This window comes from Bifidobacterium sp. UTCIF-1, assembly GCF_006408915.1.
GTDB classification, from domain to species: Bacteria; Actinomycetota; Actinomycetes; order Actinomycetales; family Bifidobacteriaceae; genus Bifidobacterium; species Bifidobacterium reuteri.
In genome coordinates this window covers 1-57,671 of sequence record NZ_JFAG01000001.1, presented here as the reverse complement: position 1 = coordinate 57,671, position 57,671 = coordinate 1, and the positions used below count along the sequence as shown (strand labels likewise).

The window sequence follows — 57,671 nt, the reverse complement described above, 5'->3', positions numbered from 1 at the left end:
AGGGTGACTGCAATTCGCTGCTCGACACGCTCGCCGACCTCGACCTTGTTGACGTGTCGATCACCGAGCCGACGCTGGAAGAGGTGTTCATGCACTACTATCAGCCGGATGCATTGGGGGAGCCGGAATCGTTGGGTGTCGCGGATGGTGCGGATGCGCCGACGGCGCCGCGAGGGAAGCGGGACTGATGAACGTCTACCGTTTTGAGTTCGGTCGCCAGCTGCGCGGGTTTCTTGTCGGTGAGGTGGTGTTGCTGGGCGTTGCCGTGCTGCTCATGGTGGGCGCCTATCCGATCTATCGCGACGCCAAGGAGGCGGTCGAACAGGTGCTCGAGGGGTTCCCTCCGCAGTTCGCCGCGCTGTTCGGGGTCTCCGACGGCATGTTCTCCTTCGGTGGCTTCTACCGATTCTGCTCGCTGTATTTCATGCTCATCGTGGCGATTATGTCCTGTGCATGGGGATTGTCGGTATTCGGTCGCGAACGGCGTACCAAGTCGTCCGATTTCCTGTTTGTCATGCCGATTGGTCGGATGCGCCTGTATGCGGAGAAACTCGCCGTGTGCCTCACGATGGTAGCGGCCACTGGTGCGCTGTTCATGGCGGTCATGGCGATGATCTACCGGGGGTACGGCGAAGACCCCACTGCGGCCTCCATCCCGTTGCCGAGGATATTGCTCGCCGCATGCTCGCTGGTCGGCGTGCAAATGGTATTCCTCGCATTCGGTGTACTCATCGCGGTGCTGTCACGGCGTGCCATCGGGGTCTCCGGCACGTCCACGATGGTCGGCATATTGGGGTTCGTTCTGGTCTCGCTGCCTGAAATGACCGGGGAGGACGGTTGGCGGCTTGTCTCCCCGTTCACCTGGTTCAATGTGGACGAGGCCTTGAACCATGGTCGTTATGAGGTCGGGTATTCGATGCTGGCGATGATCGTTGCCGCAGTCTGCTTGGCGGGCGCTGCGGCGGTGTACACACACGCCGACGTGCGCAATAGGTGAGGGGCTGGCGATGAACATCCTGGTTCGTGAATTGAGATCGAATGCCAAGCCGCTGGTGATCTGGAGCCTGGTCGTCATCTTGTTCAACGTGGCGGGCGTGATGAAGTTCGAAGGCATCGCCGGCGGCGATCCGCAATCCGTCCGCCAGCTGACCGAGGCATTCCCTAAGGTGGCTCTTGCGGTCATGGGCATCTCCGATTTGGATATGACGACATTTGCCGGATATTACGCGGTGCTGATGTTCTACGTGGGCATCATGGCTGCGGTGTATGCGGTCGCGCTTGCGGTCCATGCGGTGTCTCGCGAGATGATGGACGGCACCTATGAGTTCCTGTTCGTCCGCCCGGTGTCTCGGACGGCCATCCTCACTTGGAAGCTGGTTGCGGCACTGATTGATGCCGTGATCTTCACGGTTGTCGATCTTGTCTCGGCCCTGTTGTGCCTGCCCATGCTGGATGGCTTGTCCGATGCGTCCGGCAGCGCGATGGTGGTCATCCGGTTCGCTATATGGATGCTGGCGATGATGCTGGTGTTCGGCGCGCTCGCAGCCTGTGCGTGTGCCGCATGTTTGGGCGCTGAGCATGGCCTGGAACGCGGCCCTCTGATTGGAAACTCCGCCGTGGTGGTGGCCTATTGCGCGGGTGTGGCCTATGACATGTTCTCCGACCATGACGCGTCGGTGGTCGTTCGCGTACTGTCGCCCTTCCGGTATGCCACCCCGCAGGACGTGATCGACGGGCGGATCCCGGTGCCGTTCGCCATACTGGGCGTGGTGATTGTTGTGGTCTGTTTTGCGGTGTCTTATATCGCATTCCTTCGCCGTGACCTTACGTCCCGGTGACGTGCCTTCGGCTCCCCAGCCAGCTTTTCTGACACGCAGTTATGTATCCCTCCCTCCCTGCTGAGAGAGTCGGACTGGGTGGGTGGTGTCCCTTCGGCTCCCCTCTCTGAGGGGAGCTGTCAGCGGAGCTGACTGAGGGGAGCGGTTCGTCGCTATATCCCCCTGTTCTACCAAATCACTAACCGCTGCACTACTGTTTAACTGTTATGCAACACACCTTGACAGTTTTGCCAAACAGTTATACTGTTATACATAACAGCTGAACAACCGACGGGTGGGGAGGCTGGAACCCAATCAATAACCATCGAAAGGGGCATAGATGAAACTGATCATCTCATCCGTGTCCGGTGAACCGATCTACGAGCAAATCAAAACCCAGATCCGCACCGCCGTGCTGGATGGCGACCTCAAGGCCGGCGAGGCGTTGCCCTCGCTGCGCAAACTCGCCAAGGAACTGCGCACCTCCGTACTCACCGTCACCAGGGCGTACAACGAACTGGCCGACGAGGGCGTGGTGCAGAACATCCAAGGCAAGGGCACGTTCGTGATGGACAAGGGCAACGAGCTCATGAAACAGCAGCTCGAGGCCCAGATTCGCACGAATCTCGCGGAGGCCAGCCGCGCCGCCAAGGCCGCAGACATGCCGCTGGAGCGGTTGGGGGAGATGCTCGTCGAAGAGTACCGAGCGAACTGATGCATACGCCTGATCGGCATATGCAATGCAACAGGCGAAAGGAGTATGGCGATGACCGCCTTCACACCGCAATCCACGCCGACGGCACTGTCCGTCACTGGCGTGACCAAGCATTACGATTCCGGCTTCACATTGGAGGACGTGACCTTCGACCTGCCGGCCGGATACATCATGGGTCTCATCGGTCCAAACGGCGCCGGCAAATCCACGCTCATCAAGCTCATCCTCAACATGATTCACCGCGACGCCGGCGACATCCATGTGCTAGGTCTTGACAACCTTGAGCACGAGGAAGCCGTCAAGGAACAGCTGGGCGTGGTGTTCGACTCCAGTTATCTCTACGAGCAGTGGAAGGTGAAAGACGTAGAGAGGATCGTCGCACTGCTGTACCCCACGTGGAACCATGATCTGTACCAGCGCCGGCTTGTCGACTTCGGGCTTGCCGGCAAGGAAAAACGGCAGCAAGCGTATCAAGTCGCTCTCCCGCGGCATGCAGATGAAGCTCATGCTCGCGATAGCCCTGAGCCATGACGCCAAGCTGCTCATCCTGGATGAGCCGACCAGCGGATTGGACGTGCTGGCCCGCGACGAGCTCATGGACCTGCTCCACGCCTACATCGAAGACGGCGAGCATTCGGTGCTCTTCTCCACTCATATCACCGCCGATCTCGAGCGCGCCGCCGACTTCATCACCTACATCACCGGTGGCCGGCTGTACTTCACCGGCCCAAAGGATGAGTTCGAGGAATCGTTCAAGCTGGTCAAAGGCGGTCCGGACGAGCTCAAGCAGTTGCCGGCGGGCATGGTGCTCGGCTCGCATGTCTATGAGACCGGCTTCGACGCACTGGTCCGTGGCGAGGACCTTGCGGCAGTCATGCGGGCCGTGCCGGGGCTCGTCGTGGAACGTGCATCCATCGACGACATCATCCGCCTGACCAATACCCGTCATGACAACAAGGGGGTGCTGTGATGAGCAGCGTGGCTCGCGGCGCTCGTGCCGACATGCAATCCAGGGGACGTGCGCTGATATCGGCGATGCGTCTTGATCTCGACTACCTGTTCGCCGATGGTGTCTTTCAATATCCACTCATCATCCTGATGCCGTTCGTGTTCCTTCTGGCATTCCGGAACGACTTCGGGTATGTGCTCGGTGTCTCGATGGAAACGTATTCGTTTGGCGCGCTGATCGTCACGATGGCGGTCGTCGATGTGCAGAGCGGCTATCGTCTGCGGGCGCTGATGCCGGTTGCTCGACATATCCAGGTGCTGTCGCGATATGTCTTGGGCGTGATGATGGCGGTGATCGCGGCCGTGATGGTCGCATTGCTCAATCTCGTGCAGTCGTTGGCGGTGCCTGACTGGTCGTTGGCGGCCAACATGCCGATGGTGGTGGGCACGCTGCTCAGCGTGCTGGCCATCGTGGCGATATGGACACCGCTCGGCTATCGTTCGAACAGCGTCAACGGATTGCAGGTGGGGCTTCTCGCGGTGTATGTCATATTCCTTGCGGTGCTCCTGATGTGGAGCGAGCTGCCGCACGGATTCACTGCCAGTGTGCTTGGCGTGTTCGCTGTTCTGGGCTCCCATGCGGTTCTGGCTGCTGTGGCGGGTTTGGCGATTGCGGTGGCGCTCTATGCGGTGTCCTATGCAATCAGTGCACGTATCTATCAACGGAAGGAATGGTGAGCATCATGGGCAAGGATGTTCCGGTCTCCCGACGGACTGTTTGGCGGTCGGCCTTGGCTCAGCTGCGATTCGATGTCGCCCGTGGCTCGTCCGATTTGGGCTATGAGCTGGTCATGGGGGCGGTGCTCCTGTTCTCCGTAGTGGTCGGCGTGCTGGTGCGATTTGTCGGCATGGATGCCAGAATGGCTGGTGGGTTGATGGGCGGTATCACCGGGTTGGCCGTGGTGGCTGGATGGATGATGGCATTGGTTCCGTCCATGATGGAGGATCAGGACGGTCATCGCGCGATGGCGGGGCTTGTCCCGATTGCCCGCACGCCGCAGGTGATCGGCAGGTTCCTGTATCTGCTGGCCTCGGCGGTGGCGTGGAGCGTGGAGGTGGGTGTGTGCCGCATCGTCTTCAACGTGCTTGCCGATGGCGTCGTGGATGGCGTTGGCGTCGCCGCCGTAGCTGCGACAGTGTTCGCGATGTCGATGATTGTCGGGTCCGTCATGCTGGCCTGCACTTATCGGTTCGGCATCCGCCAGCTGATGATCGTGTTCGCCGTCATGATGGGCGCGCTGTATCTGCTGGCTGCGCTGGTCTCCTTCCTGCCGATTCCGTGGGAGCCGATCATCCTGACGGTCTTCGAGTTCCTGTCGGTGCCCTGGCGCGGCGTATTGGTCGGCGCGGTGTTCTGCTTCGCTGTATACGGCGTGTCCATGGGCATCGCCATCCGCATCTTCAACGCCAAAGAGCTGTGACACCGTCGGTATATGCGTTGCCGGCCTATGGCACAGGGTGGAAAACGGGTCGAAACATAGCTAAACGACGATGTCGGGTTATGTTTCGCCCCGTTCTGCATATATGAAACGGGTCGAAACATAACCCATTGTCGTGAAATACTTATGTTTCGCCCCATTATCGGACCGATACAACGTCGATCGGATCTGTAGATCAGACTGTCGGCACGACGAAACAGGGGGTGATGGCAGGCAGCCATCACCCCCTGTTATGGTTCCCCAGAGTATTTCTATTCCCCAGAGGATGCCTGACGGAACGTTACAGCGATTCGGCGGCGTTGGCCACGAAACGTTCCATGCCGTCGATCGGCACCACGTTGGTGAACCGCACTTCAGCGGTCTCAAGCCCGCGCAGTGCGGCGGGCGCGGTGGTGCCGGTCTCACGCGAGAGCACGTCCATGCACTCGAAGTCGGTGCCGGTGGCGTCGAAGCCCAGCGCCTCGTTCACCACGCGCGGGAACTTGTAAGGGCTCGCGGTAGAGAGCAACACGCGCGGGGTCAGCGGGTCGCGCGGCATCTGCTCAAGCAGGTAGTAGCCGCAGGCGGTGTGCGGGTCGATGACGTAGTGGTTCTCATCCCAGCAGTGTTTGATGGACTCGCGCACCTGATCCTCGTCGGCCCAGCCGGTACCGAAGATCTGGCGGATCTTGGCCAGCAGCTCCTCCGGAACCTCATACGTGCCCCACTTGTTGAGATCGTTCATGAGCATGGCGATCAGTCGTGTATCACCCTCGGAGAAGTAGTACAGCATGCGCTCGAGGTTCGAGGAGATGAGGATGTCCATCGATGGCGAAATGGTCTGGAAGAACGGGCGCTGACGGTTGTAGGTGCCGGTGGTGAGGAAGTCGAATAGCACGTTGTTCTTGTCGGAGGCCACCACGAGGTGCTTGACCGGCAGACCCAGCAGCTTGGCGTAGTAGCCGGCAAGGATGTCGCCGAAGTTGCCGGTCGGCACCACGAACTCCACTTCGTCGCCCACATTGATGACCTGCTGCTCCAGCAGCTGCGCGTACGCGGAGAAGTAGTAGACGACCTGCGGCACCAGACGGCCCACGTTTATTGAGTTCGCGGAGGAGAGCACCACATGTGAGTCGGCGGCGAGCTTCTTGGCGAGCACTTTATCGCCGAAAATTCGCTTGACCGCGGACTGGGCGTCGTCGAAATTGCCCTCGACGGCGGCGACGTTCACATTCGAACCGGTCTGAGTGGTCATCTGCAGTTCCTGGACCTGGCTCACCTTGCCTTCCGGGTAGAAGACGGTGATGGCGGTGCCCGGGGCGTCCGCGAAACCGGCCAGCGCAGCCTTGCCGGTGTCGCCCGAGGTGGCGGTCAGGATCATGATCTTCTCGTCCGCATCGCCATCGGCCGGAGTGGTGTGAGCCATGAAACGCGGCAGAATCTGCAGCGCCACGTCCTTGAAGGCGGAGGTCGGACCGTTGAACAGTTCGAGGATATAGTCGTCGCCCAACGGCTTGAGCGGCGTGATGCGTTCGTCGGACCACTGCGGGCCATAGGCATCAGCGATGCACTGGTTCAGTTCTTCGGCGGTGAAGTCCGGCAGCAGCGCGCTCAGCACATCCGCGGCGATCTGCTGGTAGGTCTTGCCGGCCAGTTCGCCGATTTCCACCTTGGTCTTGCCCAGGTCGTCCGAGACGAACAGTCCGCCGTCATCGGCGATGCCCTTGCGAATCGCCTGCTTGGCGGTCAGCGAGTCGGTGGTGGAACGGGTGGAATGGAAGGTGGTAGCCACGGTTGAAATCCTTAGTCTGTGAATGACGAACGGCCTTATCGAGGGGTGAATCGAGTCCCCACCATTCTAGCGTCCGGCATGGGCGTAGGCGGTGCGACGTCTCGCATGACAGATTGTTCGACATGTCGTTCGACAGATCGGCATCGAAGACACGTTTCGCGAATCGGGGAGATGCGTGGTCAAGCCCATGCGGTCAAGTCCATATCTCGAGACGGCATGTCCCGTGGTTTTCTGCCAATCATCGGGAAAATTCGTTCGATTCGGCGTATGAAGGAAACAGCACGGCCACAAACACGTCGTACACTCGACGCCCAAACGGCATGCCAGTCGTTGCCCGCACCGACAAAGGAGCACAGATGACCGCTTCATCACTCGCCCAGACCCCAACCGATGTCTTCAACTCGCCCATAAGCGAGACCGATCCCGAGATCGCCGCACTGCTCGACGACGAACTGCATCGCCAGCAGGGCGGTCTGGAAATGATCGCATCAGAGAACTTCGTGCCGCGAGCCGTACTGCAATGCCAAGGTTCCGTGCTCACCAACAAGTACGCCGAGGGCTACCCCGGACGCCGCTACTACGGCGGCTGCGAATACGTGGACCAGATCGAGACCATCGCCCGGGAACGCGCGAAGGCCCTGTTCGGCGCCGAATACGCCAACGTGCAGCCGCACTCCGGCGCACAGGCCAACGCCGCCGTCTATCAGGCGCTCGTCAAGCCCGGCGACACCGTGCTCGGTCTTGCGCTTGACCATGGCGGCCATCTGACCCACGGCATGAAGATCAACTTCTCCGGTCGCTTCTACCACGCCGAAGCCTACGGTGTGAATCCCGAGACCTTCCGCATCGACCCGGAAATCATCCGCCATCGCGCGCTCGAAACCCACCCTGCCATGATCATCGGAGGCTGGTCCGCCTACCCGCGCATCGAGGACTTCAAGGCCATGAAGGAGATCGCCGACGAGGTCGGCGCCAAGTTCTGGGTCGACATGGCCCACTTCGCCGGTCTTGTCGCTGCGGGCCTGCATCCGAGCCCTGTGCCGTATGCGGACGTGGTCTCGTCGACGGCCCACAAGACGCTCGGCGGCCCGCGTTCCGGCTTCATCCTGGCCAAGCAGGAGTACGCCAAGAAACTCAACTCCTCGGTGTTCCCCGGCCAGCAGGGTGGCCCACTCATGCACGTGGTGGCAGGCAAGGCCGTGAGCTTCAAGGTCGCCGGCACCCCCGAGTTCAAGGACCGCATGCAGCGTACGCTTGACGGCGCGAAGATCCTCGCCGACCGTCTTCTCGCTGACGACGTCAAGGCGAACGGCATCACCGTGCTCACCGGCGGCACCGACGTGCATCTGGTCATGGTCGACCTGCGCAACTCCGAGATGGACGGCAAGCAGGGGGAGGACCTGCTCGCCGCCTGCGGCATCACCATCAACCGCAACACCGTGCCGTTCGACCCTCGTCCGGCCTCGGTCGCCTCGGGCCTTCGCATCGGCACCTCCGCGCTCGCCACGCGCGGCTTCGGACCGAAGGAATACGAGGAGGTGGCCGACATCATCGGCACCGCGCTCGCCGCCGGCCCATCCGCCGACGTGACCGCGCTCAAGGCCCGCGTGGACAAGCTTGTCGAGGACTTCCCGCTCTATCCGGACCTCGACCAGATTCACTGACCGATTCGCCGATCGGCCCCGCGCATCGACTCATGCGGCCGGTTTGATGCCGGATTGGAGCGGCGGCCCCTCGATAATGAGGGGCCGCCGCGTATTCGGTTGGATTGCCGGTATAAGTCAGGCTGATCGTTGTGCAGAGCCTTTCCAGAGCTGACCTCCACGGATTGTATGCCAGCGGCGAGCATTAGGACCCATGTATGGACGCCGCTGCGGTCGCGCTATTATTTGTGCCGCAAAATCGAGTCGTGGCAAGAATTGCGCCATGTTCTGAGCTACCCTTGACTGTTATGAGCGATGCTTTGAATCCGGAGATATTCCGCGCTGTCTGCGATCAGGCCGACCATGCCTCCCGCGCGCAGGAGGCGCTGGCCCGTGCGAACACCGAGTCCAAGAACGAACTGCTGCTCGCCATCGCCGATGCGCTTGACGAGCATGCCGGTGACATCGAAGCGGCGAACGGCCTCGATATGCTCGAAGCCAAGGAAAGCGGCATGGATGCAGGCAAGCTCGACCGCCTGCTGTTCAATGTGCCGCGGGTGGCCGCAGCCGCGCAAGGAGTACGGCATGTGGCCACGCTGCCTGATCCGGTGGGGCAGATCGTGCGGGGCTACAACCTGCCGAATGGATTGCGCCTGACGCAGACCCGCGTGCCGATGGGAGTCATCGGCATGATCTACGAAGCCCGGCCGAACGTCACCGTCGACGTGGCCAGCCTATGTCTGAAATCCGGCAACGCCGCGCTGCTCAGAGGCGGCCATGCGGCGGAACGCACCAATGCCGCCACGCTCAGTGTTATCGCCCCCGTACTGGAAGCGCATGGTTTCGATGCCGCCTTGGTTCAATCGGTCGACCAATACGGCCGGCCCGGCGCCACCGCCATGATGGAGGCGCGTGGCCATATCGATGTGTTGGTGCCGCGTGGCGGAGCGGGTCTGATTCAAGCGGTGGTACGGAACTCGAAAGTCCCCGTCATTGAGACCGGTGCCGGAAACGTGCACATCTACATCGACAGGTCCGGTGACCTCGCCAAGGCGATTCCCATCATTCTCAACGCCAAAACGCAGCGTGTCGGCGTATGCAATGCAGCCGAAAAACTGCTGGTGCACAAGGATGTGGCCGCCGAGTTCCTGCCCGCCATCGCCACGGCCCTTGCGCAGGCGAACGTGGTGCTGCAGGCGGATGCCGTCTCCTATGACATCATCGAAGGCGCCGCGATTGAAGGCGTCGCGCTCAACCACGCCACCGACGAGGATTGGGACACCGAATACCTGGCGCTCAAAATGGGCGTCAAAGTCGTGGACTCCCTTGATGATGCCATCGCGCATATCAACCGCCACTCCACGGGACACACCGAATCGATCATTGCCGAAGACTACGAAGCCATCGAGACCTTCACCAAGCGTATAGACTCGGCAGTGGTCATGGTCAACGCCTCCACCCGCTTTACCGACGGCGGCGTGTTCGGCTTCGGCGCCGAACTCGGCATCTCCACCCAGAAGATGCATGCCCGAGGGCCGATGGGATTGCAGGAGATGACCACCACCAAGTGGATCGGCTACGGAACAGGACAGGTGCGTGCATGAGCGAGAACGCCGAGAATACCATGAACGATGCCATTTCCGGCTCGAATGACGGTTCGAAGGCCGATGATTGGCAGATCGGGCTGAAGATCGCCGCAGAACGTCTGAGCATTGTACGCTACGTATTTCTGGTGCAGATCGAAGATGGCATAGCCTCCGCCGCTCAACGCGCCTCACTGGAATATGCCGATGCGGTGCTGATCGGGTGGCCCGAAATCGATTCGCCTGAAGTGGTCGAGCTCACCGAAGCCCAGGCGAAGGTGGTTCGCGAGCACATGGAGCTCATGGAGAGCTACATCGCCAAGTTCAGCCAGATGGAGCATGACGGCGACATCGATGGCATGACCGATACGCTGATCCGCATTACCGAACGCGTGGCGGAAGTGCGCAGACTGTATCAGCCGGAGTTTCCTCTCCCCACTTTCGCGGAGATTCGCCGCGTGGTGCAGGAGGAATGGGATGAGGACATGGGTAAGATCGATCCGCAGGAAAGCGATCCCACTGCAGACGAAATCGAACGGGAGACGGAAAGCGCCGATGATGCCTCAGGCGAAGGCGGTCAGGCATGAGCGGCAATGAACCCACCGATCTCATCGCGATTTCGCATGAGGAACAAACTCGGCGCATGTCGGATCTGTCCGACCGGTTCACCGGGACCCGTGGCCATGATCGGCTCTCCGCGCGTGGCAACTGGCACACCCGCCCTCGTATCGGCATCATGGGCGGAACGTTCGACCCGATTCACAACGGCCACTTGGTGGCGGCATCCGAAGTCGCATGGGTGTACGATCTGGACGAAGTGATCTTCGTGCCCACCGGCCGGCCCGTGTTCAAGCTCGACAAACATGTCACCAACGCCGAAGACCGGTATCTCATGACGGTCATCGCCACGGCATCGAACCCCAAATTCACCGTATCGCGGGTGGACATCGACCGGCCCGGCGTGACCTACACCATCGACACGCTGAAAGACATCCGCAGCCAACATCCCGATGCCGAACTGTTCTTCATCACCGGCGCCGACGCAGTGGCGGAGATCATGCAATGGAAGGATGCCGAACAGATGTGGGACCTCGCCCACTTCGTCGCCGTGACCCGTCCCGGGTACTCAAGCCCTGAAGGGGTGAGGCTGCCGGAAGGCAAAGTGGATACGTTGGAGATTCCCGCCTTGGCCATATCCTCGACCGACGTGCGTCGCCGCGCCGAGCATAACGAGCCGGTCTGGTACCTCGTGCCGGACGGCGTGGTCCAATACATCGGCAAACATGGCCTCTACTCGCGCGGTTAGTTTTCCGCTGCTCTTCCTCAAATGACAATGAAACCGCTACCGCCTTGTGCGGTCCATCCTGGGAGTCCTTCTCTGAAGGGAGCTCCCGAGCGGTACGCGGCTGAGGGGAGCAAGCCCCAATCAGGTACCTAATGGTCCGTCTCGTAATGTAAGAGGCAGACCACCAGGATGTCCTGACGGCTCCCTGTGTGCTGGCGGCATAACTCCCGTTCGTGGCCTGTCTGTACGCTGGGAGCCATGTCTTTCAACGATCCTTTTTCCATATTTTTCGGCAATGGCGACGCAGATGGTCGCGCCCACAAACAGTCGGACGACGATCCGATCATCCTTGACGTTCAGGCCGATGGGGACGGCCCCGCTTCAGGCAATGGCGCGCCACATGCTTCCAATGGGGGAGGTCGTCCGCCGCGCGGGCCGGCCGGTCCGCGACTGACGTCCCGCCCGGCCTCCGGCTCTGCTGGCGGTTCGCGCGGCACCAGGATCATGATCGGCGTGGTGCTCGCGCTGGTCGTTGTCGTCGGCTTGTTCTTCGGCCTGTCCCAGTTCATCACCGATCTGATGTGGTACGGACAGCTTGGATTCCAGTCCGTGGTCTGGGTGCAGTTGGGAGTCAAGGTCGGATTGTGGGTGGCATATGCGTTGCTCATGGCATTGACGGGATTCGTGGCCGCCTGGTTGGCCATCCGGGCGCGGCCCGACTCCTCCGACGGATCCACGATCCGCATCAACGGTGACGTGGTGGAAGTCGGCAAGTCGTTCAGCTCGAAGACCGCACGCCGTGTGGCGGTGGTGGTATCGCTGATCGTCGGCGCGATTTTCGGCGCACAGTTCAATGCCAACTGGAGCGAGATCCTGCTCATGTTCCATGCGCAGAGCTTCGGCACTGTGGATCCCCAGTTCGGTCTTGACAACGGGTTCTATGTGTTCGTGCTGCCTGGCCTCAAACTTGTGCTCGCCGCGATTTCCATGTTGCTGGGTGTGGGGATCGTGTTCTCGCTGATTACCCATGTGCTCATGGGCGGCATTCGAATCACGATGCCGGTCAATGGCCGTGGACTGTTCGCTATCACCAAGCGCACCCGCCGCCAGCTGGGTATCTGGCTGATACTCAACATGCTCGCATGGTCGGCGCGTCAGGTGCTGGGCGTCTTCGATCAGCTCACCGTGCAGGGCTCCCGCATCACCGGCGCTTCATACACGGCGGTCCACGCCAACATCCCGGTCACGTTCATCATGGCCGCGCTCACTGCCATCCTCGGCGTGGTGCTCGGCGTATGGCTCATGCGCTCCCATGCGCTTGAGGGGCCGGCCTCCCTGGGCGTGCGCGCCTCGGCGGCGCTGAAGGCATGGCGTATCCCCGTCATCTCCATCTCCGCCACGGTGGTCGTCGCGCTGGTGCTCACCGTGGCATGGCCGGTGCTGCTGCAGCGGTTCCGCGTCAATCCGAACGCCCAGGAGATGGAATCCACGTACATTCAGCGCAACATCGACGCCACACGTGCGGCCTATGGCCTCAACAAGCTCAAGACCGAGCAATATGAGGTCACCAGCAAGGGCGAGCAGGGCGCGCTGGCCAAAGAGGCGGACACCACCGCGCAGATTCGTCTGCTCGACCCGCAGGTCGTCAGCCCCACGTTCAAGCAGCTGCAGCAATCCAAGCAGTACTACACATTCGCGGATACGCTCGCAGTAGACAAGTATGAGATCGATGGCGTCTCCCAGGATACGGTGATCGCCGCACGTGAGCTCGACCTCGATGGCAATGACAACCGCAACTGGGTCAACGACCACACCGTGTACACCCACGGATATGGCGTCGTTGCCGCCTACGGCAACAAGGTCACGGCCGATGGCCAACCGGAATTCTTCGAATACGGCATCCCGACACAGGGCAAGCTCACCGAATCCCAGAAATACGAGCCGCGCATCTACTTCTCGCCGAACGCCACCGAATACTCCATCGTCGGCGCCCCCGAGGGCACCAAGTCGTGGGAGTTCGACTATCCGACCGGTTCGGAAGGCGCCCTGACCACCTTCAAGGGCGACGGCGGCCCCTCGGTGGGCAACCTGTTCTCCCGTATCCTCTATGCGATTCGCTTCGGTTCCGACCAGATTCTGTTCTCCGACCGAGTGACGTCGGCCTCGCAGATCCTCTATGACCGCTCCCCGAAGGAACGTGTGGCCAAGGTCGCGCCGTATCTGACACTCGACGGCCGCGTCTACCCGGCCGTGGTCGATGGTCGCGTCAAGTGGATCGTGGACGGATACACCACATCCGACGCCTACCCGTATTCGCAGATGACCAACCTCGGCACCTCCACGCAGGATTCCACCACGGTCTCCTCCTCGACGGTCTCCTCGCTGGGAGCCAAGCAGGCCAACTACATCCGCAATTCGGTCAAGGCCACTGTGGATGCCTACGACGGTTCCGTGGATCTCTATGTCTGGGACACCTCCGACCCGGTCATCAAGGCATGGGAACAGATCTTCCCCGGCCAGTACCATCAGCTCAGCGAGATCTCCGGCGACCTGATGAGCCACATGCGCTATCCGGAAGGCCTGTTCAAGGTGCAGCGCGAACTGCTGTCCAAGTACCATGTGACCTCCGCCAACCAGTACTACTCAGGTGAGGATTTCTGGCAGACCCCGGTCGATCCGACCGAATCCCAGGCCCAGCAGGATCAGGACATTCTCCAGCCGCCGTACTATCTGACATTGCAGACCGGAGGCACTGAGGAACCCATCTTCTCCCTGACCTCCACCTATATCCCGGCAGGCCAATCCACGCGTGAGATTCTCACCGGATTCCTTTCGGTCGATTCCGACGCCGGCAACCAGAAAGGTGAGATCGGTTCCAACTACGGCACCATCAGGCTGCAGGAATTGCCCAAGGACTCCAATGTCCCAGGCCCCGGTCAGGCGCAGAACAACTTCAACGCGAACGCCGATGTCTCCAAGGAGCTCAACCTGTTGCAATCCGGAGACACCAATGTGGTGCGCGGCAACCTGCTCACGCTGCCGCTCGGTGGCGGCTTGGTCTATGTGCAGCCCGTATACGTCAAGTCCAGTGGTGCCACGTCCTTCCCGCTGTTGAAGAAGACCCTGGTGGCCTTCGGAGATCAGGTCGGTTTCGCGGACACGCTTGATGAGGCGCTCGACCAGGTGTTCGGTGGTGATTCCGGCGCCAACGCCGGAGACGCCGCCAACGCCGATGGTTCGGATGCCTCCGACTCCGCAAAGACCGACAACAAGGGGACTACCGATAACTCGGCAGGCTCCGACCAGTCCGATCAGCCCGGTCAGTCCGATTCCGGCACTCAGTCCGGCACTGCGCGCAGTCCTGAACTCCAGCAGGCGCTGAACGATGCCGCACAGGCCATGAAGGACAGTCAGACCGCCATGAAGAACGGCGACTGGACTGCCTACGGCGAGGCGCAAAAGCGACTCGAGGACGCCCTCAACAAGGCCATCGAGCTCGACAAGTAGCTCCAGAGACCCAAGCCCGACTTCATGGAATTCTGGGCATAATCGGGCCGGTTATTCTGGGCATGCACGGTCCTTATACGACATTCTGGGCATATGCGTGTCAGATACAGGCGATTTTTGAGCCATATCCGACACGCATATGCCCAGAACCGTTATTTGGCGTCGGTACATGGCCGGTATATGCCCAGAACCGACCTCTTCGCGCGCGGCGATGCTAGGCTGTGCGCATGTCCTATACGTATATGTTCCGACCGGCCGTCGAATCGGACCTTCAGGCCATCACCGACATCTACAACGCCTCTGTCATCGCCGGCGGATCCACCGCCGACCTCACCCCGCGCAGCCTCGACCAGCGCCGGACATGGGTCGAATCGCATCAGCCTCCTTACGGCGTCTTCGTGGTGGAGGCATCGGTGGCCGAAGACCGCGGCGGGATGGATGACGATGCCAACCTCGAGGACAGCACCGATTCCGAAGATGGCACTGGCACCGGGACGGCAGTCGTCGGCTTCGGCGCGCTGTCGGTCTTCTACGACCGTGCCGGCTATGACGGCGTCACTGATCTGGCGTATTACATCGACACCGACTGGCAGGGCAGGGGAGCGGGCACCTTCCTGCTTGAACAGCTGCTCGACGAGGCCCGGGCCCGTCATATGCGCAAGGCCTGTGGCATCATCTTCGCGGACAACGCCGGCTCCATAGCGCTGATGAACCGCTTCGGCTTCACCCGGTTCGGGCTGATGCCGGCGGCCGCTACCGACTCCACCGGCACCATGCGGGACATGTCCTACTGGTACCTCGACCTGTAGGCCGTTACGGGTCGCCGTGGTCCGTGCCTGTGTGCGGCGAAGTGCCGTGGTGAAGTCGAGGTGGGCCGAGTACAATTCTGAAGGTTGATTTGCCGCCCAGTCGCATGCCGATTGCGTGACGCCGGGTACGGCAACGGAAGTGCGTGAGAAGCAGCGAGGAGCGACATGGCATCGGATTTTTGGTTGATTGCAGGACTGGGCAATCCCGGCAAGAAGTATGAAGGCACCCGTCACAACATGGGCTTCATGGTGGCGGATGTGCTCGCCGAACGGTGGTCGGTGAACTTCGCCGACCACAAGGGTCTGGCCATGCTGGGCAAAAGCACGATGAACCTCGAGGGGCGCACCGTCAAGTTCTTCCTGGCCAAGCCCTTGACGTTCATGAACGAGTCGGGCAATGCCGTGGCCTCCATCGCCGCCTACTACCAGATCGAACCGGATCATATCGTGGTGGTCCACGACGATATGGATCTTGAATTCGGCCGCATCAAGGTCAAGGCGGGCGGTTCCGCAGGCGGACATAACGGCATCAAATCCATAGACCGTTCGCTCGGCACGCCGAAATACGCCCGCGTACGCATGGGCGTCGGCCACGCAAAGCGAGGCCCCAACGCGCACGACAACACCGTGAACTGGGTGCTCGGAGGATTCGGTCCCGATCAGCGCAAGCAGCTGCCTGAATTCCTTGCGGATGGCGCCGACGCCGCCGAAGACATCATCTTCAAGGGACTTGCCAAGACGCAGGAGCAGTTCAATGGCCGCTGACGCCGCGAAATCGCCCATGCCCTCCGCATCCTCCGCAGCCGCTGCGTCCAACGGGCAGCCAGTTGACGGATCCCTTGTCGGATTGCTGGACGAGCTGAATCGGGACCCGAATTTCCTCGCCCTCGCCGCAGGCGAGATCGACCCCGATGCGGCTGCCGCGGACCCGTCCGTATTGGCCGGAATGCCGGAAGGACTGCGGCCGGCGTTGGTCGCGGCCATCGCACAGGGTGTACGCGGTAACCCGGGCAAGCCGGTGGTTATGGTCGTGGCCTCCGGGCGAGAGGCCGAGGAGACCGTGGGGGCTTTGCGCTCCTGGTATGACGGTGACCCGAATGATATTGCACAGCTGGAAGCCTGGGAGACGCTGCCACATGAACGTTTGAGCCCGCGCGCCGACACCGTGGCCAGCCGCATGGCCGTATTCCGCAGGCTCAAGCATCCTGATGCCGACAACCCGATGTTCGGCCCGATTCGCATTCTGGTGATGCCGATCCGCTCGCTGATACAGCCGGTGGTCACCGGTTTGGGCGATGTGGAGCCACTTGTGTTCACCGTGGGGGAGGAGCTCGCCCTCGATGAGGCGGCCAGGCGATTGATCGAGAACGCCTACACGCGCGTCGAGTTGGTAATGGACCGTGGCGAATTCGCCGTGCGTGGCGGCATTCTCGACGTGTTCCCGCCTACTGCACCGCATCCGGTGCGTATCGAGTTCTTCGGTGACGAGATCGACTCCATCAAGGAGTTCCATGCCTCCGACCAGCGCACGTATGGCAATGGCATGCACACCATCTGGGCCACGGCATGTCGTGAGCTGCAGCTGACCGATGACGTGCGGGCGCGGGCCAAGGCGTTGATCGGTTCGATCCCCAACGCCGAGGACATGCTGGAGTCCATCGCCAACGCCATTCCCGTGGAAGGCATGGAATCCCTGATGCCGGCTTTGGTGGATCATCTGGAGCCGGTCGCCTTCATGCTGCCCAAGCATGCGGTGGTCGTGCTGAGCGACCCGGAGAAGCTGCGCCGATCCGCCGAAGACCTCGCCAAGACCGCCAACGAGTTCCTCGCCGCCAGCTGGCATGTGGCGGCCGCCGGGCACGGCGCCGGTGCGCCCATCAGCTTCGACGAGGCAAGCTTCCTTGACTATGCGGAGACCATCAGTTCGCTTGAGTATTCCGAACATGATGTGATTCGTCTGACCAGCTTCGGCGTGGACGCCACGCTTCCGGGCCATGTGCAGCTCGATGCGCAGAACCCGGCCGAGTTCCGCGGCGACGAATCCAAAGCGGCACGTGGCATCGAAGGACTGATCGACGCCGGCTTCCAGGTGACGATCACGGCTGCGGCCGCCGGCACCTTGGCCAGACTCAAACGCGCGGTCAACACCACGGGCGTCGCCTCATTCGACACCATCCGGTCGCAAGCCATCGACGGTTTCGTCGACAGTGCCGCCAAGGTCGCGCTGCTGACCGAACGTGATCTGACCGGTCGCACGTCGGCCGTGGCCGTGGCCAAGACGCCGAAACGCCGGCGCAAGGCCATCGACCTCGTGGAGCTCAAAAAAGGCGATTATGTGGTGCACGAGCAACACGGCATCGGACGGTTCGTCGAAATGCGTCAACGCACGATCGGCACCGGGGCGAACAAGACCACGCGCGAATACCTGGTCATCGAGTACGCGCCATCCAAACGAGGCGCCCCGGCCGACAAACTGTTCATCCCCACTGACCAGCTCGATCAGGTCAGCAAATACATCGGCGCGGAAATACCGAAGCTCAACAAGCTCGGTGGCTCCGACTGGGCGGCGACCAAGGCCAAGGCCAGGAAGCACGTCCATGAGATCGCCGACGATCTGATCAAGCTGTATTCGGCACGTCAGCGCGCCAAGGGATTCGCCTTCAGCCCTGACACCCCATGGCAGAAGGAACTGGAGGACGCGTTTCCGTATCAGGAGACCGCCGACCAGCTCACCACCATCGACGAGGTCAAGGCCGACATGGAGAAGCCGGTCCCCATGGACCGTCTGATATGCGGCGACGTGGGCTTCGGCAAAACCGAAATCGCCGTACGCGCCGCCTTCAAGGCCGTACAGGACGGCAAGCAGGTGGCGGTGCTCGTACCCACCACATTGCTCGTGCAGCAGCATTACGAGACCTTCACCGAACGCTTCGAAGGTTTTCCGGTCGATGTCGCCGCCATGAGCCGGTTCCAGACCACGAAGGAGACCAATGCCACCATCGAGGGGCTGGCGGCAGGCTCGGTGGATGTGGTCATCGGCACCCATAAGCTGTTGAACCCGAAAATCAGGTTCAAGGACCTGGGACTTGTCATCATCGACGAGGAGCAGCGCTTCGGCGTGGAGCACAAGGAGACACTGAAGGCCCTCCGCACCAATGTGGATGTGCTCTCGCTGTCCGCGACGCCTATCCCACGCACGCTGGAGATGGCTGTCACCGGCATCCGTGAGATGTCCACGCTCGCCACCCCGCCCGAGGACCGTCTTCCCGTGCTCACCTATGTGGGCGCCTATGAGGACGCGCAGATCACCGCCGCCGTACGCCGCGAGCTGCTGCGCGGCGGCCAGGTGTTCTATGTCCATAACCGCGTTCAGGATATCTCCCACATCGCGGACAAGATCCATACGCTGGTGCCCGAGGCTCGTGTGGGCATCGCGCACGGCAAGATGGGGGAGAAGCAGCTCGATCAGATCATCCGCGACTTCTGGCATCGGGACATCGACGTATTGGTGTGCACCACCATCATCGAAACCGGCCTTGATATCTCCAATGCCAACACGCTGATCGTGGATCATGCCGACCGGTTCGGCCTCTCCCAACTCCATCAGCTGCGCGGTCGAGTCGGACGCGGCCGCGAACGCGCCTACGCATACTTCCTGTATGACCCGTCGAAGCCGATGACCGAACAGTCGCATGACAGGCTCGCCACCATTGCGCAGAACACGGCGCTTGGCTCCGGCTTCGACGTGGCCATGAAGGATCTGGAATTGCGAGGCACCGGCAACCTGCTGGGAGACGAGCAGTCCGGACATATCGAAGGTGTCGGCTTCGACCTCTACGTGCGCATGGTCTCCGAAGCCGTCGAGAAATACAAGGAACCCGAGGAGACCGTCGAGCCGATCGCGGTATCCGTCGACCTGCCCATCGAGGCCTCCATCCCGGTGGAGTACATCGATTCGGACAAGCTGCGGCTCGAAGCCTACCGCAAGCTTGCCTCCGCACGGAACGAAGCCGATCTCAAGGACCTGCAGGAGGAGCTTACCGACCGTTACGGCAAGCCGCCGGTGGAATTCGAGACGCTGTTCGACGTGGCCCGCCTCAAGTTCAAGGCCCGCAAGCTTGGCATCTCGGAGATTCTCGCGCAATCGAACCGTGTGCGCATCGGCCGCATCGACCCACCCGAATCCGTCCAGATGCGCATGGCCAGGATCTACAAGGGCACTCAGTACCGTCCCGTCACCCATCAGCTGCTGGTTCCGGCACCATTCAACGGGTCTCTTGGACAGCAACCCATGACCTCCGACCAGATTGTGCTATGGGCGAACCAGCTCCTTGACGATCTGGCTTGGAGGCCGGGGCATCAACACTGAGCCGCGCGGTGGACGACAATGCGCCGGATGGCGCGCATGTCCGGAATCGTCCGGGTCTTTCGCCAAGGCATGGAGCTACTCCTCGATCAAGGGATACGACGAGCTCCATGCCGAACCCTGCGGAGCGATGCACTCTGCTCTGTCCAACCCCAAGGATTAAGTGACGGCTATGAGCGATGAATCCCTGAATCCGACTAATATCGGCACTCTTGCAGGCCATACCATTCCACGTCTCGGCATGGGTACGATGGCGCTCGCCATCGAAGGCCGTCCGGAAAACCGGGAGCAAGCCATCGAGACGATCCATGCCGGGCTGGATGCAGGCGTGCGATATCTCGATACCGCCTGGTCTTACTACCTTCCCAGCAAGCCAGGCACCGGGGAACCGGAGGACATGGGGTACGGCGAATACCTGGTGCGAGACGCGCTCGCCACGTGGAAAGGACCACGGGAGGACGTGCTGGTGGCCACCAAAACCGGCTGGCTGCGCACGTTGGACAACGACGGCAAGTATGGCTGGCGGGCTGACGCGCGACCCGAAACGATGATCGCCAACGCCAAGGAATCAGCACGCAGGCTCGGCGTCGACACGCTCGATCTGCTGTATTCGCATTGCAACGATCCTCAAGTGCCATATGTCGAGCAGATGGAAGCCCTGAAGCAGCTGGTGGACGAGGGGGTGGCCAAAACCGTCGGCATCTCCCGCATCGGGGCCGAAGAGATCGAACTGGCCGGGACCATTCTGGGGGACAGCCTCGTGGCGGTGCAGAACCAGTTCTCTCCGGTGCATCGCGATCCCAGCCATACGATGGAGGTCTGCGAGCGTCTGGGACTCGCGTTCGTATGCTGGTCGCCGCTCGGCGGATTCCTCGATCCGTTCAACCGCCACCTTTTCGACAGATTCCGCGAAGTGGCGCAACGGCATCAATGCTCATATCAGCGCGTCACGCTTGCTTGGGAGCTGGCTCTATACGACGGCCTGTTCACCATTCCGTCCGCAAGGAATCCGCAGGAGATCGAGGATTCGTTCCAAGCCGTGGCGCTGAAGCTGAGCGCAGGTGAACTCGCCTATCTCGACGAGGAGACGTCGGCTTTGTGAGGGTGACGATACGGTGAGGGAGGGCACTAGTGGTCCGTCTCACAATTGTCTGAGGATACTGTCCACTCTGACGGGACGTTGCCGTGAAGCAAACAGCGGAACTGTTTATAGGCAACATGCGAGCCGACAGGCTGCGCGCGCAGTGCGTCCCTGATTTGCAGGACGGGCTGTCAGCGAAGCTGGCTGGGGGAGAGACAGAGGATGGAGTTTTAGCCCGGTGGCGTCTGCGAACAAGGGATGGTGGTCTTCATTCTTGGCGTCATCCGTGATTCACCGTCTGTTGTGCAAGGATTCCGTCAGTGTTTCGTTAGTGTGCCGTCAGGAATGTGAGCGCTCACACCATTTTTGGGCGTGTCGTTCACAACGTCCACAAATCGCACTAGTCTTAGGACTGTCATTAGATACACAACCGTTTTAAGGAGTAGTTGTGGCAGCAATTGAAAGCGTGTACGCGCGCCAGATTCTCGATTCTCGTGGCAACCCGACCGTCGAGGTCGTTCTCGACACCGAGGACGGCGCTGAGGGCCGCGGCCTGGTTCCGTCCGGTGCTTCCACCGGTGAGGCTGAGGCTTGGGAGCGTCGCGATGGCGACAAGTCCGTCTACGGCGGCAAGGGCGTTCTGAACGCCGTCAAGGCCGTCAACGAGGAGATTGCTCCGAAGGTCATCGGCATGGATGCCTCCGACCAGCGCGCTCTCGATGACCTGATGATCGAGCTCGACGGCACCCCGAACAAGGGCCGTCTGGGCGCCAACGCCATCCTGGGCGTCTCCCTGGCTGCCCTGTACGCCTCCGCCGAGTCCGCCGGCCTGCCGCTGTACCGTTACATCGGCGGCACCAACGGCCACATCCTGCCGGTCCCGAACATGAACATCATGAACGGTGGCGCTCACGCTGACTTCGCCACCGACATCCAGGAGTACATGATCTCCCCGTATGGCTTCGACACCTTCCACGAGGCTCTGCGCGCTGGCGTCGAGGTCTACCACACCCTGAAGAACGTCCTGAAGAAGGAAGGCCTGAACACCGGCCTCGGCGACGAGGGTGGCTTCGCCCCGAAGCTGAAGTCCAACAAGGACTCCCTGAACTACATCGTGGACGCCATCTCCGCCGCCGGCTACGAGCCCGGCAAGCAGATCGGCATCTGCCTCGACGTGGCCTCCTCCGAGTTCTACAACAAGGAGACCGGCCTGTACCACTTCGAGGGTGGCGAGCGCGACGCCGAGTACATGCTCAACTTCTACGAGCAGCTCATCGACGAGTACCCGATCGTCTCCATCGAGGATCCGTATCAGGAAGAGGGCTGGGAAGACTGGGCCAAGATCACCGCCAAGCTCGGCGACCGCCTGCAGTTCGTCGGCGACGACCTTCTGGTCACCAACCCGAAGCGCCTGCAGAAGGGCATCGACATGGGTGCCGCCAACTCCCTGCTGGTCAAGCTGAACCAGATCGGTTCCGTCACCGAGACCCTCGACGCCATCGAGCTGGCCACCGCCAACGGCTTCACCTCCATGGTCTCCCACCGTTCCGGCGAGACCCCGGACACCACCATCTCCGATCTGGCCGTCGCCAAGAACACCCGTCAGATCAAGACCGGTGCCCCGGCCCGTGGCGAGCGCGTTGCCAAGTACAACCGCCTGCTCGAGATCGAGGAGGAGCTCGGCTCCACCGCTCAGTACGCCGGCTACAGCGCCTTCAAGGCCTGCAAGAAGTACCTGGCCAAGTGAATCGAAACGCCTGTGAAGGCGTGACATTCCGCTGAAGCTCAATACCCGTCGCATTCGCCAAGTCGAATGCGGCGGGTATTTTCTTGGAATATGAACAAGACGTCCCGTGCCGCCGACAACGGCAAAGCCAAAGGCAAAAACAAGGCTAAAGCCAAGAAAAGCAATGCAACGGGACCTATTGCGTTCTTCGTCTCCCTGTTCATCATCGCCCTTGGCGCCATCCAATTGGTGTCCACTTTCCACACGTACGCTTTGAACCTTGCCGAGCTCAACAGTCTGAAGCGTGAGGAAGCCGCACTCGTCGCCAAGAAGCAGGAGCTCGAAAACAACATCAAGCGTTGGGATGACAAGGCCTATGTGACCGCGCAGGCACGGGAGCGTCTCGGCTTCGTATTCCCGGACGAACAGGCCGTCCGCGTGCTGCACCCGGAAGCGGTGACCGGTGACGAAACATCATCGGACCAAAGCGACACCGGCCAGACGACCACAAAAAAAGTGCTTCCCTGGTACAGCGAGCTCGCGTACTCGTTCAAGAAGGCCGATGAGCCGGTCAGTGAACAGTCCTCCGGACAGACATCAGGTTCCGCCGACTCTTCAGACTCGGATACAACGAATCAGGAGCAGGGCGCCGACGGCAATTCATCTGCGTCTTCATCATCCGACGCCACCAATGATCAGAACACCACAGGAGAGGGAACCCAGCAGTGACCATCGACATCACATCCACAGCCAAGACCCTGGTCGACAACATACTGTCCCAGCCGGCCACCGAAGAGGATATCGCTGTGGTGCAACGTCAGCTCGGTCGATATCCGCGGGGCATGGTCGCCGTGGGCGCACGCTGCGTGTGCGGTCGGCCTCTTGCCGTGATCACGCGCCCGGTGCTGCCCGGCGGCATCCCATTCCCCACGACCTGCTATCTCACCAGCCCGGAGGCAGTCAAAGCGGCATCCCATGTGGAGGCGGCCGGAGTGATGCAGCAGTATAACGAGATGCTTACCGCCGATGAGCATCTCAGCGCTTCCTATGAAACAGCGCATCAGCTGTATCTGGCATTCCGCCACGAGTTGGCGATACGGCTGGGCGACAGCGAGGAGCATATCGAGGGTACGTCTGCCGGAGGCATGCCTGTGCGTGTCAAATGCCTGCACGCATTGCTGGCGCAGTCCTTGGTGATGGGACCCGGGACCAATCCCGTAGGGGATATGGTGCTTTCGCGCATAGAAGACGAGTTCAGCCCCACGGTCTGCCGCTGCGCAGTGGAAGACTAGCGGAATTGGTATTGCAGACGCTGATTGGCAAGGAGAAGGACATGAGCGAGAAATCCGTTACCGTCGCGGGCATCGATTGCGGCACCAATTCCATACGTCTGAAAGTGGCGCGTGTCGACGCGGACGGCATGCATGAAGTGGTACCGCGAATACTGCGCGTCATCCGTCTCGGACAGGATGTGGACAAGACGCATCGTTTCGCCGATGAGGCTTTGGAGCGTGCGTACGCTGCGGCCAGGGAATTCGCCGACGTGCTTGCCGGGCATCCCATCGACGGCTTGCGCTTCGTGGCCACTTCCGCCACACGTGATGCCGAGAACCGTGAGGAATTCGAGGATGGCATCGAGCGCATTCTCGGCGTACGGCCCGAAGTGATTCCCGGCACCGAAGAAGCCGATTTGAGCTTCCTGGGCGCCACCTCCGTGGTGAACCGTGACGATCTTGAAGCGCCCTATGTGGTCGTGGATTTGGGCGGTGGATCCACCGAGCTGGTCATCGGCGGCGATGGTGACACCAAGCCGGCCACCCAAGTGCAGGGCGCGTTCTCGATGAATATCGGTTCCGTGCGCATGACCGAACGTCATCTGCACACGGACCCACCCACTGAAGAGGAGATCGCTCAGGCCGTGGCCGACATCGACGAGCACATCGATGAGGCATTCCGGCATGTGGATGCAGGCAAGGCACGTACGATCATCGGCGTGTCCGGCACGGTGACCACGATGACCGCTTTGGCGATCGGATTGAAGGAATACGACCATACCGTGGTCGATGGATACCGTCTGGGGCTCGAGGAGGCGTATGCGGTGGACGACCGGTTCCTGAGGATGAGCCGTGTCGAGCGTCGTGAATACAAAACCATCCATCCCGGGCGTATCGATGTGGTCGGCGGCGGTGCAGTGGTGTGGAACCGTGTACTCGCGCGCATCAGCGAAGCCGCGCGACGCGATCACGGTACGCCGATCGATTCATACGTGGCCAGCGAGCACGGTCTGCTGGACGGTATAGTCCTTGACTATGGACGCCGCCTGCTCGCCCAGCGCTGAATTCCGGCGGATAGCTTCTTCGGCTCCCTGTTGAGGGAGCCGAAGAAGCTGGCAAGACACGGTTGAGAGATACTCTCAGCAGGATGATTCACAGGACTAAGGTGCCTCCAGCGGGACTCGAACCCGCAAGCCGAAGCGATCGATTTTAAGTCGACTGCGTATACCGATTTCGCCATGGAGGCGCTGGCTGAAAGCCAACCGTACCATTGTACGTCATGTTGTGACGTATATCTGCCTGACGAGGGAGTCGGCAAGGTTATTCGCATGGCGCCTGATGATGTTCAGGGCGTTTTCCTGAAACAAATACTCGTTAGGCTGTGTGACGTTGTGTTGGCAGAATGAATGAAACGAGGCAGCCATATGGTTTCACGTTGGACCGCAGTCGATCGCGTCGAGCAGGGCGCACTGCCCACCATGTTCGTCCAGGCCGTCATCGTAGGTACGGTGCTGACCATTGGCGCCATCGCCTGCTCGGGCCTCTATATCGGCATGACGGCCGATCCCAAGACGGGTGCGCCGATCGTGGCCCTTGTGCCTTGGATGGCGGTGAGTGTGCTGATCGCCGTTGTATTCACTTATATCGTCGGATTCGCCTTGCTCTGGTGCGCCGAAGCATTCACCACGCATATGCGCGAGCCATTCAAACCATGGGCCTACGCCGTGGTGGGATTGATCGGATATGCCATTTGGGGCCTGTTCGTGATGGGTTCCACGATGAATTCGCTTGATCAGGCAGTCAACGGCGTGGTGCTTGCCAATGCCGACATGATTGCTCTGACGTTCAACTATGCCGTGCTCGGATTCATCGCCATGCTCATTGCCAAGTGGTACGCCCCCAAGCTGGCGGTGAGAAGAACAGCGGTCATTGTCCTGTGCATCGTGCAGATAGTACTTGCCGTACTCGGGATCATTGTGGCGGTGATGCTGTTCGGTCAGATTGCCGCTGCGGCATAATGTCCGACACAGTCGCAGTAAGATGGCGACATTGGTCCGCCTGACATCTGTGCCGCAGGCGGAGGTGAGCCAGGGACATGGCGTGTAAGGTGAATCAGTACTGTAGTGGTCTGCGTAAGGAGCGGTCATGTTCAGCGTACTTGATATGTTTACCGTCGGTGTGGGTCCTTCGTCGTCGCATACCGTCGGCCCAATGGCTGCAGCCCATGCGTTTGCCACGTTCCTCGAAGACAACGATCTCCTCGCCCGCACCGCACGGGTCAAGACCACGCTGTATGGCTCCCTGGCGTTGACCGGCTTGGGGCATGGCACCGATCGCGCCGTGATGGCCGGTCTGGAAGGCAATCTTCCCTCCACGGTGGATACGCAATACATGCTGCATATCCGGCAGACGTGTGCGTTGGATGATACGTTGAATCTCGCCGGCATTTCGCGCATCCATTTCGAATACGAACGGGATGTGGTGTTCGAACAGTGGAAGCGTATGGCCGCGCACCCCAATGGCATGCGTTTCCAGGCATTCGACGCCGCGGGCTCATTGGTCGATGAGCAGGTGTGGTATTCCATCGGTGGCGGTTTCATCCGGCAAGGCACGCCTGATGACGCTTTGATCGGCATCCACGATCGGCCGCCTGAGGGGACCTCCTTCGCTGACGGTGATGAGTCGTCATCCACCGATTTCGGCCCTGAAACTCCATACCCGTTCGCATCATGCGCCGAATTGGTCGCGCTATGCCATGAACACCATATGAGTATCGCCGAACTGGTCTGGAAGAACGAGACGGCCAGCCGCTCGGCCATACAGGTGCGTTCCACCATCGACAATATCTGGCGGGTCATGCGCGAATGCGTCAACAATGGATGCAGCTGCACGGAACCGACGTTGCCGGGAGGTCTCGACGTGCCCAGGCGCGCGCCCAAGATGTACCAGCGTCTCGCATCCAACTCCGACGTGCTGCGCAATGATCGGCGGCGCAAGGATGCTGTCCTGGAATCATCGGATGCGGCATGGGTGGATCTGTTCGCCCTGGCCGTGTCCGAGGAGAACGCCGGGGGAGGCCGTATCGTCACCGCTCCCACCAACGGTTCCGCGGGCATCATTCCTGCGGTACTGCATTATTACTGGCATTTCGTCGATGACGCCAGTGAGCAGGGAGTGATTACCTTCCTGTTGACGGCCGGTGCGATCGGGTATCTGTTCAAGCGCAATGCTTCGATTTCGGGTGCCGAGGTCGGATGTCAGGGCGAGGTCGGTTCCGCGTGTTCGATGGCTGCGGCAGGTCTGGCGGCGGTGATGGGCGGCACTCCCGAGCAAGTGGAGAATGCTGCGGAGATCGGCATCGAGCACAATCTTGGACTGACCTGCGATCCGGTGGGCGGATTGGTGCAGATCCCATGCATCGAGCGCAACGCGATGGCGGCCAATACCGCCATCAATGCGGTGCGCATGGCCATGCTGGGGGATGGCTCCCATATCGTCACGCTTGATCAGGCGATTGCGACCATGAAACAGACCGGAGAGGATATGATGGCCAAATACAAGGAGACCTCCAAAGGAGGCCTTGCCGTCAACGTCGTCGAATGCTGACGGCTGTTTCCGCACTCTGTCTCCCTCGGTGAGGGAGCGGTCGGTCAATGCGGGCAGAGGAGAGCCGGAAACATGTGCGGGAACTCATGTATCGCAACCGGAGAACAGACTTCCACCAATGCCCGGGTGGTGCTATTCTAGTGCGCATTGTGTCTGACAAGGAGGACGTATGGCAGAGCAGATGCCCAAGGTGAATGCCGAATTCGGCTCCACGCCTGTGATCGAGTTCCCGACGCCTGAGGCGCCGAAGGGGCTTAAGGCCATTGAGCTGACCGAAGGTGATGGTCCGATGGTGCGTCGTGGTGACACGGTCACCGTGAACTACCACGGAGTGGTGTGGGGCAAGGACACGCCGTTCGATTCCAGCTTCGACCGTCATCAGCCTGCCAGCTTCGGCATTGGTGTGGGACAGGTCATCAAGGGTTGGGATCAGACCGTTCCGGGTCATAACGTAGGCTCCCGTCTCGTGGTTTCCATTCCGCCGGAGTACGGCTATGGTTCCCGCGGCGTCCCGCAGGCAGGCATTGGCGGTGATGACACCCTGGTGTTTGTCATTGACATCATTTCCACTCGCTGACCTTTCAGCATGACGGAACGCCGGTGTCATAGCCGGCGTTTTGCTATTCAGAGCGTCAATTCAACCAGTATTTCGTAGAGTTCAGGAGGACAACATGGCTGAAGACAAGGTCTACCTGCTGACGCAGGAAGCATATGACAAGATGAAGGAGGAGCTCGCCTACCGCGAAGGTGAGTTGCGCGAGGAGATCGCCCATAAGATCGCCGTGGCGCGTGCCGAAGGCGACCTTTCCGAAAACGGAGGCTATCAGGCCGCGCGCGAGGCGCAGAGCAAGAACGAGGGGCGCATCACCGAGCTCACCGTCAAGCTGCGCGACTCCAAGATCATCGAAAACGCCCCAGAAGGCACGGTGGGCAACGGTTCCGTGGTGACCATCGAGCTCAATGGCAATGAGATGACCTATGTGCTCGGCACGCGAGACATCGTTTCCGGTACCGACTACGACATCATGACTCCGGATTCCCCGATTGGTAAGGCCATCGAGGGCGCCAAGGTCGGTGACACGGTGACCTACACCGCTCCGAACGGTCGCGAGCTGTCCGTGGTGGTCAAGGCATCCAAGCCGCTTGCCTGACGCATACGCTTCAGCTGTTTTCCGTGGCGCACTGCGTAACATCACAGACAGACGGTGTGTGACGTCATATCGCGCGACACAGTGACACGTCGCACCGAGCATCAGCCCCTCCTCCCATGTGGGATGGAGGGGCTTGCCATATGCGCCATGTGGCATGTGCCATGTGGCACATACGTTTGCGATGGCGGTTCCCGTCAAGGCTCTCGTTGTGGGAGGTTCTCGCTATGGGAAGTGTTCGCTGTGAAATCGATACGGAGCGACACGTCAACGGTGACGTGGATTCGACTCGCAATCAGCTCCAGAGTGACACGATCACCATATAGATCGCCACCATATGGCAGGCGTACCCCGCAACGGTACCGCAGTGGAAGATCTCATGGAACCCGAAGACCCGAGGCCACGGATCGGGCTTGCGCAGCGCGTACACGATGGCGCCCAGGATGTAGCAGGCGCCGCCTGCGCACAGCAGGACCACCACTGCAGGGCCCGCATGTGGCGATTTCCAGAACAAGGCCATGAATGCCAGACCGTAGATGCCGAAGACGATGTACACCACCGTATACAGCCATCGTGGTGCGTTGATCCAGATCACGTGGATGATCAGCGCCACCAAGGTACATGCCCACATCGAAATGATGATGAAATTACGCCAGAATGGTTGCAGGGCGAAGGAGACCGGCGTATAGGTGCCGGCGATGAGCAGGAAGATATTGACATGGTCGATGCGGCGCAGCACATCGGTCACCCGCGGGGTCCAGTCTCCCAGATGATAGCAGGCGGAATTGGTGAACAGGACGAGCGATGCGGTCATGAATACGGCGCAAGCCCATTTGAGTCCGGCACCTTGTGCCAGGCAGATGAGCACGATGCCGGCAGCCAGAGACAGGGGAGCGGCCACCGCGTGAATCCAGCCGCGCATCGCAGGCTTGGGGCGGCCATGCACGTCCAATCTGATTTTGCGTTCCACTTCAGCGGGGGCGATGCCCTCGATTTTCAGGGCGCGGTTCTCGGCCTTGGCGAGCTTTCTGCGGGCTTTTTCCTCGGCTTTGGCGCGGATGGACTCCGCCTTGAACTGAGCTTTGGCTCGTACGGCGTCGGCCTTGGCCTGCAGGGCCTGTTCGCGCGCCTTGATGGCTGCGGCGCGCTTGTGCTCGATGGTGGAGTCAAGTCGCCGCGTGTCTGAGGTGTCATCGTGTTCCAGTGCCATAGTGCCCCCATCATAGTCGATGACCATCTAATCCTTACGTTACCGTAACCTACGTTAACGTAAGTTACTGGATTGTCAATACCGACCCGCGGAACATGCACGACGACGGGATGGGACGCGATGCGCGGCCATTGCGTATGATGGTATACATGGCTGATTTTTCACATATTCTTGCGACACGACCGGATTTCGATGACGACGACCGCGAATGGCTGCATCACCTCGTGGCCGATTGGCAGGTGGTCGCCGATCTGAGTTTCGCGGACCTGCTGCTGCTGGTCCAGAACGGTGACGGCAAATATGTGGTCGCCGAGCAATGCCGCCCCTCGACGGTGATGACATTACGCGGTGAGGATGTGGTCGGTGACGTCATGCCCGACGATATGACCGGTGAGCTTGACGCCGCCATGCAGTCGAACGTGGTGTTCCGCTCCACCGTGCTTCGGTCCGTCGGCAAGGCAACGGTATGCAACGTGTATGCGCCGGTACGCCGCAACGGCAAGACGTTGGGCCTGGTGGTGCGGGAGACCAATATGGCCACGCGTGAATCCAACGGACGGTATGAATCCGAAAGCATCAACGCCGGCAAACAGCTCTATGAGATGATTCCACGCGGACAGTTCCCCTATCAGGATTCGGTGATGAGTCAGCGCCATATCGCCAGGGTCGCCGACGGCTTCATCATCCTGACGTTCGACGGTGTGGTGCGCTATGCTTCCCCCAACGCCATCAGCTGCTTCAGAAGACTGGGCTTGCTTAGCACCATGCCTGGCCAGTATCTCAGCGAATTGGGCACCCAGCTGCTCAGAGAGAACGATCCGGTGCCGGAGACACTGCCGTTGGTGCTGTCAGGCAAGGCTGCGGTCGATTCCGAACTCAACGCGAACAGGTCGGCGGTATCCATGCGGTCGTTGCCGCTGTACGACAACAATGGCAGGGTCGGCGCCATCATCCTGTGCCGCGATGTCACCGAGCTGCGTCGTCGTGAGAAGGAGCTGCAGACCAAGAACGCCACCATCTCCGAAATCCACCACCGTGTCAAGAACAATCTGCAGGCGGTATCGGCGTTGCTGAGGTTGCAGGCGCGCAAGACCAAGTCCGAAGAGGTGAAGAAGGAGCTTCAGGAGGCGCAGCGCCGCGTACAGACCATTGCTATGGTGCACGAGGGATTGAGTCAGACCGCCGACGAGATCGTGGACTTCGACAAGGTGATCTCCAACTTGCTGCATATGGCCGTGGACCTGGCCACCATGAAGGATCAGGTGATCAATGTCAACTTTGTGGGTAAATTCGGCATGATGCCGGCACAGGACGCCACGCCGCTCTCCCTGGTGCTGACGGAACTCATCACGAACTCCGTGGAACATGGGTTCGAGGGGCGCAAGGAAGGCAGCATCACCATTTCGGTGGGACGTTCCGGCCCCAACCTCAATGTGGTGGTCGAGGATGACGGCACTGGTCTGGGCTCCGAGGAACAAGGCGGCATGGCGCGGTCTTCCGGCTCCGGCTTGGGCACTCAGATCATCAATACGTTCGTGACCAATGATTTCGGGGGATCCGTGCATTGGGAGCCCCGCCGTGAAGGCGGCACGCGCGTGGTGCTCAATATGAAGCTGCGCGCCGCGCAGGATGAATGATGAATGACGTTCGGTACGGTGTCAGGAGACGATGACACCTCCGATACAGGAAAACCCTCCCGGTTGGGAGGGTTTTCCTGACATTGCGCGAAAAATCAGATCTGCATCTGCATGGCCTGCGAACGGCGGGCGCGCATGGCGCGACGCTTCAGAGCCCGGCGTTCATCCTCGCTCAAGCCGCCCCATACGCCGTAGTCCTGATTGGTGTCCAATGCGCACTTCAGACACGCGTCAATCACCTTGCAGGTGCGGCATACGGCCTTGGCCTCTTCGATCTGCTGATATGCTGCGCCGGTGTTGCCCACCGGGAAGAACAGTTCCGGATCCTTATCGCGACATGCGGCCTTGGCTCGCCAATCAAAAGCGCTGCTCATTGCTTGCCTCCCTTAAAAGCCACGTGGCTGATTGTTGTTCCTTGACTTCATACTAGGTAACCACGAACCGTATTGTTTTTCAAGAGGTTTCACCCAGAAAGTACCGACTATTTCACGATGAGCACTGTACAAGCCGTGCCGAGGATCCCGTGATGAGCACCGCTCTGCCGGGCGTGTCGATATCGTGTTGGGTCATGGTCGCGAGCAGCGGGGACGGGATGCCGGCCATCATATCGTTGGTCTTTTCGCCGCTGGGGAACACGATTCTGATGGAGCAGTGCTCAGGTATCCGGATGTGGCGCATGGATGACGCCGCGAACAGTACGGTGATGTTCGGGTCCGCCAATGCCTGCCGGAATCGCAGGGCCTGCTCTTCGGTGAGGAACGGGTCGAACAGTGGATCGGCATCGTCGACCAGCCATATCATCCGAGGCGGCTCAGGCGCAGGAACGTCGGCAAGGGCATGACTGATGACTCCGGCATGGCGTATGGTGCGTGTGCTCCAGACGCCATGTTCGCATCGGCTGATGCGTACCATGATGCCGTCAATGGCTTGGCATTGGACGGCAAGGGCGTCGAGCAGGGTGCTCTTGCCCCTTCCGTGCCCTCCGATGATGCCGATATTGCCGCGGTTCAGAGGCACGAGGGCATCGCTCAACGATATGCCGTCATCTTGGATGCCGAACCAGACATGTTCCTGGTCGGATCTGGACACGGAAGGTCGATTCGGCGAAATGTGCGAAGGCAGGGGAGCGGAGAACAGTGCCGGTGCCTGGTCCATGCCCATGAACCGTGCGGTCAGCATGATCTGCCGACGGATCCGTGTGAGGTTGTTCGCAGGCGAGCATCGCAGGGCGGTCACCAGCTCGGAATCATTGCAGTAGGCCGCGCCCGGCATCGTCGGACTGATGCGTGCGGCGCGGCCGTCTCCCAGCAGTTCCGATGATTGCATGTCATCGCGGACACGAAGGCATATGTTCACCGCCATATTCGCTTTCATGTCCGTGTTGACCTGCCCCAGAGGATTCTGTGTGCAAGCGATGAGATGCATGCCCAATGAACGCCCCAGGGAGGCGATGCGCACCAGTCGATTGATGTAATCCGGCAACTGGTCCTTCAGGGCGTGGAATTCATCGATAACCACCATCAGCCGAGGCGGAGGGTGCGGTACATCATCGATATGCGAGGTGCGATACTCGGCTGTGAGCCGTTCCCGTCGTGTCAGTTCGGCTTCAAGGGCGCGCAACGCCCGTGCCGCATGGGGCAGATTCAGGTCGCAGACACTGCCCACGCTGTGCGGCAGCTGCTCGAGATCCCTGAATGCGGAACCGCCCTTGAAATCAAGGAATACAAAATTCAGCCGGTCCGGTCCGTTGTAGGTGGCCAGCGCAAGACACCAGCTCTGCAGCAACACCGATTTGCCTGAGCCGGTGGTCCCCGCGACAAGAGCGTGCGGTCCGGACCGGCACAGATCCAGACGATACGGTTCGTTGCCCGCCGCCATGCCTATCGGCACATTCCATTGAGCGGATGCGAGCCAGCGATGCACCATGGTCCGCCATGGCGTCGTCCCGAGATCGAGCAGTTGCTCCAGAGCGATGCCGTCGATGTCGGGGAATACGGGGATGACGGGGGTGGCTTGAGGCTTGGCTGGGATGCGTGTGTCGGACCCTTCTGTGGGAAGGTGCGTCCCGGGGCCAATCATGGGTGGGGAATCCGTGGCGGCACCGGCATGCTGACGGAATGAAGGCGAGGCAATCAGCAATGATGCCAGACACCCGAATGCGCCGGGAAGGATCATGAGCGCATACATCCATTGCCCTTGGACCATCATGACGACGACCATCATAAGCTGTGCCGCTAGGGGCGCTGCCATGGCGCAGACCATGATATAAGGCCGCGCCATGACCATTCGCCGGACGGTGCGTGTGCGGCGTCGCTGCCGGTTGCGGGTATGGCCCATATGCGCCGATGGGCCGTAATGTGATCTGGTGCGTGCCATGCATCCAGCGTGAAGGACGTCTGGGCATATCCGCAAGCCGAAACGGGTTATGTGGTTCTAGCTTGCGGAGTTATCCACAATGGCTGCATGGGCGTGCCAGCAAGGGTCTGTGGCAAGGAACGGCGCGATGACGGATGACGCTGATGACGTCCGAATCCGCACCGCCTCAGCCTTCGGCAAGCGTACCGACCACTCCACTGGCATGCGTGCCGGCAGCCAGCTCCGAGAACAAGGCGGTGTTCCTCTCATCGTCCAGCAGCACCGATGATCCGACGCCATCCACGTAATAATCAGGGTCGGTCCAATACACACTGCCGGAAATACCGTGCGATCCGGTCGAGTCCTTGAAAGCGAGAGCCATGTTGAACAGGCTCAACGGCGAGGCCTGTTCGTCGACGGTCAACGCGCTGAGACCTGCTTCGCCAACGGCCATCACTGTTGCCGGATTGGACAGGGTCTCCCCGCTGGAGGCTTTCTTGATGATGGCTGCGATCACCTGACGCTGACGCACGTTGCGGCCGAAATCGCCATTGGCGTCGGCGTATCGCATGCGCGAGAACGCCAATGCCACGCCGCCGTCGGCATGATGGCACCCGGCCTGCCAGTTGAGCCCTGAATCCGGGTCCTGAACATCCTGGTCATAGCACAGGTCAATGCCGCCGAGGGCGTCCACCACCTGCTGCAGTCCGCCGAACTTGATCTGCGCCACATGGTCGATCTTCTGGCCGGTGATGTCCTCGACCTGTGCGACCAGCGTTTTGCGTCCCAGCAGCTGTGAGACGGCGTTGATCTTCATGTACTGGTCATCCACTTGCATCAGGGAGTCACGCGGAATGGAAATCAGTGAACTGGGGCCGCTCTTGGGTTTGGTGAGCACCAGAATCGTATCGGTTCGATATCCGGTGACGTCGCTTGATCCATCACGTTCGTCGGAGCCCAATATCAGCCATGTCGAGGCAGGGGTATCGGCATGATTGGTCAGATAGTCCGTTTTGTTCAGGCGGCCGTCCACCCAATGCCATGCGCCGAACACGCCCAATGCCAGAGCCGACAGGATGATGACGATTGCATAGAGTGCGATGCGCCCGGCACGATGTCGCTTCGCCGGAGGACGTACGACTGCGGATGCCGCCGAGGGTCGCGTGAGCGCCGCGAACCGTTGTTGCGAATCGGACCGGGAATGGACGTTCGTGGACAACGCCGGCGATGCCGATCGGGATGCGTTCTGGGATGAGCCGGAGGAACGACGCGCGCGCATCGGTGAACCGCTGTGCGGGTCCGCCGTCCGGGCGGCAGACCCTGATGACTGCCGTCTTCCGGTATCGGGGGAGAAGCTGGGCGGTACCGCGGCAGGACCTGACGGACCGCCCGCCGACTCGGATCGCCTCGGTGCCGAAGGTGCAAACGATGCCGGGACGGATATGGGACGCTGCAGATGATATTGCGGCAGCGGCGACTGCGATGATGCGGAGGAGCTGGGAATCTGGCCCGACGGTCTGGTTCGGCGACCCGCGGGAGGGGCGAAGCTTGGCGGATTGACGTGCTGCCCCGCTTCACCTGATTCCTGCGTCATGCAAAATCCTCCTGATATTGTCACGTGTCTGTTGACACTTTGGCACAGCTTATGCCTATGGCGGCGGGGGGATGTCGTTCCTCCCCAGTAACGGCACATACATGGTCTATCCGACGATGGCGGACGAATGATGTGATGCATATTCGCCCGCCATGGGCACATGTTCTTATAGCACATCATTGGGTGAACACAGGTATTGACACGAGATGGAATTTGACAAAATTCAAGTATCATGTGTGTAATTTAGGCGTATGAAAACATCAGGGGCAGGGAGGATCGCATGTGGGGTGTGATCGACGATTCCTCCGATGAGCCGATGCAGAATCTGTGGGGACTGTTCCGACCCGATGGCGATGTCTCTTGGCAGCACAAAGCGTTGTGTGCGCAGACCGATCCTGAGGCATTCTTTCCGGAAAAAGGCGGATCCACGCGTGATGCCAAGCGTGTATGCGCCAAATGTGAGGTGCGTGAGCAGTGCCTGAAGTGGGCCATCGAGCATGATGAGCGGTTCGGCATCTGGGGTGGCATGAGCGAGCGCGAACGCCGACGGTACAAAAAAGAGCATAGGGAGCAGGCGTAGGCGTATATATGGTTCACGCCATGTGCCACATGGGCCATGCGGGAAACATGAGGCACATGCCGAACGCGTGTAGGGACGTGTGTGCACACGTCCCTTTCAAGGTTGTTGCGTACACTGGGGGTTTATGAGTCCAACAGCGAATGACGATATCCATAATGCATTGGCCAATGCCATGGCTGCGCGACCATACACGCATCGACAGGATGTGGATGCCGGGGTGGCGGCCGTGGTCACGGTGGAGGATGACACGCGGTTTCTTGAGGCGACTCTTCATTCGCTGCTGATTCAGAGCGTATTGCCTGGCGTCATTGTTATCGCGGAAGCCACCGGACGCACTGGCCAGTCGTTGAAGACCTCGTTTGAGGTGATTCCATCGCCTTCGGGCCCTGTGCTCGAAGTGCCGCAGGCGAAACAGGTGAGCATCCAGATTGTGAAGGCCAATGGGGCCCGTTCCTTCGGCGATGCGGTGAGCAAAGCCGTCAAAGCCGCGGAACTGGATGTTTCGACGCGCGCCTTATGGCTGCTCCATGATGATTCACGTCCGTCGGACGCCGTATGCCTGGAGCATCTGCTGGAAGCCTGGCGAAACACGCCCGGGGCGAGCATCCTGGGATGCAAGCAGTGCGATTGGGAAGGCGGGCACCTGCATGACGTCGGTATGTATGCCGGCTCGCATGCCGTGCATTCCCTGGTGGTGGATGGCGAACCCGATCAGGAGCAATATGATGGCCGGCGGGATGTGTTCGCGGTATCCCTGGCCGGTGCTCTGGTGTCTTTTGACGAATACAAACGGTTCGGCATCAACCCGTGGCACACCACGTACGGCGAATCGATTGATTTCTGCCGTCGTATTTGTCTGGGCGGCGGGCGCGTGGTCGTTGTGCCGCAAGCGGAGATCGCGCATCGTCGTGCACGGTTCGAGGGTATCCGTACGCGCGGAGGCGAACCATTGGAACATGCGCGTACCCGCGGCCCTGTCATGGGAGTGGCGCGTACGCAGCAACGTTATCTGTATACCGATGTCGGCATGTCGTTGTGGATCGTGTTGTGGCTGTGGCGCCTGATATGCGGTTTCGGTATGGCCATCGCCATGCTGTTCCGCAAGAAGCCGTATGAGGCTTTAGTCCAGCTGTGCCTGCCGTGGCTCGCGTTGACCGCCATTCCGGGAGCGGTCCGTTCCCGGAGGCTGGTCTCCCGGCAGAGCAGCGTGTCCATGGCCTCGCTGCGCGTCCTCCAGGCCGATCGCAGGCAGATCAAGCAGTTTCACGACCGCCGTGACGCCTTTGAGGCCCAGAAGAACATGGTGCTGCTCAGCCCATTGGAACGCGCGCATCTGCGGATGCGTCTGGCTCAACGGTGGGCTGCTGCTGCAGGCATGGCCCTGGTGTGTTTCCTGACTGTCATGGTGGCGTATTGGCCGGTATTCAGACAGGTGTTCTCGGACGGCTCGTTGGCTTCGAATCGGCTGCTGCCCACTGGCGCCAGCTTCCGTCAGCTGGTCCAGTCCGCCACGACGCCGTGGGTGTTCGGTTCGGGATCGGGTGTTCCTGCGCCTCCCACGCCGTGGCTGTTGGTGTTGATGGCGGTTTCGGTCGTGACCGCCGGCCATGTGGCTGCGGCCCTGTCGGTCATACTGTTCACCGCGGCGCCGTTGAGCGCACTGTCGTTCTGGGCGTTGGCCGGCATTTTCACCCGGTCCGATGTGGTTCGTGTTCTGGGCGGATTGCTGTGGGCCTCAACCGGCGTGATGTTCGGATGGTATGCGCAAGCGAATCTGCCGATGCTCACGGTTCTGGTGTTTTTGCCTGCGGCGTTCGCCTTCGTGTTCCGCGCGGTGGGCATGTACCATACCGAGGATCCGCTGAAGCCTCGCACGTCCGTGCAGGCGGCCGCCATCTCGTCGTTGTGCTTTGTGCCGGTCATCGCTGCGGAACCGCAATTGTTGCTGGCGTTGGTAGTCGCATTCGTCGCGTTCCTGCTGTTCGTCAAGCGCAAACGTCTGGCTCTGCTGCTCATTCCGGTGCCTGCGGCCTTCGCCGTCGCCCCGACTCTGGTCAATTCGATTCGATATGCGCACGAAGGTGCGTGGCGTCAGGTGTTCGGCGACATCATGCTGCCGACCACTGAGGCGAATGGATCGCCCGCCGCACTGAGTCTGTTCTCTTCGACGCAGCGTGCGCTGGGGTGGGACCCCATGTCCGGGAAACCGGCTGATATCGCGTTGGCCGCTCTGTTCATCGTCGTCACGCTGTTGGCCGTCATCGCACTGGTGCTGCCGTTCGCCTTGCGGACATCCCGCCTGATGTGGGTGCTCGTCGTCTGCGGTGCCGCGCTGGCCATGGTGTCCAGCCGCATCGCCATCGCGGTGGATGCCGATGGCGTAGTGGCGGGCTCTGCCGAGCCTGGTATCATACTGATGATCATGGGCTTCCTCTCATGCGCCTGCCTGGTCGCGGGCGGCGCCGTGAAACGGTTCCATCCGTTGCATGTCTCCGCCGAGCATCTTGATGCGCGATACGATGCCGGCCGTGTTGGACGATATGTGGTGGCCGGGCGTCTCGTACTCGCTGTGGTGCTTGCTGCGTGTGTGGTGATTCAATGTTGGTATGGCTTCGAACGCCATAGTGATGAGGGGCTTGAGATGTCCCGATCGGGCCTTCCCATGGTGACCGTCGATTATCTGGCATCCGGTGCCGACCATCGTGTACTGGCCATCAGCGCGCCGACCCGTAACTCCATCGATTATTCGGTGATGCGTACCTCGAGGGGTGATCTTATCGACAGTTCGCCGATCACCCGAGTCCGGTTGCTTGACGGCTCCCACGATGACATCGACACGAAACTCGCCCAAGCGGGTGCGTCATTGCTTGCCAATCCTGATGCCCAGGCCATCCAGACGATCAGCGACCTCGGTTTTGGCGGCATCTACGTGGCTGCCAACGGACAGGCGGAAACGGCAGGTTCCCCCTATGAGCAACTGAGCGCCAACATCGCCGCATCCAATGGCACCCAGTCATTGGTCGCCACGGAACAGGGCAGCTATTATCGTCTGACTCTGCAGAACACCGACACGCAGAACGTGGATACATCCTGGCAAAGACGAACGCAGCAAAGCGTCTGGCGCCATGCGTGGCTCATTTGTCTCGGTGTGATTATGGTCATCTATTGCCTGGTCGCTGTTCCGAGGAGGAAACTGTCGTCCGGATTGGAGGAGGAAGCAGCATGAGCAGACGCATCACTTCGGGCGCAAGACACGTCACCAATATCGTGCTCGGCGTCATCACCACCATTCTGCTCGTGGCGGCATTGACGGCACTGTTCGTGATTCCCGGCCCGCAATCCTGGACGGATACGGTCGCCGCCACCGACGACGCCATAGACCAATCAGTGAGTCCCACTCAATCCGAACTCTATTGCCCCGCTCCCATGGGCTTGGCCGACACGGGTACCTACGGCGACAGCGCGTTCCAATCCTCGGTCGGCAATCTGAGCACCCAGGCAAGGTACGCCGCGTTCGGCTCCGTGTACACCTCGATGGTGTCCGCATTCGGGGGAAGCGCCAGCACAAGTGATGTGACGCTGAAAGACCGTGATCTCACCGATGACGCCGATGTGAAGACCGGCGCACAGCAGGTGACGGATTCTGCTCTTATGGATACCCGCATGCTGCAGGCTGCCGAAGGAACGGGAAGCACAGGTACCATTGCATCCTGGGCGGATGATGGCGATCTCAAAGGCGTGTCCGCCGCGTCATGCATACCTACATCACTGAGCCAGTCGTTCCTGTTGACCGGCAGTATGACAGGAACCACGCAGCAGCTCATCGTCGCCAATCCCTCCACGAAGCCGACATCGGTGGATCTGGCGATCTGGGGTTCTCACCAATCAGGGAAGCTGGCGTTGTCCACGCAATCCGCGCTATCGGTGCCGGCGGGAGGCGAGGCCTCGCTGGATCTGTCCGCCGCGGTTTCCGACCAGGATGGTCTGTATGTCACGGTATCCAGCAAGGAGACCCCCATCGCCGCTGTGGTGCGAACCGTCACCATGGATGGGTTGACGTCGAAAGGTTCCGATTTCGCATTGCCGCTGTCAGGCATGTCGAATGCCTCCGTATCACCTTCGGTGGAAGCGGGGGATGAGGTGACCGCCTACCTGTACACCCATGCGGATACTGCCACCGAACTGTCTTGGATCACCTCGCATGGTCTGGTACAGGCAGAAAAGGCGACCCTGACTGATGGGCAGGTGAGTGTCGTGGATTTGGGGAAGGCTCCTGATGGGGCGCTGGGTGTGATGTCCACTGCGGAAGACAAGTTGGCGATGAGCATCAAGACTGTCCGCGCCGGCGACGGACAGCAGACGGATTTCGCGCTGGTGAACGCCGCCGCTCCTGTACGCCGTTCCGGTGTCGTCGTGCCTGATGGGGTGACCGCGACATTGACGGTGGCGAACACCTCGAACCTCGAACAGACGGTAACTGTGCATGCGTACAACGCCGATGGCGACGCGTTGGACAGCAAGGACATCACCATCGGCGCGAATTCCGCAGAACGCATTGCAGCCAAGGATTTCAACAAGGATGGCTCCTCGGCCACGATTTTCATGATGACCGACGATTCGCACAAGGTGGCGTGGAACGCTCGTCTTACCCGTGACGAACTCGGTGACGGGAAGATTGCAGGCATCTCGTCGGTGGAATCCGTGTCGTTGATGCCGATGACCGCCCATGTCTGGGCGCACAGCAACGCGGGCATCGTCCGGTGATCATTTTGGTGATTATCGGACGATGATAGCCGGCGTGGAACGGAATTCGCTCGCCGGACAGGGTGTCGGACAGGATGCATGCGGCTTCAGATGAGCGATTACAGACCCCAATCGGGGTCTATTTCCTCCGGGCGGCGACCATAGAGTTCCGCAACGCGTGAAACCACTTCATCACGGATGGCCAGCTGCAATTCCAGCTTGGTCGGCGCCTCCGTCTGGAGAGGCATGCGGTACAGCATCACGCGTGCGGGAATCCCATGCGATGCCGGGAAACACTGCGACGTCAGGTTCGGTTCGATCTGCCAGGGAACCGGATCAGATGGCGGCACGTCTTCCACCGCGAATTGCAATGGACGGATCAGCTCGGGCCATGCGTCATTCAATCGGCGGATCTGCGCCGCCACCATATCGTCGAACATGCCGGTACGCGTACGGTATCGCGGCATACGAATGCCGAACATCGGGGTGCGCGTGCCCCGTCCATGACGGTTGCGGTAGACTCTGGCGTTCCATGGTGGCTGAAGCATGTATTCCACCATAGGACAAGGCGAAGGCAACATGCGCTAGGATTGGTGCAGTGATAGCAATCTCGTCAGCGAGGAGGGCACGACGAATGCCTGTGCAATCGTGGACCGAACTTGATTTGGATGAACTTTGCGCGCAGGCGCACCTCTTCGGATTCGACCTGGATAATACGCTGGCCAGTTCCAAGCAGCCGATGGAACCTGCCATGGTGGAACGATTCAGCGAACTCACCGCCCGTTGCCAGGTGGCTCTTATTTCTGGTGGCAGCATGGCTGTAGTGACCATGCAGGTGTTGGATGTGCTCAATGATCGAGCCAATCGGGACAATCTTCACGTCATGCCCACTTCAGGCTCCCGGTATTATCGTTGGCGCGGCAACGAGTGGACCCTGATCTACGCGCACGATCTGGATGAGCCGGTGGCGAAGGCCATCACATCCAGCTTTGAACGACACGCGAAGGAACTCGATCTATGGGAGGACCGGGTATGGGGGCCACGCATCGAGAACCGAGGAAGCCAGATCACGTTCTCGGCGCTGGGCCAGTACGCCCCAGTAGCGGCCAAACGGCAATGGGATCCTGACGACAGCAGAAAACAGGCATTGGCCGCGCTGGTCAAACAGGATTTCCCTGATCTGAAAGTTCGTGCGGGAGGATACTCCAGTGTGGACGTCAGTGAGCATGGCATCGACAAGTCCTATGCGGTTCGCACCATCGCCGGTCTGCTTGACATTCCGGTGTCGAGCATCGTCTTCGTCGGCGACCGCATGACGCCGGAGGGGAACGATTACCCTGCAGTCGAGGCAGGTGCGGTCGGGGTGAAGGTGCGTAATCCCGAGGATGCCTTGGGACTGCTGGATGCGCTGTTGGCCAGAATACCGGCGCAATCGTAAGGGCCGATCCCATGAACGGGCCGCAGACGCCGGCGGCATGCATGATTCATGCCGACAATGATGGGGTGGCACATGCCTCGCCATACATGTCCTATGCCGGCAGCCTGGTGAATCGATCATGGCGAACGGTGCGCGATCTGCTGTTTCCCCGCGGATGCGCCGGCTGTGACCGGCCTGATGCCGTATTATGCCCGCAGTGTGCCGCGCTGTTCGCCCAATGCCGGCGCCGCGAGCTCATAGGTGGCGCTACGCTCGGGGGAGCGCCGGATACCAGAGGCGTTCCGGTCTGGTCGGCTGCCGTGTATCAAGGCACTGTTCGACATGCGATTCTGGAATGGAAGGATCATGATGATGTGGAGCTTGACGCCGTGTTCGCTGGCATCATGGATATGCTGACGGTTCGTGCCGCAGTGGCTGGTCGATGCCCGGCAGACAGGCCGCTGCTGGTGGTCCCTGCGCCATCGTCATTGCAATCGATGCGCAGACGTGGACGCAGGCATACCTTGCCTTTGGCTCGTGCGGTGGCCAGGTCGTTGCGTGCACAGGGGATCCGGGCGGAAGTGTCACCCCTATTGACCAGCAACGCGTCCGGTGGCCGTTCCGTGCAACAGACATCATCCGCGCAACGCGCGAAGCGCATCGGAGGCCGAATCGTGATTCGGGAAAAGGCGTTGCAACGGGAAGCCCCGGTGGTGCTGGTGGATGACATCATCACCACCGGAGCCACGTTGCGCCAATGCGTGAAGGCTCTGGAACTCGGGGGAGCGAACGTGGTCGGTGCACTGACGCTCGCATCCGCGGTCATGCGGGATTTCGATCTTCGCTGATGTGATATTTGGGCAGCGTGATTTCGAAATCAGCCCCACGGTCGTCGTCGACGACCTTGACGTTGCCGCCGTGCAGTTGGGCGGCCCACCGGGCGATGGAAAGACCGAGTCCGGTACCGCCGGATTCGGTGCCGGGGCCGGACTTGCCTTTGACGAAGCGACGGAAGATGGCGGACCGATCCTCCGGGGGAATCTGAGAACCGAAATTCACGACATTGGTCACGATGGTGCCGTTGTTGGCATCCTCATGTGCATCGATCAGCACGGTGGTACCATCCGGGGAATGCTTGAGGGCATTGGCGATGATATTGGTGAACAGCTGGCGGAGACGATCCTGATCGCCTTCCATCGTGATATCCGGGTTCACATGCAGCTGGATATCATGCGCATGCCCGCCATCGGTGATTTCCAAAGGTTCGATGGTTTCATCCAGGAACTGCGCGACGTTGAACCGTTCGATGTTCAGGCTTGCGGCCCCCGCCTCCATACGGCTCAGGTCTAGCAGGAATGCGATGAGATCGGACAGACGCTGGGTCTGTGTGAGGATGCTTTCCATATTGGCCGGAGTGGGTTCCGTGACGCCATCGGCCATATTTTCGACCATGGCTTGCAGTGCGGAGACAGGAGTGCGCAGCTCATGGCTGACATTGGCGATCATGTCAAGGCGCATCTTATCGGCATGCTCGAGCTCTTCGGCCATTTCGTTGAAGGAGCGCGCCAGCTGTCCCACTTCATCATGCCGGTCGGGATCGATGGTCACCCGCACCGTGTAATCGCCGTCGGCCATTGACTCGGCCACGTCACGCATCTGACGCAGGGGAGCGGTGATGCCACGTGAGAAGAAATAGGTGATGCCCAGGGCCACCACCAAGGTCAATGGCATGGCAATCCAACCGGACCAGCCGTATTTCAGCAGGAACCAGCACATTATGAAAGCGATGGCGGTGGCGCATACTATGAGCGCGCTGAGTTCCAGCTTCAACGAGGAGAACAAATCAACCGGCTTGACGCCTATGACGCCAAGCCGGGATTGCTTGCGTTTCGCAGTCGGTGTCATCACTCGGTCGGAGGTTCGAATGCGTATCCCACGCCGTGCACCGTACGAATCATATCTGCGCCGAGCTTGTGACGCAGCGCCTTGACATGGCTGTCCACGGTTCGCGTGCCGGACGCGTCCACCCAGTCCCATACCTCCTCAAGAAGCTTTTCGCGGGTGAGCACGGACTTCGGTCTGCGCGCCAGTGTGGCAAGCAGATCGAACTCGGTGGGGGTCAGATGCACCTGTTCGCCGTTCAGTGTGACGATGCGTTGCGCCGGATCGATAATCATGGCGCCGAAATCGAGGATCTTCTCGTTCTCGGCGTTCTTGGCGATTACCTTGGCGCGTTCCACACGGCGAAGCAATGCCTTGCAACGGGCGATGAGCTCGCGCATGGAGAATGGCTTGGTCATGTAATCGTCCGCGCCGGCACCCAGCCCTATGACCTTGTCGGTTTCGTCATCGCGTGCGGTGAGGATCAACACCGGCACCGGGCGTTCGGCGACAATGCGCTTGGTTGCCTCGAGCCCATCCATCACCGGCAGCATGATGTCCATGATGACCAGATCCGGTCTGAGCTGCGAGGCCGCCTGCACTGCCGAGGCGCCGTCACCGGCAACGCGTGCGCTCCAGCCTTCGGCGGTGATGCGCTGGGCGATGGCGGTGGCGAGCGTCGGTTCGTCCTCCACCACCAGCACCGTGCGCGCAGCAGTGTTCTGACGTGCTGTGGTATTGAGCATAAACAGTTACCTTTCAGCCTGATGGCTAGTTCAGTCTTCTGGCTTCAAGAATACAACCCCCAATGCAGGTACGGTGATTTTCGCGGAGAACGGGCGGGAATGGTATTCGCCCTTCTCTGCCTCGAACGTGCCGTTGTGGATATCGGACCCTCCGTATTGGGCGTCGTCCGTGGTGAATACCTCTGTCCACTTGCCGCCGGTGGGCAGAGCCACCTGATAATCGGACCATGCCTCTCCGGAGAAGTTGACCACTACGGCCAGAGTCTCCCCCTTGGAGCCGATGCGCAGGAAGCTCAGCGTGTTGTGATCGGCATCGTCACTGGTGAGCCACTGGAAGCCAGCCGGATCGAAATCCTGGCTCCACAGTGCCGGATTCGCCTTGTAGAAGGCATTGAGGTCGCTGACGAAATGCTGAATCTGGCGATGCTCCTGCCAGTTGAGGCAATCCCAGTCGATGGAGGCGTCGTGGTTCCATTCGCCCCATTGCGCCAGCTCATTGCCCATGAAGGACAGCTTCTTGCCCGGGTGTGCCCATTGGTAGGCGAACAGGGAGCGCACGCCGGCCAGTTTCTGCCAGCCGTCGCCCGGCATCTTCCCGTAGACGGAGCCTTTGCCGTAGACCACCTCATCATGGCTGATGGGCAGCACGTAATGCTCCGAATAGGCGTACACCATCGAGAAGGTGATCTCATTGTGATGCCATTTGCGGTTGATAGGCTCCTCATGCAGATACTCAAGGGTGTCGTGCATCCAGCCCATGTTCCATTTGAGCCCGAATCCGATGCCGCCTGCGCTGGTGGGGGCGGTGATGCCCGGCCACGCGGTGGACTCCTCGGCGATCATCATGATGCCGGGGTTGTTCTTGTATGCAGTGGCCGTGGCCTCCTTGAGGAAGTCGATGGCTTCGAGATTTTCGCGTCCGCCATAGATGTTCGGCCTCCACTGACCGGGTTCGCGGCTGTAGTCGAGGTAGAGCATCGAGCTGACGGCATCCACGCGGAGGGCGTCGATGTGCAGTTCCTCCAGCCAGAAGAGGGCGTTGGCCACGAGGTAGTTCCGCACTTCACGGCGGCCGAAGTTGAAGACATAGGTGCCCCAGTCGGGATGCTCGCCGCGCAACGGGTCCGGATCCTCATACAGCGGCGTGCCGTCGAAGCGGCCGAGCGCGAAACCGTCCTTCGGGAAGTGGGCGGGCACCCAGTCCATGATCACGCCGATACCGGCCTGATGGAACTTGTCCACCAGATAGCGGAAATCATCCGGGGAGCCGAGGCGGGAATCCACGGCGTAGTATCCGGTGACCTGGTATCCCCAGGAGCCGGAGAACGGATGCTGGGCGAGGGGCATGAACTCGACATGCGTGTATCCCTCTTGTTTGACGTAGTCTACGAGCTGCTTGGCCAGATCCCGGTATGTCAGTCCTTCCTTCCAGCTGGCGGCATGGACCTCGTAGATGGAGACCGGGCCGCTGGTCGGATCGGAGGCGCGACGCTTGGCCAGCCATGCATCATCGTTCCACTGATAATGCGAGTCGGTCACGATGGATGCCGTGTTCGGCGGAACCTCATGCTGACGCTCCATCGGATCGGCCTTCATCTCCCACTGATGGTTGGCGTTGAGAATCTGGAACTTGTAGCGTTCGCCTGCGCCGATGCCGGGAATGAAGAGCTCCCATACGCCGGAGGAACCCAGCTCACGCATGGCGTGAAGTCGTCCGTTCCAGCCGTTGAAGTCGCCGACCACGCGCACGGCATGCGCATTCGGCGCCCATACGGAGAATGAAGTGCCGACCAGCTGTTCGCCGACGACGCCCCGGGTATCGCCCATCGGGTCGTCATAGCGGAGCACATGGGCGCCCAGCGCCTCCCACAATCGTTCATGGCGACCTTCGCCGAACAGGTAGGTGTCCATGTCGCCGAGCGTGGGCAGATAGCGATAGGGGTCATCGTCGATGACGACCTCGCCGTTCTCCCATTCGGTGCGTATGCGGTAGTCGGGAACTGCCGGATGCTTGGCGTCTCCTGCTGCGGGTAGCGTCACCACGAATACGCCGTTGTGCTCGTGGTGCATGACGTAATCACCGTCCTGGGTGTTGATGGCGACGGTTTTGGCCGAGGGGCGCAGAACACGGATGGTCACGGTGTCGGCATGCTTGCCGATGCCGAGGTGCCCACCGAGAATCTCGTGCGGGTTGTAGAACTCGCCATTGCTCACGGCGTCGAGGTCGCTTTCGGCGACAGGCACGGTGATGGTATCTTCGTTGATCTTGGTTTCAGTATCCATGCCCCCAAAGTCTACGTGTGTCAGCGCGTAAAACGCCGTATTAACGCGGCAAATGCGGCGAAATTCTGCTGTTGCTCGCGTGTCGTACATATTGTGAACGCTATCAGCGTCGCAGTCCATGCCAGATGGCACAATTATTCGAGTTTTTGTGTGTGAGCCGTCAGTTCTCGGAGGATTCATGTCTTATAAAGTCGGCGATATGGTCGTTTATCCACGTCATGGTGCAGCAAAAGTGGAGGCCATCACCGAGCGGACGGTCAAAGGTGTGACCCGTGAATACCTGCAGCTGTCCGTATTGTCTTCTGATGGCCTGGTCATCAATGTGCCGGTCGACAATGCGAAAAAGGTCGGTGTGCGCGACATCGTCTCCGCCTCCGAGGTGGCGAAGGTGTTTGAGATCCTGCGTACGCCGATCATCGAGAAAGAGATGAACTGGTCCCGCCGCTACAAGCTGAACGTCGAGAAGATCGCCACCGGTGATGTCAACAAAATCGCCGAAGTGGTGCGTGACCTTGCGCAGCGTGATGTGGACGAGCATGGTTTGTCCGCCGGCGAGAAGCGAATGCTGACCAAGGCTCGAGCCATCCTGACATCCGAAATCGCCCTTTCCGAAAAGATCGACGAACCGGAGGCGCAGCGTCTGCTCGATGTGAATCTGGGTTACGAGCCTGCACAACCCGGCGATGAGAAGCACCATACCGAGGAGCCTGAGGAGGCTGCTGCTGACACGCTCGCTCGGGTGGCTGCGGAAAAGAAGTCCAAGAAGAAGTAATGACAGCAGCGCCTTGGCCCGTTGATGGGGGCCGGGGCGTTCTGCATATATGAGGCGTTTTGCGTAAGCAAGGCGTTCTCTATAGGGCTCTGTCGGCTTCAGCCATGATGCGTGTGGACAACGATGATGACTGAGGCCACGTCGTGGCGATCGGAGAGATCATATGGATGATGGCATGCTGATAGGCCAAGGGTTCGACGCGCATCGCTTCGCAGTTGCCGGCTCCTCGCGTCCGCTGTGGCTGGCGGGGCTGTTCTGGCCTGTGCCTCAAGGTGTCGATCCCGCCCACTATGAAGGCATCGAAGGCGATTCCGATGGCGATGTCGCCGCCCATGCCCTGATTGATGCGTTGCTTTCCGCAAGTGGTCTTGGCGACATAGGCTCACTGTTCGGTGTGGGGGCAGCCGCTCATGGAGCCGGTATGCATGGTCGTGACATGCTTCACGAGACCGTGGCCTTCATGCGCGCACATGGGTATGAACCATGCTCCGCATCGGTGGCCATCATCGGCAATCGTCCGAAGGTCAGTACCCGTCGCATCGAAGCCGAGACAGTGCTGTCCGAAGCTGTCGGTTGCCGTGTCTCTGTGACTGCCACCACCACCGATCATATGGGCTTCACCGGCCGAGGTGAAGGCATTGCCGCCATCGCCAGCGCTCTGGTCAGATGCGCTGGCGATGAGGGATGATGCGACACCGTTTGCTCGCTGAGCGGGCTGTATAAGGGGTCAGTGTGCTTTGAGGGCGTATGCGGCCCTGGCGATGGCCCAGAACAGGGTGGAAAGCGTCACGATGATGAAGCTCGGGGGAGCGGGGAACATTGCCGAAAGCACCAGTCCAAGCCATATCGAGACCAGGCACAGCAGACTGGCGATGACCATCGCCTTGAACGGCGATCCCGCCAGGATGTTGGCCGTGGCCGCTGGTGTGATGACGAGCGCGAAGATCAGCAATGTCCCCACGGCGGGCACGGCGATGGTGATGACACCAGCCATGATGGCCATGAACGCCACGTTCATCAGTCCGATCGGCACGCCTTTGGCCTGGGCCACCTGCTCGTCGAGCGAGCTGAACAGCAATGGTCGGTAGATGACAGCCAGCAGTATCAGCAGCAATGCGTCGAACACCATGAAACCGATGATCTGATCCTTGGTGATGGTCAGAATCGAACCGAAAAGGATGGATTGCATCTGCTGCGATGCGGAGCTGGACAGTCGGGCGAAGAACAGGCCGAGGCCGGTCGCGAACGCCAGTACCGTACCGGTGGCGATCTCACGCTCGGAGATGCGTTTGCCGAGTGCGCCGATGACGAGTGCGCCGCCTAAGGCGAACACGCCCATGCCCAACGAAACGGGCAGTCCGAACAGCACGGCGCCTGTGGCGCCCGGCAGACCGATGTGGGCGAGCGCATGGGCTGCGAATGTGGAGTGGCGTGCGATGGTGAAATACCCCATCACTCCTGCCGCCAGGGCGATGAACAGGCCGGCGACGAAGGCATTGGTCATGAATGGAGCCGTGAGCGTGCTCATCCAATCGGGGTCGAATGCGAAATTGATATCACCCATCACTTGCCGTCCTTTCCGGCAGCCGAAGCGTCGACTGCCGTTCGATCATGCAGGGAGCCGTGATCATGATGATGCATTTGCGCCACTTCGGTGGCCGTATGCATGTCCTGCATCTGGGTATCCGGCTCATCCGGTGTCGGGGTCACGAACATATCGCCCTGTGGTGTGGTCACTACCTGCACCTGCGTGCCGTACAGATGCGTGAGCAGGTCGGAGTCAAGCACCTTGCCCATATCCGCGTAATGCGGGTGTCCGTCGAGCAGGTAGACTGCGCCGGTCATGATCGGCAACAGCATGTTGAGATCGTGGGCCACCACCTGGATGGTCATGCCCAGTTCTTTGTTGAGGCGCGCGAGCACATGAACGGCGGCCCGCTGGCTGGCTAGGTCGAGATTGGCCAGCGGCTCGTCAAGCATGAGGAGCTGAGGGTCGCTCACCAGCGCTTGCGCTATGGCCACGCGCTGGCGAAGACCGCCTGACAATTCGGAAAGACGGTATTGCGCCTTGTCTGCGATGCCGGTGAATTCCATGGCCTGTCGGGCTTTGTCGCGTTCCTCCCGTGTCACCAGATGGATGCCGAATCGTGTGCCGGTCAGACCGAGCAGTACCGATTGTTCGGCGGTGAGATTGGAATCGACGTTGGAAACATAGCTTTGCGGTACGTATCCGATGCGTTTGTTTGCTTGGCCTGCCGGCTTGCCTAGTACAGTGACGCTGCCGTGGGACAGGGGAAGCAGCCCCAATTCCGCTTTCATCATGGTGGTTTTGCCGGCGCCGTTGGTGCCCACGATGGCTGTGACCGAACCGTAGGGGATGCTGAAGGTGCCGTGTTGCCAGATGACATGGTCGCCACGTGTGATGGCGGCGTCGTCAAAGACGATGCAGTCGGGGTTCTTGCTCATAGCCACTGATTGTGGCAAATGATGCTGACAATCGTTCTCAATTACTGCTTATTCGGGTCGGGTTGGGCGTCGTCGGCTGATGCATCAGCAGAGTTTGCACCATCCTTCGAGATGCCGCTGCCGCCAGCTGCGTCGGATGACGCCTTGCATTCGCGCAGATACGTCGGGGCGTCATCACCGGAATCATTCGATGATTCGCCGTCTGCGGAGGCTGCGCTGCCGTTTGAATCATCGCTGGATGATGTGCCGTTGGAATCGGATTCGGTGGTGTTGGCGCTCCCGGAGTCGGAGCTCGATGCGTCTTCGGAGGAGCCGCCGTCACCGGAGCCGTTTTCAGTGTCAGATTCGCAGCCATAGCTGGGGTCCACGGCGTCGATAATCGTATTGACGAGTTGGTTGATCCAGTCGTTCAGCGCGTTGACGTCCTCGGGCATCTGCTCGGAGATGTCCACCACCGGTACGTCTGCGCGGCCAGCGGTGCCGGTGATCATGTTCGTGGCGTCGCTGGATTCCTGTGTGTTGTTGACGAGCACGTCGGCTTTTCCGTCCTCGAGGAGCTTCTGGAACGATTGCAGGTCGGCTGGGGCGACTTCGCCGCCTGACGCGGTGGATTGCGTATAGCCTTTCGGTGTGATGTCCTCGAACCCCAGATCGGACATCAGGTAATACGCCACGGGTTCCGTCGCCGCGTAGGCGACCTTCTTCGTATGGTGTTTGGTGAAATCATCCACCCATTGCTCCAAGGATTGCTCCCCTTGCTTCCATGTCGCCAGCCGCTGTTCGAAATCCTTCTTCTTGCTTGGAAGGGCCTTGATATACGCCTCGGTGATCGCCTCGGCCATGCCGGTGCGCGCGTCTTTGGAGAACCATAGATGCGGGTTGTCGCCGTCCGTGGCTCCCACCACCGAAGCCGCGGATACCAGGTTCGAACCTTGTCCCAGAGATTTGGTCGCCCAGGAATCATATCCTGCGCCGTTGGCCACCACTACCTGCGCTTTGGACAACTTGGCCACGTCGGAGGTCTTCGGCTCGAAATCATGCGCATCGACGTTGGTGGAATTCACGATGGAGGTGACCTTCACGTCATCGCCGCCGAGCTCGGCGGCCAGCGAACCCCACTGGTTGATGGACGACACCACGGTGATCGGTCCTGTCGCCTGTTTGTCGATGTCGGTGGATGAATCGCCGGAACCGGGGGCCGCAGACGGTTGCGAACCGCATGCTGCTGCAGCCAACAGCATGACGGCGCTGATGCCTGCTGCCGCGTATCGCGTAAGTCGTGCGAATCGAGTCCCCATAACGCGCCTTCTTTTCGTGCGTGGACGATACATGTATGACTTGTTTCAACGATAGCCTATCGTTTCGATACAGTTCATTTATTCACCGAAATAATCGTGGAAGGGCTTCAGATGACTATGAGGATCGACGGCAAGAAGGTCGCTGGCGAAATCAAGGCCGATCTTTCGAAGCGTGTCGCGCGACTTGCGGCGCAGGGTGTGGTTCCCGGACTCGGCACCGTGCTGGTGGGGGAGGATCCCGGGTCGGTCAAATACGTGGCCGGCAAGCATGCGGATTGTCAGGAAATCGGTATCCGTTCGGTACGGAAGGACCTGCCGGCCGACGCCGATTTCGATCAGATCGCGGCAGCGGTCAGGGAACTCAACGCCGACCCGGCGTGCAACGGTTTCATTGTTCAGCTTCCACTGCCCAAGGGCATTGATGAGAACGCCATCATCGACATGATCGATCCGGCCAAGGATGCGGACGGCATGCACCCGTACAACCTGGGTGAGCTTGTGCTGCATGTCCGCAGCGAAATCACCACGCCGTTGCCCTGCACGCCGCGAGGCGTCATCGAATTGCTGAAGGCCTATGACATCGACCTCAACGGCAAGGAGGTGTGCGTGCTGGGGCGAGGCATCACCATCGGGCGCACCATCGGACTGATGCTGACGCGCAATGCGGTGAACGCCACGGTGACGCTGTGCCATACCGGCACCAAGGACGTGGCCGACCACATGAGGCGTGCCGACGTGATTGTGGCGGCCATGGGACAGGCCGGTTTTGTCACTCCCGACAAGATAAAGGAGGGGGCGGTGCTGGTCGACGTCGGCGTCAGTCGCGTCTTCGACGAGGAAGCCGGTCGATACCGCATCAAGGGCGACGTGGACCCCGCATGCTATGAGAAGGCTTCCGCCTACACGCCCAACCCCGGTGGTGTGGGCCCCATGACCCGCGCGATGCTGCTCGCCAACGTGGTGGAAATGGCAGAGCGCTCCCTATAGCTGAGAAATGACCTTGTGCAGGCTGTGATGTTCTGTTGCCGGGAGCGCTCCAGGCCGCTCGGGCCAAGCTTTACGCCCGGCAACAGAACATCCCAACCTCACGGTCAACGCGCCCAATACTGCGACACGCTTGATACTATCGAGGATTTTTGGCTAGAGATGCCTGTACTCTGAACATTTGTATGTCTGTAAAGGCGTGCGAATAACTGAATATCGAGTAACTATCCATCCATTCTATGAGAAACCATTAATTACATGGCAGAGAACAACACTGAAGTCACCAAGGTCGCCATCAACGACATCGGCACCGAAGAGGACTTCATCAAGGCAGTCGATTCCACCATCAAGAACTTCGACGATGGTGATCTGGTCGAAGGTACCGTCGTCAAGATCGATCACGACGAGGTCCTCCTGGATATCGGCTACAAGACCGAGGGTGTGATTCCCTCCCGCGAACTTTCCATCAAGAAGGACGTTGATCCTGACGAAGTCGTCGAGGTCGGCGACCAGATTGAGGCCCTTGTCGTCACCAAGGAAGACAAGGAAGGCCGTCTGATTCTTTCTAAGAAGCGTGCTCAGTACGAGCGTGCCTGGGGCGACATCGAGAAGATCAAGGAAGCTGACGGCGTTGTTGAGGGCACCGTCATCGAAGCCGTCAAGGGCGGCCTTATCGTGGACATCGGTCTGCGTGGCTTCCTGCCGGCCTCCCTGGTCGAGATGCGTCGCGTCCGCGACCTGTCCCCGTACATCGGTCAGAAGATCAAGGCCAAGATCCTCGAGCTCGACAAGAACCGCAACAACGTGGTGCTCTCCCGTCGCCAGTACCTCGAGGAGACCCAGTCCGAAGTTCGCGAGACCTTCCTGTCCCAGCTCAAGAAGGGCCAGATCCGTGAGGGCGTGGTGTCCTCCATCGTCAACTTCGGCGCCTTCGTCGATCTGGGCGGTGTTGACGGCCTGATCCACGTTTCCGAGCTGTCTTGGAAGCACATCGACCACCCGTCCGAGGTCGTCAAGGTCGGCGACAAGGTCACCGTCGAGGTGCTCGACGTCGATCTCGATCGTGAGCGCATCTCCCTGTCCCTCAAGGCCACTCAGGAAGACCCGTGGCAGCGCTTCGCACGCACCCACGTTCCTGGCCAGATCGTCAAGGGCAAGGTCACCAAGATCGTCCAGTTCGGTGTCTTCATCTCCGTCGAGGACGGCATCGAGGGCCTGGTGCACATCTCCGAGCTCGCCAACCGTCACGTCGAGAACCCGGAGACCGTGGTCAAGCCGGGCGAGACCGTGTTCGTCAAGGTGATCGACGTCGATCTCGATCGTCGCCGCATCTCCCTGTCCCTCAAGCAGGCCAACGACTCCGTCGACCCGGCTTCCGAGGACTTCGATCCGGCCATCTACGGCATGCCGGCCGAGTACGACGAGCAGGGCAACTACAAGTACCCTGAAGGCTTCGACCCGAACACCAACGAGTGGATCGCCGGTTACGAGAAGCAGCGCGAGGAATGGGAATCCCAGTATGCTGCCGCCCACGAGCTCTGGGAGGAGCACAAGGAGTTCGTGGCCAAGGAACTGGCCAACGCTGCCGAGTCCGCTGCCGCCGACGGTCAGGGCCAGAAGGAAGAGAAGCCGGTCGAGGAGACCTCCAACTACTCTTCCGCCGCTCCGGCCACCGGTACGCTCGCTGATTCCGACCAGCTCGCCGCCCTGCGCGACCAGCTGCTTGGCAAGTGAGTTCGCTTTACAGCAAGGCTGCTAGCGCCTAGCTCATAAGGAAGCCCGACCCATAGTGGTCGGGTTTTCTTGTATGTGCCCGCTCGCACGTCCCACACGTTTGGCTGCAGGAGCCTTCACACTTCTCATGCGCATGGATGTTTCACCGTGCATGGATTCTCCCATCGTGGCCCCGGAATAGTGCATCGCGTATTAGCATAGCGTCTATGAGAATAGGATTGACTGGTGGCATCGCGGCGGGCAAAAGCACCGTGGCCGCGAGGCTGAGCGAACTGGGTGCATTGCTTATCGACTACGATGCGCTGGCCCATGACGTGGTCAGACCAGGGGGAGTGGCATTGCCTCGTATCGAGGTGGAGTTCGGTTCGGCTGTTTTGAACGCGGACGGCACTTTGAACCGTTCCTGGATGGCTGACCATGTGTTCGGCAAGGATGCTCAGCCGGATGCCCGCGCTCGTCTGGACGCCATCGAGCATCCCCTGATTTATGCTGAAGCCTCGCTTGCCGAACAGCTGCACCCAGAGGCGCGAATTATCGTGCATGATGTGCCGTTGCTCGCAGAGGTGATCGACACCATTCCGTTCAGCTTCGACCACATCATCACCGTGGAAGCGCCGGTCTGTCTGCGCCTTGAACGTATGACCGAGGAACGAGGCATGAGCCTAGAACAGGCAGAGGCGCGCATCCGTCACCAGTCCAGTGAGGAAGAGCGACGTGCGATCGCGGACATCGTCATCGACTCCGTCCAGCCGATGGCAAGGATGATGGATCAGGTCAATGAGGTATATCAAGGTTTCCTTGCAGAATTGGATGGAGCGGCTGCATAGCCCCTTGTCGATCTTGACTGTCGGACGGTGTCGAATAGTCGCCGATGCGCATGCTTGCGTATGATATGGCCTCATGGGATTCAATATCGAGCGTGCCGACAGGCCTTTCGTCGTCAAATCACCCTACAAGCCCGCGGGCGATCAGCCCCAAGCCATCGAGGAATTGGCTGAGCGCATTGAAAACGGTGAGAACGACGTCGTGCTCATGGGCGCCACCGGTACCGGCAAGACCGCCACGACCGCATGGCTGATTGAGCGACTGCAACGCCCGACCCTTATCATCGAGCCGAACAAGACGCTCGCCGCCCAGCTATGCGCGGAGTTCCGTGAGCTTATGCCGGACAACGCAGTCAGCTATTTCGTCTCCTACTACGATTATTACCAGCCGGAAGCCTATATTCCCCAGACCGATACCTACATTGAAAAGGACTCCAACATCAATGATGATGTGGAACGCCTGCGTCATCAGGCCACTGCGAACCTGCTGACCCGCCGTGACTGCGTGGTGGTGGCCACGGTTTCCTGCATCTATGGCCTTGGTACGCCCGAGGAATATGCCGGGCGCATGCTGCTGCTCAAGGTCGGGCAGGAGATCAATCGCGATGATCTGCTGCGCAGATTCGTCGCCATGCAATACAAGCGTAACGACATTGCGTTCACGCGTGGCACCTTCCGTGTGCGAGGTGATACCGTCGAGATCATCCCTGTCTATGAGGAGCTGGCGGTCCGCATCGAATTCTTCGGCGATGAGATCGACCGCATCTCCACGCTGCACCCCCTGACCGGCGATGAGATAGCCGAAGAACAGGAAGTGCACATCTTCCCGGCATCCCACTATGTCGCAGGACCGGAACGCATGGAGCGTGCGCTGAAGACCATCCGTGAGGAACTGGATGAGCGTCTGGCCGAACTGCACAAGCAGGGCAAGGAACTGGAGGCGCAGCGTCTCAACATGCGCACTACGTATGACCTGGAAATGCTGACACAGGTGGGCGTCTGTTCGGGAGTAGAAAACTACTCAAGACATTTCGACGGGCGCGCCCCGGGCACGCCGCCGCATACCCTGCTGGATTTCTTCCCCGATGATTTCCTGCTGGTCATCGACGAATCCCATGTCACCGTCCCGCAGATTGGAGCGATGTACGAAGGGGATGCGTCACGTAAACGCACGCTGGTGGAACATGGGTTCCGCTTGCCTTCGGCCATGGACAACCGGCCTCTGAAATGGCCGGAATTCCTCGATCGCGTCGGTCAGACGGTCTATCTGTCGGCGACGCCCGGTGATTATGAGCTCGGGCTTTCCGATGGCGTGGTGGAACAGATCATCCGTCCGACCGGATTGCTGGATCCCAAGATCGATGTGCGCCCAGTGGAAGGACAGATCGACGATCTGCTGGCGGAGATCAAGGACCGCGTGGCGAGGAACGAGCGCGCCCTGGTCACCACCCTGACCAAGAAAATGGCCGAGGACCTGACAGATTACCTATTGGAACGCGGCATCAAAGTGGAGTATCTGCATTCGGACGTCGATACTCTGCGCCGCGTGGAGCTGCTGCGCATGCTGCGCGAAGGCAAGATCGATGTCATCGTCGGCATCAACTTGCTGAGGGAGGGCCTCGACCTGCCCGAGGTCTCGTTGGTGGCGATTCTGGATGCCGACAAGGAAGGGTTCCTGCGTTCCTACCGTTCCCTGATTCAGACCATAGGACGTGCCGCGCGTAACGTATCCGGCACCGTGATCATGTACGCCGACGAGACCACCGACGCCATGCGCAAGGCCATTGACGAAACCGACCGTCGTCGTGCCAAGCAGATCGCCTACAACAAGGCTCACGGCATCGATCCGAAGCCGCTGATCAAGAAGATCAGTGATGTCAACGACATGCTCGCCAAAGAGGATGTGGATACGCAGACGCTGCTTGAAGGCGGGTACCGCAATGCCGGCAAGGCAGGCAATACGCATCTCGGTGTGCCGACCATGAATGCCGAAGAGGCGGATAAGCGGCATGAGGAGATCCTCAAGGCCGGATTGCCGGCCCAGGATCTTGCCGATTTGATTCGCCAGCTTTCCGAACAGATGCACACCGCCGCCGAACAGCTGCAGTTCGAGCTCGCCGCGCGCCTGCGCGATGAGATCCGCGACCTCAAAAAGGAACTGCGTCAGATGACGGAGGCGAATAAGTGAGCCTCCGTAGCAGCGAGCAGCGGTAGCGTCGCGAGCGTCGCACGAGTTGCGGAGGCGAATAAGTGAGCCTCCGTGGCTGAGCCGTGAAGAAAACGCCAGAGGCGTTTTTAGGCGAAGGCGAACGACAGTGAGCTGATGTATGGTCAACCGAAGGTTGGCGTTTTTTGCGGGGCGTGAGCGG

General features: G+C 60.3%; 47 protein-coding genes, 1 tRNA gene and 1 pseudogene (1 of these 49 running past the window's edge). 36 read left to right on the top strand and 13 right to left on the bottom strand.

Translation table 11 applies throughout. The features are described 5' to 3' along the window. The 7 genes and pseudogenes from BW09_RS00245 to BW09_RS00215 form a co-directional block, all read left to right on the top strand. On the top strand, nt 1-188 hold the 3' end of the coding sequence (locus tag BW09_RS00245; protein WP_140462491.1) for an ABC transporter ATP-binding protein. 928 nt of this gene lie to the left of the window's left edge; only the last 188 of its 1,116 coding nucleotides appear in the window; its start codon lies off the left edge, out of view; its stop codon occupies nt 186-188. Beyond that, nucleotides 188-997 (top strand): ABC transporter permease, encoded by an 810-nt coding sequence (locus tag BW09_RS00240; protein WP_140462490.1) that lies wholly within the window; start codon nt 188-190, stop codon nt 995-997. The genes BW09_RS00245 and BW09_RS00240 overlap by 1 nt, the downstream gene beginning before the upstream one ends. Before the next feature lie 10 nt (nt 998-1,007). Further along, nucleotides 1,008-1,838: an ABC transporter permease subunit gene (locus tag BW09_RS00235; protein ID WP_140462489.1), complete on the top strand. Its 831-nt coding sequence runs from the start codon at nt 1,008-1,010 to the stop codon at nt 1,836-1,838. Between the two features lie 319 nt (nt 1,839-2,157). Further along, complete coding sequence (locus tag BW09_RS00230) at nt 2,158-2,532, top strand: GntR family transcriptional regulator (RefSeq protein ID WP_140462488.1); 375 nt, start codon at nt 2,158-2,160, stop codon at nt 2,530-2,532. A 45-nt stretch (nt 2,533-2,577) separates the two neighbouring features. After that, a pseudogene (locus tag BW09_RS00225) lies at nt 2,578-3,502 on the top strand (ABC transporter ATP-binding protein). 65 nt (nt 3,503-3,567) lie between these two features. Continuing rightward, nucleotides 3,568-4,218 carry an ABC-2 transporter permease gene (locus BW09_RS00220; RefSeq protein WP_181162114.1) on the top strand — a complete coding sequence of 217 codons (651 nt, stop codon included), beginning with the start codon at nt 3,568-3,570 and terminating at the stop codon, nt 4,216-4,218. 5 nt (nt 4,219-4,223) lie between these two features. Beyond that, complete coding sequence (locus tag BW09_RS00215; RefSeq protein WP_181161703.1) at nt 4,224-4,961, top strand: ABC-2 transporter permease; 738 nt, start codon at nt 4,224-4,226, stop codon at nt 4,959-4,961. Between the two features lie 298 nt (nt 4,962-5,259). Here BW09_RS00215 and thrC read toward each other — a convergent pair whose 3' ends face one another. Further along, entirely contained in the window at nt 5,260-6,750 is a 1,491-nt protein-coding gene (gene thrC, locus BW09_RS00210; protein WP_140462485.1) for a threonine synthase, read from the bottom strand. Nucleotides 6,751-7,106: 356 nt separating this feature from the next. On the opposite strand from thrC, the gene glyA reads away from it, so the two are divergent. The 13 genes from glyA (at nt 7,107) to BW09_RS00145 (ending at nt 25,088) form a co-directional block, all read left to right on the top strand. Beyond that, nucleotides 7,107-8,414: a serine hydroxymethyltransferase gene (gene glyA / locus BW09_RS00205; RefSeq protein ID WP_044088562.1), complete on the top strand. Its 1,308-nt coding sequence runs from the start codon at nt 7,107-7,109 to the stop codon at nt 8,412-8,414. 197 nt (nt 8,415-8,611) lie between these two features. Beyond that, nucleotides 8,612-9,997, top strand: a complete 1,386-nt coding sequence (locus BW09_RS00200; RefSeq protein WP_258184886.1) for a glutamate-5-semialdehyde dehydrogenase — start codon at nt 8,612-8,614, stop codon at nt 9,995-9,997. A gap of 20 nt (nt 9,998-10,017) precedes the next feature. Then, a complete protein-coding gene (locus BW09_RS00195) occupies nt 10,018-10,563 on the top strand; it encodes a hypothetical protein (RefSeq protein WP_044088710.1) in 546 nt (181 codons plus the stop codon). Between the two features lie 56 nt (nt 10,564-10,619). Beyond that, entirely contained in the window at nt 10,620-11,282 is a 663-nt protein-coding gene (gene nadD / locus BW09_RS00190) for a nicotinate-nucleotide adenylyltransferase (RefSeq protein ID WP_375137533.1), read from the top strand. Between the two features lie 237 nt (nt 11,283-11,519). Next, nucleotides 11,520-14,768, top strand: a complete 3,249-nt coding sequence (locus BW09_RS00185; protein ID WP_140462483.1) for a UPF0182 family protein — start codon at nt 11,520-11,522, stop codon at nt 14,766-14,768. A gap of 227 nt (nt 14,769-14,995) precedes the next feature. Then, on the top strand, nt 14,996-15,577 hold the full coding sequence (locus BW09_RS00180; RefSeq protein ID WP_181161704.1) for a GNAT family N-acetyltransferase: 582 nt from the start codon (nt 14,996-14,998) through the stop codon (nt 15,575-15,577). Between the two features lie 165 nt (nt 15,578-15,742). Next, nucleotides 15,743-16,342, top strand: coding sequence for an aminoacyl-tRNA hydrolase (gene pth, locus BW09_RS00175; RefSeq protein ID WP_140462482.1), 600 nt, complete (start codon nt 15,743-15,745; stop codon nt 16,340-16,342). A gap of 16 nt (nt 16,343-16,358) precedes the next feature. Then, nucleotides 16,359-19,946, top strand: coding sequence for a transcription-repair coupling factor (mfd, locus tag BW09_RS00170; protein ID WP_181161710.1), 3,588 nt, complete (start codon nt 16,359-16,361; stop codon nt 19,944-19,946). Between the two features lie 169 nt (nt 19,947-20,115). Further along, nucleotides 20,116-21,045, top strand: coding sequence for an aldo/keto reductase (locus BW09_RS00165; protein WP_181161705.1), 930 nt, complete (start codon nt 20,116-20,118; stop codon nt 21,043-21,045). A gap of 427 nt (nt 21,046-21,472) precedes the next feature. Beyond that, nucleotides 21,473-22,771, top strand: coding sequence for a phosphopyruvate hydratase (gene eno, locus BW09_RS00160; protein WP_044088553.1), 1,299 nt, complete (start codon nt 21,473-21,475; stop codon nt 22,769-22,771). 90 nt (nt 22,772-22,861) lie between these two features. Then, nucleotides 22,862-23,479 (top strand): septum formation initiator family protein, encoded by a 618-nt coding sequence (locus tag BW09_RS00155; RefSeq protein WP_140462479.1) that lies wholly within the window; start codon nt 22,862-22,864, stop codon nt 23,477-23,479. Further along, nucleotides 23,476-24,042 carry a DUF501 domain-containing protein gene (locus tag BW09_RS00150; protein WP_140462478.1) on the top strand — a complete coding sequence of 189 codons (567 nt, stop codon included), beginning with the start codon at nt 23,476-23,478 and terminating at the stop codon, nt 24,040-24,042. The genes BW09_RS00155 and BW09_RS00150 overlap by 4 nt, the downstream gene beginning before the upstream one ends. Before the next feature lie 41 nt (nt 24,043-24,083). After that, entirely contained in the window at nt 24,084-25,088 is a 1,005-nt protein-coding gene (locus BW09_RS00145) for a Ppx/GppA phosphatase family protein (protein WP_140462477.1), read from the top strand. A 102-nt stretch (nt 25,089-25,190) separates the two neighbouring features. Here the strand turns inward: BW09_RS00145 and BW09_RS00140 are convergent. Continuing rightward, nucleotides 25,191-25,270: transfer RNA gene (locus BW09_RS00140), tRNA-Leu, on the bottom strand. A gap of 178 nt (nt 25,271-25,448) precedes the next feature. Here BW09_RS00140 and BW09_RS00135 point away from each other — a divergent pair. From BW09_RS00135 to BW09_RS00120, 4 genes are all read left to right on the top strand, one after another. Continuing rightward, complete coding sequence (locus tag BW09_RS00135) at nt 25,449-26,042, top strand: cadmium transporter (RefSeq protein ID WP_140462476.1); 594 nt, start codon at nt 25,449-25,451, stop codon at nt 26,040-26,042. A gap of 127 nt (nt 26,043-26,169) precedes the next feature. Continuing rightward, the gene (locus BW09_RS00130; protein WP_140462475.1) at nt 26,170-27,630 is read left to right on the top strand and encodes an L-serine ammonia-lyase; all 1,461 of its coding nucleotides are present in this window, start codon (nt 26,170-26,172) and stop codon (nt 27,628-27,630) included. 169 nt (nt 27,631-27,799) lie between these two features. Continuing rightward, nucleotides 27,800-28,207 (top strand): FKBP-type peptidyl-prolyl cis-trans isomerase, encoded by a 408-nt coding sequence (locus BW09_RS00125; RefSeq protein ID WP_044088547.1) that lies wholly within the window; start codon nt 27,800-27,802, stop codon nt 28,205-28,207. 94 nt (nt 28,208-28,301) lie between these two features. Beyond that, the gene (locus tag BW09_RS00120; RefSeq protein WP_140462474.1) at nt 28,302-28,781 is read left to right on the top strand and encodes a transcription elongation factor GreA; all 480 of its coding nucleotides are present in this window, start codon (nt 28,302-28,304) and stop codon (nt 28,779-28,781) included. Between the two features lie 292 nt (nt 28,782-29,073). Here the strand turns inward: BW09_RS00120 and BW09_RS00115 are convergent, their stop codons facing one another. Further along, nucleotides 29,074-29,988, bottom strand: a complete 915-nt coding sequence (locus BW09_RS00115) for a hemolysin III family protein (protein WP_044088707.1) — start codon at nt 29,986-29,988, stop codon at nt 29,074-29,076. A 149-nt stretch (nt 29,989-30,137) separates the two neighbouring features. On the opposite strand from BW09_RS00115, the gene BW09_RS00110 reads away from it, so the two are divergent. Continuing rightward, nucleotides 30,138-31,625, top strand: coding sequence for a sensor histidine kinase (locus tag BW09_RS00110; protein WP_140462473.1), 1,488 nt, complete (start codon nt 30,138-30,140; stop codon nt 31,623-31,625). A 95-nt stretch (nt 31,626-31,720) separates the two neighbouring features. Here the strand turns inward: BW09_RS00110 and BW09_RS00105 are convergent, their stop codons facing one another. From BW09_RS00105 to BW09_RS11300, 3 genes are all read right to left on the bottom strand, one after another. Next, nucleotides 31,721-31,999, bottom strand: coding sequence for a WhiB family transcriptional regulator (locus tag BW09_RS00105; protein WP_003835265.1), 279 nt, complete (start codon nt 31,997-31,999; stop codon nt 31,721-31,723). A gap of 112 nt (nt 32,000-32,111) precedes the next feature. Then, nucleotides 32,112-33,875, bottom strand: a complete 1,764-nt coding sequence (locus BW09_RS00100) for an FtsK/SpoIIIE domain-containing protein (protein ID WP_258184885.1) — start codon at nt 33,873-33,875, stop codon at nt 32,112-32,114. A 292-nt stretch (nt 33,876-34,167) separates the two neighbouring features. Beyond that, complete coding sequence (locus BW09_RS11300) at nt 34,168-35,055, bottom strand: LCP family protein (protein ID WP_375137532.1); 888 nt, start codon at nt 35,053-35,055, stop codon at nt 34,168-34,170. 799 nt (nt 35,056-35,854) lie between these two features. On the opposite strand from BW09_RS11300, the gene BW09_RS00090 reads away from it, so the two are divergent. From BW09_RS00090 to BW09_RS00080, 3 genes are all read left to right on the top strand, one after another. Then, complete coding sequence (locus BW09_RS00090) at nt 35,855-36,154, top strand: WhiB family transcriptional regulator (protein ID WP_044088543.1); 300 nt, start codon at nt 35,855-35,857, stop codon at nt 36,152-36,154. A gap of 124 nt (nt 36,155-36,278) precedes the next feature. Then, nucleotides 36,279-39,380 carry a glycosyltransferase family 2 protein gene (locus BW09_RS00085; protein WP_140464553.1) on the top strand — a complete coding sequence of 1,034 codons (3,102 nt, stop codon included), beginning with the start codon at nt 36,279-36,281 and terminating at the stop codon, nt 39,378-39,380. After that, complete coding sequence (locus tag BW09_RS00080) at nt 39,377-40,918, top strand: DUF5719 family protein (RefSeq protein WP_044088540.1); 1,542 nt, start codon at nt 39,377-39,379, stop codon at nt 40,916-40,918. Before BW09_RS00085 ends, BW09_RS00080 begins: the two co-directional genes overlap by 4 nt. A 98-nt stretch (nt 40,919-41,016) precedes the next feature. On the opposite strand, the gene BW09_RS00075 is transcribed toward BW09_RS00080, so the two are convergent. After that, nucleotides 41,017-41,445 (bottom strand): metallopeptidase family protein, encoded by a 429-nt coding sequence (locus BW09_RS00075; RefSeq protein ID WP_044088538.1) that lies wholly within the window; start codon nt 41,443-41,445, stop codon nt 41,017-41,019. Between the two features lie 86 nt (nt 41,446-41,531). Between BW09_RS00075 and BW09_RS00070 the strand changes: the two genes are divergently transcribed. After that, nucleotides 41,532-42,335: an HAD-IIB family hydrolase gene (locus tag BW09_RS00070; RefSeq protein ID WP_044088537.1), complete on the top strand. Its 804-nt coding sequence runs from the start codon at nt 41,532-41,534 to the stop codon at nt 42,333-42,335. Nucleotides 42,336-42,421: 86 nt separating this feature from the next. Continuing rightward, on the top strand, nt 42,422-43,162 hold the full coding sequence (locus BW09_RS00065) for a ComF family protein (protein ID WP_044088704.1): 741 nt from the start codon (nt 42,422-42,424) through the stop codon (nt 43,160-43,162). Here the strand turns inward: BW09_RS00065 and BW09_RS00060 are convergent. The 3 genes from BW09_RS00060 to glgB are packed head-to-tail and all read right to left on the bottom strand — an operon-like array spanning nt 43,137 to nt 47,224. After that, nucleotides 43,137-44,219, bottom strand: coding sequence for a cell wall metabolism sensor histidine kinase WalK (locus BW09_RS00060; RefSeq protein ID WP_044088536.1), 1,083 nt, complete (start codon nt 44,217-44,219; stop codon nt 43,137-43,139). The genes BW09_RS00065 and BW09_RS00060 overlap by 26 nt on opposite strands. Continuing rightward, nucleotides 44,219-44,941: a response regulator transcription factor gene (locus tag BW09_RS00055; protein ID WP_044088535.1), complete on the bottom strand. Its 723-nt coding sequence runs from the start codon at nt 44,939-44,941 to the stop codon at nt 44,219-44,221. The genes BW09_RS00060 and BW09_RS00055 overlap by 1 nt, the downstream gene beginning before the upstream one ends. Before the next feature lie 30 nt (nt 44,942-44,971). Next, nucleotides 44,972-47,224, bottom strand: coding sequence for a 1,4-alpha-glucan branching protein GlgB (gene glgB / locus BW09_RS00050; RefSeq protein WP_140462470.1), 2,253 nt, complete (start codon nt 47,222-47,224; stop codon nt 44,972-44,974). A gap of 178 nt (nt 47,225-47,402) precedes the next feature. Here glgB and BW09_RS00045 point away from each other — a divergent pair, with 178 nt between their 5' ends. Both BW09_RS00045 and ispF read left to right on the top strand, forming a co-directional pair. Then, nucleotides 47,403-47,996: a CarD family transcriptional regulator gene (locus BW09_RS00045; protein WP_044088533.1), complete on the top strand. Its 594-nt coding sequence runs from the start codon at nt 47,403-47,405 to the stop codon at nt 47,994-47,996. Between the two features lie 175 nt (nt 47,997-48,171). Further along, nucleotides 48,172-48,684 carry a 2-C-methyl-D-erythritol 2,4-cyclodiphosphate synthase gene (ispF, locus tag BW09_RS00040; RefSeq protein ID WP_044088703.1) on the top strand — a complete coding sequence of 171 codons (513 nt, stop codon included), beginning with the start codon at nt 48,172-48,174 and terminating at the stop codon, nt 48,682-48,684. Nucleotides 48,685-48,723: 39 nt separating this feature from the next. Here the strand turns inward: ispF and BW09_RS00035 are convergent, their stop codons facing one another. The 3 genes from BW09_RS00035 to BW09_RS00025 are packed head-to-tail and all read right to left on the bottom strand — an operon-like array spanning nt 48,724 to nt 51,760. Further along, nucleotides 48,724-49,560, bottom strand: coding sequence for a metal ABC transporter permease (locus tag BW09_RS00035; RefSeq protein WP_044088531.1), 837 nt, complete (start codon nt 49,558-49,560; stop codon nt 48,724-48,726). After that, entirely contained in the window at nt 49,560-50,462 is a 903-nt protein-coding gene (locus BW09_RS00030) for an ABC transporter ATP-binding protein (RefSeq protein ID WP_044088530.1), read from the bottom strand. Before BW09_RS00030 ends, BW09_RS00035 begins: the two co-directional genes overlap by 1 nt. Before the next feature lie 41 nt (nt 50,463-50,503). Beyond that, nucleotides 50,504-51,760, bottom strand: a complete 1,257-nt coding sequence (locus tag BW09_RS00025; RefSeq protein ID WP_044088529.1) for a metal ABC transporter solute-binding protein, Zn/Mn family — start codon at nt 51,758-51,760, stop codon at nt 50,504-50,506. A 111-nt stretch (nt 51,761-51,871) separates the two neighbouring features. Between BW09_RS00025 and BW09_RS00020 the strand changes: the two genes are divergently transcribed. The 4 genes from BW09_RS00020 to uvrB all read left to right on the top strand — a co-directional run bounded on the left by BW09_RS00020 (nt 51,872) and on the right by uvrB (nt 57,490). Then, a complete protein-coding gene (locus tag BW09_RS00020; protein WP_140462468.1) occupies nt 51,872-52,747 on the top strand; it encodes a bifunctional methylenetetrahydrofolate dehydrogenase/methenyltetrahydrofolate cyclohydrolase in 876 nt (291 codons plus the stop codon). A gap of 255 nt (nt 52,748-53,002) precedes the next feature. Beyond that, complete coding sequence (rpsA, locus tag BW09_RS00015) at nt 53,003-54,478, top strand: 30S ribosomal protein S1 (protein WP_033890373.1); 1,476 nt, start codon at nt 53,003-53,005, stop codon at nt 54,476-54,478. A gap of 206 nt (nt 54,479-54,684) precedes the next feature. After that, the gene (gene coaE / locus BW09_RS00010; protein ID WP_044088526.1) at nt 54,685-55,305 is read left to right on the top strand and encodes a dephospho-CoA kinase; all 621 of its coding nucleotides are present in this window, start codon (nt 54,685-54,687) and stop codon (nt 55,303-55,305) included. Between the two features lie 73 nt (nt 55,306-55,378). Continuing rightward, the gene (uvrB, locus tag BW09_RS00005) at nt 55,379-57,490 is read left to right on the top strand and encodes an excinuclease ABC subunit UvrB (protein ID WP_044088525.1); all 2,112 of its coding nucleotides are present in this window, start codon (nt 55,379-55,381) and stop codon (nt 57,488-57,490) included. Nucleotides 57,491-57,671: the final 181 nt, after the last annotated feature.

What these genes read in the sequence shown, in the direction of transcription:
- BW09_RS00120 (WP_140462474.1), top strand. Translation starts at nt 28,302, where the DNA reads ATGGCTGAAGACAAGGTCTACCTGCTGACGCAGGAAGCATATGACAAG.
- BW09_RS00145 (WP_140462477.1), top strand. Translation starts at nt 24,084, where the DNA reads ATGAGCGAGAAATCCGTTACCGTCGCGGGCATCGATTGCGGCACCAAT.
- glyA (WP_044088562.1), top strand. Translation starts at nt 7,107, where the DNA reads ATGACCGCTTCATCACTCGCCCAGACCCCAACCGATGTCTTCAACTCG.
- BW09_RS00085 (WP_140464553.1), top strand. Translation starts at nt 36,279, where the DNA reads ATGAGTCCAACAGCGAATGACGATATCCATAATGCATTGGCCAATGCC.
- BW09_RS00035 (WP_044088531.1), bottom strand. Translation starts at nt 49,560, where the DNA reads ATGGGTGATATCAATTTCGCATTCGACCCCGATTGGATGAGCACGCTC.
- BW09_RS00100 (WP_258184885.1), bottom strand. Translation starts at nt 33,875, where the DNA reads ATGGCAGCGCCCCTAGCGGCACAGCTTATGATGGTCGTCGTCATGATG.
- BW09_RS00185 (WP_140462483.1), top strand. Translation starts at nt 11,520, where the DNA reads ATGTCTTTCAACGATCCTTTTTCCATATTTTTCGGCAATGGCGACGCA.
- BW09_RS00055 (WP_044088535.1), bottom strand. Translation starts at nt 44,941, where the DNA reads ATGCTCAATACCACAGCACGTCAGAACACTGCTGCGCGCACGGTGCTG.
- BW09_RS00220 (WP_181162114.1), top strand. Translation starts at nt 3,568, where the DNA reads ATGCGTCTTGATCTCGACTACCTGTTCGCCGATGGTGTCTTTCAATAT.
- BW09_RS00200 (WP_258184886.1), top strand. Translation starts at nt 8,612, where the DNA reads ATGGACGCCGCTGCGGTCGCGCTATTATTTGTGCCGCAAAATCGAGTC.
- BW09_RS00070 (WP_044088537.1), top strand. Translation starts at nt 41,532, where the DNA reads ATGCCTGTGCAATCGTGGACCGAACTTGATTTGGATGAACTTTGCGCG.
- pth (WP_140462482.1), top strand. Translation starts at nt 15,743, where the DNA reads ATGGCATCGGATTTTTGGTTGATTGCAGGACTGGGCAATCCCGGCAAG.
- BW09_RS00155 (WP_140462479.1), top strand. Translation starts at nt 22,862, where the DNA reads ATGAACAAGACGTCCCGTGCCGCCGACAACGGCAAAGCCAAAGGCAAA.
- BW09_RS00125 (WP_044088547.1), top strand. Translation starts at nt 27,800, where the DNA reads ATGGCAGAGCAGATGCCCAAGGTGAATGCCGAATTCGGCTCCACGCCT.
- BW09_RS00065 (WP_044088704.1), top strand. Translation starts at nt 42,422, where the DNA reads ATGTCCTATGCCGGCAGCCTGGTGAATCGATCATGGCGAACGGTGCGC.
- nadD (WP_375137533.1), top strand. Translation starts at nt 10,620, where the DNA reads ATGTCGGATCTGTCCGACCGGTTCACCGGGACCCGTGGCCATGATCGG.
- BW09_RS00130 (WP_140462475.1), top strand. Translation starts at nt 26,170, where the DNA reads ATGTTCAGCGTACTTGATATGTTTACCGTCGGTGTGGGTCCTTCGTCG.
- BW09_RS00080 (WP_044088540.1), top strand. Translation starts at nt 39,377, where the DNA reads ATGAGCAGACGCATCACTTCGGGCGCAAGACACGTCACCAATATCGTG.
- BW09_RS00075 (WP_044088538.1), bottom strand. Translation starts at nt 41,445, where the DNA reads ATGCTTCAGCCACCATGGAACGCCAGAGTCTACCGCAACCGTCATGGA.
- mfd (WP_181161710.1), top strand. Translation starts at nt 16,359, where the DNA reads ATGCCCTCCGCATCCTCCGCAGCCGCTGCGTCCAACGGGCAGCCAGTT.
- coaE (WP_044088526.1), top strand. Translation starts at nt 54,685, where the DNA reads ATGAGAATAGGATTGACTGGTGGCATCGCGGCGGGCAAAAGCACCGTG.
- BW09_RS00230 (WP_140462488.1), top strand. Translation starts at nt 2,158, where the DNA reads ATGAAACTGATCATCTCATCCGTGTCCGGTGAACCGATCTACGAGCAA.
- BW09_RS00115 (WP_044088707.1), bottom strand. Translation starts at nt 29,988, where the DNA reads ATGGCACTGGAACACGATGACACCTCAGACACGCGGCGACTTGACTCC.
- BW09_RS00165 (WP_181161705.1), top strand. Translation starts at nt 20,116, where the DNA reads ATGAGCGATGAATCCCTGAATCCGACTAATATCGGCACTCTTGCAGGC.
- BW09_RS00180 (WP_181161704.1), top strand. Translation starts at nt 14,996, where the DNA reads ATGTCCTATACGTATATGTTCCGACCGGCCGTCGAATCGGACCTTCAG.
- BW09_RS00105 (WP_003835265.1), bottom strand. Translation starts at nt 31,999, where the DNA reads ATGAGCAGCGCTTTTGATTGGCGAGCCAAGGCCGCATGTCGCGATAAG.
- BW09_RS00240 (WP_140462490.1), top strand. Translation starts at nt 188, where the DNA reads ATGAACGTCTACCGTTTTGAGTTCGGTCGCCAGCTGCGCGGGTTTCTT.
- BW09_RS00215 (WP_181161703.1), top strand. Translation starts at nt 4,224, where the DNA reads ATGGGCAAGGATGTTCCGGTCTCCCGACGGACTGTTTGGCGGTCGGCC.
- glgB (WP_140462470.1), bottom strand. Translation starts at nt 47,224, where the DNA reads ATGGATACTGAAACCAAGATCAACGAAGATACCATCACCGTGCCTGTC.
- BW09_RS00110 (WP_140462473.1), top strand. Translation starts at nt 30,138, where the DNA reads ATGGCTGATTTTTCACATATTCTTGCGACACGACCGGATTTCGATGAC.
- rpsA (WP_033890373.1), top strand. Translation starts at nt 53,003, where the DNA reads ATGGCAGAGAACAACACTGAAGTCACCAAGGTCGCCATCAACGACATC.
- BW09_RS00030 (WP_044088530.1), bottom strand. Translation starts at nt 50,462, where the DNA reads ATGAGCAAGAACCCCGACTGCATCGTCTTTGACGACGCCGCCATCACA.
- BW09_RS00090 (WP_044088543.1), top strand. Translation starts at nt 35,855, where the DNA reads ATGTGGGGTGTGATCGACGATTCCTCCGATGAGCCGATGCAGAATCTG.
- BW09_RS00025 (WP_044088529.1), bottom strand. Translation starts at nt 51,760, where the DNA reads ATGGGGACTCGATTCGCACGACTTACGCGATACGCGGCAGCAGGCATC.
- ispF (WP_044088703.1), top strand. Translation starts at nt 48,172, where the DNA reads ATGCTGATAGGCCAAGGGTTCGACGCGCATCGCTTCGCAGTTGCCGGC.
- BW09_RS00045 (WP_044088533.1), top strand. Translation starts at nt 47,403, where the DNA reads ATGTCTTATAAAGTCGGCGATATGGTCGTTTATCCACGTCATGGTGCA.
- uvrB (WP_044088525.1), top strand. Translation starts at nt 55,379, where the DNA reads ATGGGATTCAATATCGAGCGTGCCGACAGGCCTTTCGTCGTCAAATCA.
- BW09_RS00195 (WP_044088710.1), top strand. Translation starts at nt 10,018, where the DNA reads ATGAACGATGCCATTTCCGGCTCGAATGACGGTTCGAAGGCCGATGAT.
- BW09_RS00020 (WP_140462468.1), top strand. Translation starts at nt 51,872, where the DNA reads ATGACTATGAGGATCGACGGCAAGAAGGTCGCTGGCGAAATCAAGGCC.
- BW09_RS00060 (WP_044088536.1), bottom strand. Translation starts at nt 44,219, where the DNA reads ATGACACCGACTGCGAAACGCAAGCAATCCCGGCTTGGCGTCATAGGC.
- BW09_RS00235 (WP_140462489.1), top strand. Translation starts at nt 1,008, where the DNA reads ATGAACATCCTGGTTCGTGAATTGAGATCGAATGCCAAGCCGCTGGTG.
- BW09_RS00135 (WP_140462476.1), top strand. Translation starts at nt 25,449, where the DNA reads ATGGTTTCACGTTGGACCGCAGTCGATCGCGTCGAGCAGGGCGCACTG.